At 73.3% G+C, this 55,259-nt stretch carries 59 protein-coding genes and 1 tRNA gene; 31 read left to right on the forward strand and 29 right to left on the reverse strand.

Translation table 11 applies throughout. The features are described 5' to 3' along the window. The first annotated feature begins 31 nt into the window (after window positions 1-31). Window positions 32-568 carry a peptidylprolyl isomerase gene (locus tag AC2H4J_RS21415; RefSeq protein ID WP_487466936.1) on the forward strand — a complete coding sequence of 179 codons (537 nt, stop codon included), beginning with the start codon at window positions 32-34 and terminating at the stop codon, window positions 566-568. Window positions 569-717: 149 nt separating this feature from the next. Further along, window positions 718-1,476 (forward strand): rhomboid family intramembrane serine protease, encoded by a 759-nt coding sequence (locus AC2H4J_RS21420; RefSeq protein WP_487466937.1) that lies wholly within the window; start codon window positions 718-720, stop codon window positions 1,474-1,476. Here AC2H4J_RS21420 and AC2H4J_RS21425 read toward each other — a convergent pair. Together AC2H4J_RS21425 and crgA are read right to left on the reverse strand one after the other, a co-directional pair. Next, the gene (locus AC2H4J_RS21425) at window positions 1,473-1,886 is read right to left on the reverse strand and encodes a PH domain-containing protein (RefSeq protein ID WP_487466938.1); all 414 of its coding nucleotides are present in this window, start codon (window positions 1,884-1,886) and stop codon (window positions 1,473-1,475) included. The genes AC2H4J_RS21420 and AC2H4J_RS21425 overlap by 4 nt on opposite strands. A gap of 433 nt (window positions 1,887-2,319) precedes the next feature. Then, the gene (gene crgA / locus AC2H4J_RS21430; RefSeq protein WP_487466939.1) at window positions 2,320-2,592 is read right to left on the reverse strand and encodes a cell division protein CrgA; all 273 of its coding nucleotides are present in this window, start codon (window positions 2,590-2,592) and stop codon (window positions 2,320-2,322) included. Between the two features lie 107 nt (window positions 2,593-2,699). Between crgA and AC2H4J_RS21435 the strand changes: the two genes are divergently transcribed. Continuing rightward, window positions 2,700-3,449, forward strand: coding sequence for a DUF881 domain-containing protein (locus tag AC2H4J_RS21435; RefSeq protein WP_487466940.1), 750 nt, complete (start codon window positions 2,700-2,702; stop codon window positions 3,447-3,449). Next, window positions 3,446-4,084 (forward strand): aminodeoxychorismate/anthranilate synthase component II, encoded by a 639-nt coding sequence (locus tag AC2H4J_RS21440; protein ID WP_487466941.1) that lies wholly within the window; start codon window positions 3,446-3,448, stop codon window positions 4,082-4,084. Before AC2H4J_RS21435 ends, AC2H4J_RS21440 begins: the two co-directional genes overlap by 4 nt. Here AC2H4J_RS21440 and pknB read toward each other — a convergent pair. The 7 genes from pknB to AC2H4J_RS21475 form a co-directional block, all read right to left on the reverse strand. Next, window positions 4,081-5,970, reverse strand: a complete 1,890-nt coding sequence (gene pknB / locus AC2H4J_RS21445) for a Stk1 family PASTA domain-containing Ser/Thr kinase (protein WP_487466942.1) — start codon at window positions 5,968-5,970, stop codon at window positions 4,081-4,083. The genes AC2H4J_RS21440 and pknB overlap by 4 nt on opposite strands. A 151-nt stretch (window positions 5,971-6,121) precedes the next feature. After that, entirely contained in the window at window positions 6,122-7,816 is a 1,695-nt protein-coding gene (locus AC2H4J_RS21450; RefSeq protein WP_487466943.1) for a serine/threonine-protein kinase, read from the reverse strand. After that, a complete protein-coding gene (locus AC2H4J_RS21455; protein ID WP_487466944.1) occupies window positions 7,816-9,249 on the reverse strand; it encodes a peptidoglycan D,D-transpeptidase FtsI family protein in 1,434 nt (477 codons plus the stop codon). The genes AC2H4J_RS21450 and AC2H4J_RS21455 overlap by 1 nt, the downstream gene beginning before the upstream one ends. Continuing rightward, entirely contained in the window at window positions 9,246-10,661 is a 1,416-nt protein-coding gene (locus AC2H4J_RS21460) for an FtsW/RodA/SpoVE family cell cycle protein (RefSeq protein WP_487466945.1), read from the reverse strand. The genes AC2H4J_RS21455 and AC2H4J_RS21460 overlap by 4 nt, the downstream gene beginning before the upstream one ends. Next, a complete protein-coding gene (locus AC2H4J_RS21465) occupies window positions 10,661-12,034 on the reverse strand; it encodes a PP2C family protein-serine/threonine phosphatase (protein ID WP_487466946.1) in 1,374 nt (457 codons plus the stop codon). The genes AC2H4J_RS21460 and AC2H4J_RS21465 overlap by 1 nt, the downstream gene beginning before the upstream one ends. Beyond that, on the reverse strand, window positions 12,031-12,498 hold the full coding sequence (locus tag AC2H4J_RS21470; RefSeq protein ID WP_487466947.1) for an FHA domain-containing protein FhaB/FipA: 468 nt from the start codon (window positions 12,496-12,498) through the stop codon (window positions 12,031-12,033). Before AC2H4J_RS21470 ends, AC2H4J_RS21465 begins: the two co-directional genes overlap by 4 nt. Before the next feature lie 34 nt (window positions 12,499-12,532). Then, the gene (locus tag AC2H4J_RS21475) at window positions 12,533-13,357 is read right to left on the reverse strand and encodes an FHA domain-containing protein (protein WP_487466948.1); all 825 of its coding nucleotides are present in this window, start codon (window positions 13,355-13,357) and stop codon (window positions 12,533-12,535) included. Window positions 13,358-13,535: 178 nt separating this feature from the next. Here AC2H4J_RS21475 and AC2H4J_RS21480 point away from each other — a divergent pair. Together AC2H4J_RS21480 and AC2H4J_RS21485 are read left to right on the forward strand one after the other, a co-directional pair. After that, a tRNA-Leu gene (locus AC2H4J_RS21480) sits at window positions 13,536-13,618 on the forward strand. 176 nt (window positions 13,619-13,794) lie between these two features. Next, complete coding sequence (locus tag AC2H4J_RS21485) at window positions 13,795-14,442, forward strand: hypothetical protein (RefSeq protein ID WP_487466949.1); 648 nt, start codon at window positions 13,795-13,797, stop codon at window positions 14,440-14,442. 98 nt (window positions 14,443-14,540) lie between these two features. On the opposite strand, the gene AC2H4J_RS21490 is transcribed toward AC2H4J_RS21485, so the two are convergent. The 5 genes from AC2H4J_RS21490 to AC2H4J_RS21510 all read right to left on the reverse strand — a co-directional run bounded on the left by AC2H4J_RS21490 (window position 14,541) and on the right by AC2H4J_RS21510 (window position 17,639). Continuing rightward, complete coding sequence (locus tag AC2H4J_RS21490) at window positions 14,541-15,314, reverse strand: sulfite exporter TauE/SafE family protein (RefSeq protein ID WP_487466950.1); 774 nt, start codon at window positions 15,312-15,314, stop codon at window positions 14,541-14,543. Window positions 15,315-15,381: 67 nt separating this feature from the next. Beyond that, window positions 15,382-15,555 (reverse strand): hypothetical protein, encoded by a 174-nt coding sequence (locus AC2H4J_RS21495; protein WP_487466951.1) that lies wholly within the window; start codon window positions 15,553-15,555, stop codon window positions 15,382-15,384. Between the two features lie 42 nt (window positions 15,556-15,597). Continuing rightward, a complete protein-coding gene (locus tag AC2H4J_RS21500; protein ID WP_487466952.1) occupies window positions 15,598-16,977 on the reverse strand; it encodes a rhodanese-like domain-containing protein in 1,380 nt (459 codons plus the stop codon). Window positions 16,978-17,036: 59 nt separating this feature from the next. Then, a complete protein-coding gene (locus AC2H4J_RS21505; RefSeq protein ID WP_487466953.1) occupies window positions 17,037-17,360 on the reverse strand; it encodes a rhodanese-like domain-containing protein in 324 nt (107 codons plus the stop codon). A 12-nt stretch (window positions 17,361-17,372) separates the two neighbouring features. Then, entirely contained in the window at window positions 17,373-17,639 is a 267-nt protein-coding gene (locus tag AC2H4J_RS21510; protein ID WP_487466954.1) for a metal-sensitive transcriptional regulator, read from the reverse strand. Window positions 17,640-17,800: 161 nt separating this feature from the next. Here AC2H4J_RS21510 and AC2H4J_RS21515 point away from each other — a divergent pair, with 161 nt between their 5' ends. The 4 genes from AC2H4J_RS21515 (at window position 17,801) to AC2H4J_RS21530 (ending at window position 20,849) form a co-directional block, all read left to right on the forward strand. Next, window positions 17,801-18,952, forward strand: a complete 1,152-nt coding sequence (locus AC2H4J_RS21515; protein WP_487466955.1) for a DUF2218 domain-containing protein — start codon at window positions 17,801-17,803, stop codon at window positions 18,950-18,952. A gap of 138 nt (window positions 18,953-19,090) precedes the next feature. Continuing rightward, window positions 19,091-19,363 carry an SHOCT domain-containing protein gene (locus AC2H4J_RS21520; RefSeq protein ID WP_487466956.1) on the forward strand — a complete coding sequence of 91 codons (273 nt, stop codon included), beginning with the start codon at window positions 19,091-19,093 and terminating at the stop codon, window positions 19,361-19,363. Between the two features lie 32 nt (window positions 19,364-19,395). Then, complete coding sequence (locus AC2H4J_RS21525) at window positions 19,396-19,974, forward strand: permease (RefSeq protein WP_487466957.1); 579 nt, start codon at window positions 19,396-19,398, stop codon at window positions 19,972-19,974. Continuing rightward, window positions 19,974-20,849, forward strand: a complete 876-nt coding sequence (locus AC2H4J_RS21530) for a permease (RefSeq protein ID WP_487466958.1) — start codon at window positions 19,974-19,976, stop codon at window positions 20,847-20,849. The genes AC2H4J_RS21525 and AC2H4J_RS21530 overlap by 1 nt, the downstream gene beginning before the upstream one ends. 246 nt (window positions 20,850-21,095) lie before the next feature. On the opposite strand, the gene AC2H4J_RS21535 is transcribed toward AC2H4J_RS21530, so the two are convergent. The 3 genes from AC2H4J_RS21535 to AC2H4J_RS21545 all read right to left on the reverse strand — a co-directional run bounded on the left by AC2H4J_RS21535 (window position 21,096) and on the right by AC2H4J_RS21545 (window position 23,334). Then, complete coding sequence (locus tag AC2H4J_RS21535) at window positions 21,096-21,566, reverse strand: DUF1707 SHOCT-like domain-containing protein (protein ID WP_487466959.1); 471 nt, start codon at window positions 21,564-21,566, stop codon at window positions 21,096-21,098. After that, complete coding sequence (locus tag AC2H4J_RS21540) at window positions 21,538-22,110, reverse strand: ferritin-like domain-containing protein (protein WP_487466960.1); 573 nt, start codon at window positions 22,108-22,110, stop codon at window positions 21,538-21,540. Before AC2H4J_RS21540 ends, AC2H4J_RS21535 begins: the two co-directional genes overlap by 29 nt. A 66-nt stretch (window positions 22,111-22,176) precedes the next feature. Beyond that, on the reverse strand, window positions 22,177-23,334 hold the full coding sequence (locus AC2H4J_RS21545) for an acyl-CoA dehydrogenase family protein (RefSeq protein WP_487466961.1): 1,158 nt from the start codon (window positions 23,332-23,334) through the stop codon (window positions 22,177-22,179). A 91-nt stretch (window positions 23,335-23,425) separates the two neighbouring features. Between AC2H4J_RS21545 and AC2H4J_RS21550 the strand changes: the two genes are divergently transcribed. Next, window positions 23,426-24,016 carry a TetR/AcrR family transcriptional regulator gene (locus AC2H4J_RS21550; protein ID WP_487466962.1) on the forward strand — a complete coding sequence of 197 codons (591 nt, stop codon included), beginning with the start codon at window positions 23,426-23,428 and terminating at the stop codon, window positions 24,014-24,016. Then, window positions 24,013-24,150 (forward strand): hypothetical protein, encoded by a 138-nt coding sequence (locus AC2H4J_RS21555; protein WP_487466963.1) that lies wholly within the window; start codon window positions 24,013-24,015, stop codon window positions 24,148-24,150. The genes AC2H4J_RS21550 and AC2H4J_RS21555 overlap by 4 nt, the downstream gene beginning before the upstream one ends. Before the next feature lie 32 nt (window positions 24,151-24,182). Here AC2H4J_RS21555 and AC2H4J_RS21560 read toward each other — a convergent pair whose 3' ends face one another. After that, on the reverse strand, window positions 24,183-25,409 hold the full coding sequence (locus AC2H4J_RS21560) for an HNH endonuclease signature motif containing protein (protein ID WP_487466964.1): 1,227 nt from the start codon (window positions 25,407-25,409) through the stop codon (window positions 24,183-24,185). Between the two features lie 157 nt (window positions 25,410-25,566). Here AC2H4J_RS21560 and AC2H4J_RS21565 point away from each other — a divergent pair, with 157 nt between their 5' ends. From AC2H4J_RS21565 to AC2H4J_RS21595, 7 genes are all read left to right on the forward strand, one after another. Next, window positions 25,567-26,202 (forward strand): HhH-GDP family DNA glycosylase, encoded by a 636-nt coding sequence (locus tag AC2H4J_RS21565; protein WP_487466965.1) that lies wholly within the window; start codon window positions 25,567-25,569, stop codon window positions 26,200-26,202. A gap of 47 nt (window positions 26,203-26,249) precedes the next feature. Next, complete coding sequence (locus AC2H4J_RS21570; RefSeq protein WP_487466966.1) at window positions 26,250-27,167, forward strand: aldose epimerase family protein; 918 nt, start codon at window positions 26,250-26,252, stop codon at window positions 27,165-27,167. Continuing rightward, window positions 27,167-27,886, forward strand: coding sequence for an MOSC domain-containing protein (locus AC2H4J_RS21575; protein ID WP_487466967.1), 720 nt, complete (start codon window positions 27,167-27,169; stop codon window positions 27,884-27,886). Before AC2H4J_RS21570 ends, AC2H4J_RS21575 begins: the two co-directional genes overlap by 1 nt. Window positions 27,887-27,901: 15 nt before the next feature. Further along, window positions 27,902-28,117: an RNA-binding S4 domain-containing protein gene (locus AC2H4J_RS21580; RefSeq protein WP_487466968.1), complete on the forward strand. Its 216-nt coding sequence runs from the start codon at window positions 27,902-27,904 to the stop codon at window positions 28,115-28,117. A 62-nt stretch (window positions 28,118-28,179) separates the two neighbouring features. Next, window positions 28,180-29,616 carry an RNB domain-containing ribonuclease gene (locus AC2H4J_RS21585; protein ID WP_487466969.1) on the forward strand — a complete coding sequence of 479 codons (1,437 nt, stop codon included), beginning with the start codon at window positions 28,180-28,182 and terminating at the stop codon, window positions 29,614-29,616. Then, a complete protein-coding gene (locus AC2H4J_RS21590; RefSeq protein ID WP_487466970.1) occupies window positions 29,613-30,800 on the forward strand; it encodes a pyridoxal phosphate-dependent aminotransferase in 1,188 nt (395 codons plus the stop codon). The genes AC2H4J_RS21585 and AC2H4J_RS21590 overlap by 4 nt, the downstream gene beginning before the upstream one ends. A gap of 11 nt (window positions 30,801-30,811) precedes the next feature. Next, window positions 30,812-31,558, forward strand: a complete 747-nt coding sequence (locus AC2H4J_RS21595) for a nitrilase-related carbon-nitrogen hydrolase (RefSeq protein ID WP_487466971.1) — start codon at window positions 30,812-30,814, stop codon at window positions 31,556-31,558. Between the two features lie 4 nt (window positions 31,559-31,562). On the opposite strand, the gene AC2H4J_RS21600 is transcribed toward AC2H4J_RS21595, so the two are convergent. Together AC2H4J_RS21600 and AC2H4J_RS21605 are read right to left on the reverse strand one after the other, a co-directional pair. Then, a complete protein-coding gene (locus AC2H4J_RS21600) occupies window positions 31,563-32,342 on the reverse strand; it encodes a YsnF/AvaK domain-containing protein (protein WP_487466972.1) in 780 nt (259 codons plus the stop codon). A 44-nt stretch (window positions 32,343-32,386) separates the two neighbouring features. Then, window positions 32,387-33,346 carry an endonuclease/exonuclease/phosphatase family protein gene (locus tag AC2H4J_RS21605; protein ID WP_487466973.1) on the reverse strand — a complete coding sequence of 320 codons (960 nt, stop codon included), beginning with the start codon at window positions 33,344-33,346 and terminating at the stop codon, window positions 32,387-32,389. Window positions 33,347-33,399: 53 nt separating this feature from the next. On the opposite strand from AC2H4J_RS21605, the gene AC2H4J_RS21610 reads away from it, so the two are divergent. Then, window positions 33,400-34,917 (forward strand): CYTH and CHAD domain-containing protein, encoded by a 1,518-nt coding sequence (locus AC2H4J_RS21610; protein WP_487466974.1) that lies wholly within the window; start codon window positions 33,400-33,402, stop codon window positions 34,915-34,917. A 9-nt stretch (window positions 34,918-34,926) separates the two neighbouring features. Here the strand turns inward: AC2H4J_RS21610 and AC2H4J_RS21615 are convergent, their stop codons facing one another. Next, window positions 34,927-35,505 carry a TetR/AcrR family transcriptional regulator gene (locus tag AC2H4J_RS21615; RefSeq protein WP_487466975.1) on the reverse strand — a complete coding sequence of 193 codons (579 nt, stop codon included), beginning with the start codon at window positions 35,503-35,505 and terminating at the stop codon, window positions 34,927-34,929. 118 nt (window positions 35,506-35,623) lie between these two features. Beyond that, the gene (locus AC2H4J_RS21620) at window positions 35,624-36,652 is read right to left on the reverse strand and encodes an ATP-dependent 6-phosphofructokinase (RefSeq protein ID WP_487466976.1); all 1,029 of its coding nucleotides are present in this window, start codon (window positions 36,650-36,652) and stop codon (window positions 35,624-35,626) included. 164 nt (window positions 36,653-36,816) lie between these two features. Here AC2H4J_RS21620 and AC2H4J_RS21625 point away from each other — a divergent pair, with 164 nt between their 5' ends. The 3 genes from AC2H4J_RS21625 (at window position 36,817) to AC2H4J_RS21635 (ending at window position 38,433) form a co-directional block, all read left to right on the forward strand. Continuing rightward, complete coding sequence (locus AC2H4J_RS21625) at window positions 36,817-37,566, forward strand: GntR family transcriptional regulator (protein WP_487466977.1); 750 nt, start codon at window positions 36,817-36,819, stop codon at window positions 37,564-37,566. Between the two features lie 4 nt (window positions 37,567-37,570). Then, window positions 37,571-38,032, forward strand: a complete 462-nt coding sequence (locus tag AC2H4J_RS21630) for an SRPBCC family protein (RefSeq protein ID WP_487466978.1) — start codon at window positions 37,571-37,573, stop codon at window positions 38,030-38,032. A gap of 128 nt (window positions 38,033-38,160) precedes the next feature. Continuing rightward, entirely contained in the window at window positions 38,161-38,433 is a 273-nt protein-coding gene (locus AC2H4J_RS21635) for a GlsB/YeaQ/YmgE family stress response membrane protein (RefSeq protein WP_487466979.1), read from the forward strand. A 27-nt stretch (window positions 38,434-38,460) separates the two neighbouring features. Here the strand turns inward: AC2H4J_RS21635 and AC2H4J_RS21640 are convergent, their stop codons facing one another. Beyond that, complete coding sequence (locus tag AC2H4J_RS21640; protein WP_487466980.1) at window positions 38,461-39,099, reverse strand: MBL fold metallo-hydrolase; 639 nt, start codon at window positions 39,097-39,099, stop codon at window positions 38,461-38,463. A gap of 99 nt (window positions 39,100-39,198) precedes the next feature. On the opposite strand from AC2H4J_RS21640, the gene AC2H4J_RS21645 reads away from it, so the two are divergent. Then, entirely contained in the window at window positions 39,199-39,417 is a 219-nt protein-coding gene (locus AC2H4J_RS21645) for a hypothetical protein (RefSeq protein WP_487466981.1), read from the forward strand. 61 nt (window positions 39,418-39,478) lie between these two features. Here AC2H4J_RS21645 and AC2H4J_RS21650 read toward each other — a convergent pair whose 3' ends face one another. Continuing rightward, window positions 39,479-40,255 carry an enoyl-CoA hydratase-related protein gene (locus tag AC2H4J_RS21650; protein WP_487466982.1) on the reverse strand — a complete coding sequence of 259 codons (777 nt, stop codon included), beginning with the start codon at window positions 40,253-40,255 and terminating at the stop codon, window positions 39,479-39,481. Window positions 40,256-40,477: 222 nt separating this feature from the next. Here AC2H4J_RS21650 and efeO point away from each other — a divergent pair, with 222 nt between their 5' ends. The 4 genes from efeO to AC2H4J_RS21670 all read left to right on the forward strand — a co-directional run bounded on the left by efeO (window position 40,478) and on the right by AC2H4J_RS21670 (window position 45,101). Further along, on the forward strand, window positions 40,478-41,617 hold the full coding sequence (efeO, locus tag AC2H4J_RS21655; protein WP_487466983.1) for an iron uptake system protein EfeO: 1,140 nt from the start codon (window positions 40,478-40,480) through the stop codon (window positions 41,615-41,617). Beyond that, window positions 41,614-42,927, forward strand: a complete 1,314-nt coding sequence (efeB, locus tag AC2H4J_RS21660; protein WP_487466984.1) for an iron uptake transporter deferrochelatase/peroxidase subunit — start codon at window positions 41,614-41,616, stop codon at window positions 42,925-42,927. The genes efeO and efeB overlap by 4 nt, the downstream gene beginning before the upstream one ends. Before the next feature lie 23 nt (window positions 42,928-42,950). Next, window positions 42,951-43,331 (forward strand): VOC family protein, encoded by a 381-nt coding sequence (locus tag AC2H4J_RS21665; protein ID WP_487466985.1) that lies wholly within the window; start codon window positions 42,951-42,953, stop codon window positions 43,329-43,331. Window positions 43,332-43,559: 228 nt separating this feature from the next. Then, window positions 43,560-45,101, forward strand: a complete 1,542-nt coding sequence (locus AC2H4J_RS21670; protein WP_487466986.1) for a protein kinase domain-containing protein — start codon at window positions 43,560-43,562, stop codon at window positions 45,099-45,101. A gap of 10 nt (window positions 45,102-45,111) precedes the next feature. Here the strand turns inward: AC2H4J_RS21670 and AC2H4J_RS21675 are convergent, their stop codons facing one another. After that, window positions 45,112-45,840: a hypothetical protein gene (locus AC2H4J_RS21675; protein ID WP_487466987.1), complete on the reverse strand. Its 729-nt coding sequence runs from the start codon at window positions 45,838-45,840 to the stop codon at window positions 45,112-45,114. A gap of 120 nt (window positions 45,841-45,960) precedes the next feature. Here AC2H4J_RS21675 and AC2H4J_RS21680 point away from each other — a divergent pair, with 120 nt between their 5' ends. After that, window positions 45,961-47,256, forward strand: coding sequence for a competence/damage-inducible protein A (locus AC2H4J_RS21680; protein WP_487466988.1), 1,296 nt, complete (start codon window positions 45,961-45,963; stop codon window positions 47,254-47,256). Between the two features lie 4 nt (window positions 47,257-47,260). On the opposite strand, the gene AC2H4J_RS21685 is transcribed toward AC2H4J_RS21680, so the two are convergent. The 4 genes from AC2H4J_RS21685 to AC2H4J_RS21700 all read right to left on the reverse strand — a co-directional run bounded on the left by AC2H4J_RS21685 (window position 47,261) and on the right by AC2H4J_RS21700 (window position 51,086). Continuing rightward, on the reverse strand, window positions 47,261-47,419 hold the full coding sequence (locus AC2H4J_RS21685; protein ID WP_487466989.1) for a hypothetical protein: 159 nt from the start codon (window positions 47,417-47,419) through the stop codon (window positions 47,261-47,263). Window positions 47,420-47,440: 21 nt separating this feature from the next. Beyond that, on the reverse strand, window positions 47,441-48,283 hold the full coding sequence (locus tag AC2H4J_RS21690) for a class E sortase (RefSeq protein ID WP_487466990.1): 843 nt from the start codon (window positions 48,281-48,283) through the stop codon (window positions 47,441-47,443). Between the two features lie 126 nt (window positions 48,284-48,409). Continuing rightward, window positions 48,410-49,831, reverse strand: a complete 1,422-nt coding sequence (locus AC2H4J_RS21695; protein WP_487466991.1) for a hypothetical protein — start codon at window positions 49,829-49,831, stop codon at window positions 48,410-48,412. A gap of 154 nt (window positions 49,832-49,985) precedes the next feature. Beyond that, on the reverse strand, window positions 49,986-51,086 hold the full coding sequence (locus AC2H4J_RS21700; protein WP_487466992.1) for a hypothetical protein: 1,101 nt from the start codon (window positions 51,084-51,086) through the stop codon (window positions 49,986-49,988). 236 nt (window positions 51,087-51,322) lie between these two features. Between AC2H4J_RS21700 and AC2H4J_RS21705 the strand changes: the two genes are divergently transcribed. Continuing rightward, on the forward strand, window positions 51,323-52,951 hold the full coding sequence (locus tag AC2H4J_RS21705) for an acyl-CoA dehydrogenase family protein (protein WP_487466993.1): 1,629 nt from the start codon (window positions 51,323-51,325) through the stop codon (window positions 52,949-52,951). A gap of 122 nt (window positions 52,952-53,073) precedes the next feature. Continuing rightward, window positions 53,074-55,191, forward strand: a complete 2,118-nt coding sequence (locus AC2H4J_RS21710) for a putative bifunctional diguanylate cyclase/phosphodiesterase (RefSeq protein ID WP_487466994.1) — start codon at window positions 53,074-53,076, stop codon at window positions 55,189-55,191. The last annotated feature ends 68 nt before the right edge of the window (window positions 55,192-55,259 follow it).

Below are 55,259 nucleotides of genomic sequence, written 5' to 3' on the forward strand. Positions count from 1 at the left end.
CCGCTCCGCCGAACGGTGGCAGAGTGGAGGGGTGACTGAATCGACCTCCCCCGCCCGGCGCGCGGTGCTGCACACCAACCACGGCGACATCACCGTCGACCTCTTCCCGGACCACGCTCCCAAGACGGTCGCCAACTTCGCGGACCTGGCCGAGGGCCGCCGCGAGTGGACCCACCCGGCCACGCGTGAGAAGACGACGGACCCCCTGTACAACGGGACGATCTTCCACCGCATCATCGACGGGTTCATGATCCAGGGCGGCGACCCGCTCGGTCAGGGCTTCGGTGGCCCGGGCTACCAGTTCGGCGACGAGTTCCACCCCGAGCTGGCCTTCGACCGCCCGTACCTGCTGGCCATGGCCAACGCAGGCCCCGGCACCAACGGGTCGCAGTTCTTCATCACCGTCGGTCCCACGCCGCACCTCAACCGCAAGCACACGATCTTCGGTGAGGTCGCCGACCAGGCCGGCCGCGACGTCGTCGATGCGATCGCCAAGGTGACCACCGGGCGCAACGACAAGCCGGTGGACGACGTCGTGATCGAGTCCGTCGAGGTGCAGCGCAGCTGACGCCAAACGCCGGCGAAGGCCCCGTCCAGGGGCCCGCCCCGAGTGAGCGAGGGGTGGGGGGGACGGGGTCCTTGTGCTGCTACCGCCACCCGGACCGGCCCACCGGCATCGCCTGCGCCCGGTGCGGCCGACCGATCTGCCCCGAGTGCATGATCCCTGCCTCGGTCGGGTTCCAGTGCCCGGAGTGTGTCCGGGAGGGCAACGCCTCGGTCCGCCGCGTGCGTGGCGGCGGCTTGCAGGCGGCGGGGCGCCGATGGGGCGCGGTCACCCTCACCCTGATCGCGATCAACCTCGCGATGTTCGTCGCCACCGCGCTGGTGGCAGCCGTCGAGGGCTTCTCGCCGCTCGACAACAACCTCTCCACCTTGTTCGCCCGGCTGGACCAGTTCCCGGTCGCGGTCAGCAGTGGTGAGTGGTGGCGTGCGCTCACCGCGGCGTTCCTGCACATCGGACCGGTCCACCTGGCTCTGAACATGCTGGCGGTGCTGGTCTTCGGCTCGGAGCTGGAGCGGCAGCTGGGGCGCTGGCGCTTCCTCGCGCTCTACCTGCTGTCAGCGCTCGGTGGCGCTGCATCGATCCAGTTGTTCGGCAACCCTCTGCAACCGGTCGCCGGCGCCTCCACCGCCATCTACGGCCTGCTCGGTGGCCTCGGCGTGCTGATGATCGTCCGGCGGCAGGACCTGCGCGGCCTGCTGACGCTGCTGGCGATCAACGTGGTCATCAGTTTTCTGCCGGGGGTCTCGCTGCTCGGGCACCTGGGGGGCCTGGTGGCCGGCGCCGCGACCGCGGGGGTCCTGATCGCCACTCGGCGCCGTCCGCAGCTGGAGGCCGCCGCACTCGTCCTGCTCGCCGTCGTCCTGGTGGTCGTGATCGTCACGGCCCCGACGATCGTGGTCTACGGCCGCTAGGACGCCGCGGGGTCGAGGGCCTGCAAGGCCCGGGCTACCTCTGCCGGATCGGCTCCCAGGTCGCGCCGGCCGAGGACCACGAGAACTCCGTCGTCGTGCGGGCCGGCGGACGTGTCCAGCTCGAGGGTCCGGATGCGCATCCCCAGCCGACGGCTGTCCCGTACGCGCACCCGGAGCCCCGGCCACGGCAGGTGCTGTCGCCCGGCCAGGGTGCGGACGTCGACCCCGTCGCCGTCCGCGGTCAGCCGCGGCCTCGCGACGACGTCGCGCGCGCCCAGGGCCAGCAACAGCAGCGCTCCTGCGCCGACGAGCAATCGGCCGGGGGTGTCGAGCACGACCACGGCCAGCACGAGGCCGAGGGCGACGACGACCAGGGCCACGGTCTCACCCGGGCGCGGAGACCACTGCATGTCCCCAGCCTCCCAGGCGGGATCCGGAAAGTGACCGACCGATCCGTCGCGAGCCGCTTCCGCTGGGTCACCGGCACGCGTGTACCTCCAGGTCAGGACGGGCAGGAGCGGTCCCGGCAAGGCGTCGGTCGACTGCCTCACCGCCGCCGCCAAGTCGACACATCCACAGCTGGGTACACAGCTGGGGACAGACTCACACCCGTGTAGTTACCGGCGTGCGCGTCACGTCACATCCGTCCCACCCGCCCGAAAAGGCCAGGTCAGAGCGGTTCGGGTCCGTTCCGTCTCTCCACACACGGTGGACAACCCTGGGGGTGGAGCGCCATGTCGACCTGTGGACGGAGCATCGCTCTGTGCACAGCGGTGCAACCAGGAACGACGAAGGCCCCCGCCCCCCGAAGGGGACGAGGGCCTGCGGTATGCGGACGCCGATTCAGCGCCAGCGCATCGACATGACCAACCCCGCCACCATGGCGCCGAAGCCGATCGCGAAGTTCCACGGGCCGAGGGTGACCATGAACGGGATGCGGTCACCGGCGACGTAGTAGACGACGATCCACAGCAGGCCGATGACCATCAGCGCGACCATCAGCGGGGCGTACCAGCGCGGGCTTGGCTGGGCGACGCGAGCCTGCGCGGCGCGCGACTGCAGCACACCCTCCGGCGGTGTGTAGGCCGACTTCTTGCGCACCTTGGACTTGGGCAACCTGCGTTCTCCCTCCGGGGGCCGGGCCGTCACTCCGGCCGGTACTGCTCCCCAGCCTAAGCTCTGGGGGAACTCGGAACGTGCCGGGACGGGCGAGGAGGTGGCTCGTGGCGCGCTGGACGCTGCGCGGGCGCCGTCCGTCGGCCTGGAGCGTGCTGGTCCCGGTGGTGGCACTGGCCGCCGGACTGCTCTTCGCGACGTCCGGACGGACCGCCCAGGGCACCGACCTGCGGGCCGGTGACGTCACCGAGCTGTCGGGGCTGATCGCCACCCGTGAGGCCGCGATCGCCCGCCAGGCGAGTGAGCTCTCGGACCTGCAGGCCCAGGTCCAGCGGTTGACCAAGCAGGCGGGCACCCGGGACAGTGCGGTGGGGGCGGCCCAGCGGGCGGGAGATGCGGGCGCCGTCTCCGCCGGGCTGGTCCCGCTGACCGGCCCGGGCGTGGTCATCACCCTCGACGACGCCCCTGCCCGGCCCGACGGCAGCCTGCCGGTCAACGCCCGGCCCGACGACCTGGTGATCCACCAGTCCGACGTCCAGGCCGTGGTGAACGCCGTGTGGGCGGCGGCGTCCGACGGGGTGGCGATCATGGACCAGCGATTGATCGCCACCAGCGCCATCCGGTGCGTCGGCAACACCCTGCTGCTCCAGGGGCGCACCTACTCGCCCCCGTTCGTCATCACCGCCATCGGCGACGCCGCCGCGATCCGCACCCAGCTGGCGGGTTCGCGTCAGGTGGCCGACCTCCAGCAGGCGGTCGACGCCTTCGGGCTGACCTTCTCGGTGCGCGAGCGGGCGCAGGTCACCGTGCCGGCATACACCAACCTGCTGACGCTGCAGTACGCGACCGCGGAGTGACCGGGCGTCCGGTGCTGGTCGTCGACAACGTCGACAGCTTCGTGTTCACCCTCGTGCACTACCTGGAGCAGCTGGGCGCCACGTGCATCGTGCGGCGCAACGATGCCGTCGACGTCGACGAGCCGGCCGACCTCGGGGTGGCCGGCGTGCTGCTCTCGCCCGGTCCGGGAACGCCGTCCGCGGCCGGCGTGACCGTGCCCATGGTGCGGGCGGCCGGCCAGCGGGGTCTCCCGGTCCTGGGGGTGTGCCTGGGCCACCAGGCGATCGCCACGGCCTTCGGCGCCGCCGTGGGCCGCGCACCGGAGCTCCTGCACGGCCGCACCAGCCAGGTGCTGCACGAGGGCCGGGGGATCCTGGCCGGCCTGCCGTCGCCGTTCACGGCGACCCGGTACCACTCCCTGGCCGTCGACCCGGCCACGCTGCCCGCCGAGCTGGAGGTCACCGGTCGGACCGAGTCGGGGACCGTCATGGCGCTGCGCCACCGCGAGCTGCCGATCGAGGGTGTCCAGTTCCACCCGGAGTCGGTGCTGACCCAGGGCGGTCACCGGCTGCTGGCCAACTGGCTGACCGCATGCGGCCTGCCACCCGACCCGGCAGCCATCGGGGCGGCGACGGCCGACGGCCTGCCGGGCTAGCTGGGTACGACCAGCAGGACGATCTCCTCGTCGGGAGCTGCCTTCTCGCCCGGCTGCGGATTGGTGTTGATGACCTTCCCCGCGTCCTGCGGGGTGCCCTCCGTGTCCTGACGCCGGACGTTCGTGAAGCCGGCGTCGGTGAGGATCTTCCGGGCGTCTGCCTCGGACTTCCCGCGCACGTCCGGGACGGGGCGCGTGTTGTCGGCCTTGGCGACCTGGAGGGTGATCGTGTCCCCCCGCCCGACGGCCGTGCCGGCGCCGGGATCGGTGTTGACCACGGTGCCCGGGGCGGCGGTGCCGGCGTCGGCGTCGGCCGTCCGGATCTGACCGGCCGAGAAGCCGGCGTCGGTCAGGGCCTTCTGCGCATCCGCCGCGGTCTTGCCCTTCACGTCGGGGAGCTTGATGGTGCCGGTGGAGATCTTCAGCCGGATCGTCGTGTTCTTGGCGGCCTGCTGGCCCTCGGCGGGGTCGACGGCGACGACGTTGCCCTGGTCCTCCAGGGAGTCGGCGGGCTGTGAGCTCACGCTGGTGAATCCGGCGTTCTGCAGGGTGCTGCGGGCGCGGTCCTCGCTGAGGCCGACGACGTTGGGCACGGCGATGGTGTCGGGCCCGGCGCTGACGACGAGCTTGACCGTGCTGCCCTTGGCGACGCTGGCTCCGCCGGCCGGGTCGCTGCTGATCACCTTGCCCGCCGCGATGGTGGTGCTCGGGGCCTGCCTCACGTCGCCGACCTTGAGGCCCGCATCGGTGATGGCCTTCTCGGCCGCCGCCTGGTCCAGGTTCTGCACACCGGGCACGTTGACGTTCGTCGGCGTGGTGGGCTTCGCGTCGCCGCCGCTGAGGGCGATCGCCGCGGCGATCGCGCCGCCGAGCAGCAGGACGGCGAGCACCGCCACTATCGCGATGATCTTCCGGCGACGGCGGCGGGCTTGCTGGTCCTCGTCGTCCCACCGGTCGTCCTGGCGGTAGCCGCCGTACCCGCCGGGCGCCGCGGCCAGGATCGTCGTCTTCTCGGCGTCGCCCATCACCGGCGTCGCCTCGACCCGCTGCCCGGCCAGGGCGCGCAGCAGGTCGTTGCGCATCTCGGCGGCCGACTGGTACCGGTTGGCCGGGTTCTTGCTCATGGCCTTGAGCAGGATCGCGTCCAGCGCGGGCGGGACGTCGGGGTTGATGGACGACGGCAGCCGCGGGTCCTCGCGGACGTGCTGGTAGGCGACCGCGACCGGGGAGTCACCGCTGAACGGGGGCGCACCGGTCACCAGCTCGTAGAGCAGGCATCCCATCGAGTAGACGTCCGACCGCGCGTCCACGCTGTCGCCGCGGGCCTGCTCCGGCGAGAGGTACTGGGCCGTGCCGATGACGGCGGCCGTGGAGGTCATCGTCGCGGCGGAGTCGGAGACAGCACGGGCGATGCCGAAGTCCATGACCTTGACCGTGCCCTGGGGCGTGATCATCACGTTCCCGGGCTTGACGTCGCGGTGGACGATGCCGTTGCGGTGGCTGAAGTCCAGGGCGCCACAGATGTCGGCCGCGAGGCTCATCGCGCGCTCGGGGGACAGGTGCCCTTCGCGGCGGATGACGTCGCGGAGCGTCTCGCCCTCGACGTACTCCATGACGATGTACGGAGTGGCGCCCGTCGTGGTGCGGTCCTCGCCGGTGTCGTACACCGCGACGATCGCCGGGTGGTTGAGCGACGCCGCCGCCTGGGCCTCGCGGCGGAAGCGCACCTGGAACGACGGGTCGCGGGCCAGGTCGCTGCGCAGCACCTTCACCGCGACCTCGCGGCCGAGCCGCAGATCGCGGCCGCGGTGCACCTCGGCCATGCCTCCCCGCCCGAGGACCCCGCCGATCTCGTAGCGCTCACCGAGCACCTGCGGCGTGGTCATCGGAGATCCTCTCGGGCGGTGCGGGGGGTCGTCCGGACGGGGGCGTCGGCGAGCGCGCTCGCCCCGTGCCACGGGCGTGCAGCAGCAGGTGAGTCGGCGCCGAGCGTATCCGCTGATCCCGGCGATTCCGGGGAGATCGGGACCAGCACGCTCACCCGGCCCCACTCGCCGCAGGAGTCCCGTTGCCGACGGGCGATTCCACGGGCGGCGAATCCGGCGGCGGCGGTGCCGAGGACCCGGACTGCGGCGTCGTCGTGGTGGTCGTCGGTGTCGTGGTGGGAGGCGTCGTCGTCGGGGGCGGCGTGGTGGTCGCCGGCGCGCTGGTCGTCTTGGGGGTGGTGCTCGTCGGTCGCCCGGTCGCCCGGTCGGCCGGGACGTAGGCCTTCTTCGCCACGAGCAGGATGACCTGGGTGCCCGGGGCCGCCACCACTCCCGACGGCCGCAGTCCCGCGACGTCGCCGGCGTCCAGCGCCGTGCCCGCCTGCGCCAGCTCGGCGTCGTCGGCGTCCTTCTGGGTGACCTTCAGGCCGGCCGCCTCGAGCGTTGCCTGCACCTCGTCGGCCGGCCGGCCGACGAAGGCGGCGGGATCCAGCAGGATCCCGGTCGCCGAGGCGCCCGACTGGCTGGTGCCGGTGGCCACCGCGCCACCCGCCCCGCGGTTGCCGTCGCCGAGCAGGTACCAGGCGCCGCCGACCAGCAGCAGCACCAGGAGCACCGCCCCGGCGAGCCACGCCCACCGGCCGCGCCCGCGCGGTGGCTCGTCGTCGGCGGCGCCCCAGTCGTCGTCCGGGGGCGCCTGCAGCGGGGGCATCGGCCCGGCCTGCCCGGTCACCGGACCGTCGGACGCGGCCAGGACGCCCGGTCCGGTCGCCGGGATCACCTGGGTCCGGGACTCCGCGAGCGCCGCGGCTGCGGCGCCTCCGGCCAGGGCGCCGCCGGCGACGCCGCCCTCGACGACCTGCGTGGGGGTGGTGCGCGGGCCGACCACGGGGGCGACGGGGGCGAGGGTGCCGCCCGAGGCGACGCGGCGCACGGCCTCGGCGAAGGCGGCGCCGTCGGGGAAGCGGTCGGCCGGGTCCTTGGCCAGGGCGCGCTCGATGAGCAGGCGGACGGCGGGTGGCACGTGGCTCGGCAGCGGCGGGGGCGGCCGGTTGATGTGCGCCAGCGCGATGGCCACCTGCGAGGCGCCGTCGAACGGGCGGACCCCGGCCAGGCACTCGAAGCCCACCACGCCGAGGGAGTAGACGTCCGACGCCGCGGTCACCTCCATGCCCTGGGCCTGTTCCGGGGAGAGGTACTGGGCGGTGCCGACGACCATGCCGGTGCGGGTGAGCGGCGTGCTGTCGCGTGCCTGGGCGATGCCGAAGTCGGTCAGCTTCACCACGCCGTCCGGGCGGACCATGAGGTTGCCGGGCTTGATGTCGCGGTGCACGACCCCGGCCCGGTGGGCCGCCGACAGCCCGTCCGCGGACTGGCCGAGGACGTGCAGTGTCCAGTCGACGGGCAGGGCACCCTCGTCGTGCAGGATCGTGACCAGCGGCTGGCCCTCGACGAACTCCATGACCAGGAACGCCAGTTGCTGGGTGCCGGTGTCGTCGACCGTCTCGCCGTAGTCGTAGACCGACGCGATGTTCTGGTGGGTCAGCGCCGCGGTGTGGCGCGCCTCGTTGCGGAAGCGGGCCAGGAAGTTCGGGTCGCCGGTGTACTCGCTCTTGAGCACCTTGGCCGCCACGATCCGGTCGAGGACCCGGTCGCGCGCCTTCCACACCTCGCCCATCCCGCCGGTCGCGATCGCGGCGGTGATCTCGTAGCGGCCCGCCAGCAGGCTGCCGGTTGCCAGCGCCATCAGCCCCCCTGTCCCTGCAGGTGGGCCTGGATCACGGCTCGGGCGATCGGCGCGGAGATGTCGCCGCCGGTACGGCCGCCGTGCCGGACGAACACCGCGACGGCGATCTTCGGGCGGTCCGCCGGCGCGAAGCCGATGAACCAGGAGTTGTCGTCCCCGGCGTTCTCCGCCGTCCCGGTCTTGCCGGCGACCTGGACGCCGTCGATGCGCGCCTTCCGCCCGGTGCCGTTGTTCACGACGCTGATCATCATGTCGGTGAGCTGGCCGGCGACCTGTGCGGAGACGGGCCGGCTCAGCTCCTCGGGATCGGTCTTGTCGATCACGGTCAGGTCGGGGGCCTGCACCTGCGACACGAGGTAGGGCTTCATCAGCGAGCCCTTGTTCGCCACCGCGGCGGCGATCATGGCGGCCTGCATGGGCGTCAGCTGGACGTCCTGCTGGCCGATCGAACTCACCCCGAGCTGCGCGTCGTTCTCGATGTTCCCGAGGGTGCTCGCGACGACGGTGAGAGGCATCTTGAACTTCTGGTCGTCGATGCCGAACGCCTCGGCCATGTCCCGGATGCGCTGCTCGCCGAGCTTGATGCCGAGGTCGGCGAAGGCGGTGTTGCAGGAGATGGTCAGGGCGTCGATCAGCTTCTGGTCCGCGCCGCCGTTGCAGCTCTCCCCGTTGTAGTTCTGCATCGTCGTGCTGGTGCCGGGCAGGGTGAGCAGATCCGGCGCCGGGATGGCGGTGTCGGGGGTGTAGTTGCCGGAGGCCAGCGCCGCCGCCGACACGACCACCTTGAAGATCGAGCCGGGGGAGTAGCGCTCGGAGATCGCCTGGTTCGTGGTCTGGTCGTCGGAGAGCTGCTCGCGGTAGGCGCGGATCGCGGCCGGGTCGTGGCTGGACAGCTGGTTCGGGTCGAACGTCGGCGTGCTGGCCAGCCCGAGGACCGCCCCGGTCGACGGGTCGAGCGCGACGACGGCGCCGGTGACGTCTTTCAGGCCGTCCATGGCGGCCTGCTGCACCGCGGGATCGAGGGTCAGCTCGACGTTGCCGCCGGCCGGGTCGCGCCCGGTGAACAGGTCGGCGATGCGGCGGAAGACCAGCCGCGGGTCCGTGCCGGCCAGCAGGTCGTTCTCGGCCGCCTCGAGCCCGGTCTTGCCGTAGGTGAGGGAGTAGTAGCCGGTGACCGGCGCGTACACCCCGGCGCCGGGGTACTGGCGCAGGAAGGTCAGCCGGTCGTTCGTGCGCTTGGACAGCGCGATCTCGGTGCCCGCCACAACGATCGAGCCACGCTCGCGGTCGTACTCCTCCGCGAGCAGCCGGGTGTTGCTCTGGTTGTTGCGCAGCTCGTCGGAGCGGACGACCTGGATGTAGTTGACGTTGATGATCAGCAGCGTGAAGAGCACGAGAACGCTGATCGCGACGCGGCGCAGCGGGGCGTTCACTGCTGCACCACCTCGGTGGGTGCGTCCCCCAGGCGCTGCGGCGGGGCAGCGTGCGGCGCTGCCGGACGACGGGCGGCATCGCTCACGCGGACGAGCAGGGCCACGAGCACGAAGTTGGCCACCAGGGACGAGCCGCCGTAGGCCAGGAACGGCGTCGTCAGCCCGGTGAGCGGGAGCAGCCCGGTGACGCCGCCGAGGACGACGAACACCTGCCAGGCCACGGCGAAGGCCAGGCCGGCGGCGAGCAGCTTGCCGAACGCGTCCCGCACGATGAGCGACGTCCGCAGGCCGCGCTCGACGAGGATCAGGTAGACGACGATCACCGCCACCAGGCCGAACAGGCCCAGCTCCTCACCGACCGCCGAGGCGATGAAGTCGCTCTTGGCCACCGGCACCTGGTCGGGTCGGCCGCCGCCGAGTCCGGCGCCGAACAGGCCGCCGGTGCCCAGCCCGAACAACGATTGCACGAGCTGGTAGCCCGCACCGTTCTTGTAGGCCATCGGGTCGAGCCACACGTCCACGCGCGCCCGGACGTGACCGAACGCGTGGTAGGCCACGAACGCGCCGACGGCGAACAGCCCGACCCCGATGAGCAGCCAGCTCGACCGCTCGGTGGCGATGTAGAGCATCACCACGAAGATGCCGAACAGCAGCAGCGAGCTGCCCAGGTCACGCTCGAAGACCAGCACGAGGATCGACAGCATCCAGGCGACGAGCACCGGACCGAGGTCGCGCCCGCGGGGCAGCTCGAGGCCCATCACCTTGCGACTGGCCAGCGCGAGCACGTCGCGCTTGTCGACCAGGTAGGCGGCGAAGAAGACGACGAGGCAGATCTTGGCGAACTCCCCCGGCTGGATGGAGAAGCCGGCCAGCCGGATCCAGATCTTGGCGCCGTTGACCTCCGACAGCGACGACGGCAGCAGGGCCGGCAGGGCCAGCAGGCCCAGGCCGACCAGCGCCAGCGTGTAGGCGTAGCGGGACAGCAGTCGGTGGTCGCGCACGAACACGAGGACGGCGACGAACAGCGCGACGCCGAGGGTCGCCCAGATCAGCTGGACCGGGGCGTCCTGCCGGGTGACCGTGCTGCCCGGCTGCTCGGCGGCGAGGTCCAGCCGGTGGATGACGGTCAGCCCGAGGCCGACGAGCAGGGCCACCGCCGGGAGGAGCAGCGGATCGGCGTAGGAGGCCCACTTCCGGACGACGAGGTGGGCCACCACCCACAGCGCGGTGATCCACGCGCTGAACTCGGCCATCTCCGGTCGCAGTGAGCCGGTGATCGTCAGGTCGACGATGGACTGTGCGACCACGGTGATCAGCAGCGCGAACGCCAGGAGTAGCGCCTCGGTGCGCCGCCGGGTGGGCACCGCGGCGCCCGGGGCCGCGGCGCGGGGATCGGTCGTCGGGCCGCCCATCAGCTGGGCCTCCGGCAGTTCACCCCCGGCTCGGACGACGGGTCCGTCGTCCGGGCCGACGTCGTCGACGGGCTGGTGCCCACCGTGGTCGGACCGGCCGTGGTGTCCGGCTCGCCGGCGGAGGGCAGGGACGGGGTGCTGGACGTGACCGGCGTGGTGTGACACAGCGGGAGCCGCTGGTCGCGCAGTGCGGAGAGGATCCGGTCGGCGTCGGAGGAGCCGGTGGCGGTGATGCCGTCACGGACGCGGCTGCGCGCCGCGGGCGTGAGGTCGGAGACCGCCAGGCCGGTCTCGTCGTCCAGCTCGAACAGGTCGAACCCGACGACCGAGACGTTGAGCCCGCGGAAGACCGCGACCTGCTCGGCGTCCCCGTTGCCGTCGACGCCCACGAACCAGTGCCCGAGCGCCCAGATGTAGGTACCCACCGCTCCGCCGACGAGCACGACGAGAACGGCCACCGCCACCAGGAGGGTTCGCAGCGGGCGGCGGCGGGCGGAGGGGCCACCGCCCGTCGGCGGTGTGGGCGTCGGAGGCGGTGGTGCGGGCGGATCGGCGAGCGCGGCGCGGCCGGCCGCGGAGCTGGGGTCGACCTTGCGCTGCCCGACGTAGCCGCCGGCGGCGCCGTCGACCACCGGGTCGACCCGGCCGCGGCCGCCGGTGTCCTCGATGACGTCGGCGACGATCACCGTCACGTTGTCGGGTCCGCCGCTGCGCAGGGCCAGCTCGACCAGCCGGTCGGCGGTGGCCTCGGGGTCGGGGTCCTTCAGGGCGTCGGCGATCGTCTCCTCGCTGACCACGCCGGAGAGCCCGTCGGAGCAGAGCAGGTACCGGTCGCCGGCCCGCGACTCGCGCATCGAGAGGTCCGGTTCCACCTCCTGGCCGTTCAGCGCCCTCAGCAGCAGCGAGCGCTGCGGATGGCTGTTGGCCTCTTCGGGGGTGATCCGGCCGTCGTCGATGAGGGTCTGGACGAACGTGTCGTCGTGCGTGATCTGCGACATGACCCCGTCGCGCACGAGGTATGCGCGGGAGTCGCCGACATGGCAGAGGCCCAGGCGACCGCCGGCGAACAGGATCGCGGTGAGCGTCGTCCCCATGCCCTCGAGCTGGGGTGATTCGCGGATCACCTCGCGCAGGTGCTCGCTGCCTTCGAAGACGGCCTCGCGCAGCGACTGCAGCAGGTCACCGGAGGGGGTGTCGTCGTCCAGGTGCTCCAGCGCAGCGATGACCACCTTGCTCGCGACGTCGCCGGCGGCGTGACCGCCCATTCCGTCGGCGACGGCCAGCAGCCGGGGCCCGGCGTACACCGAGTCCTGGTTGTTGCCGCGGATCAGGCCGCGGTCCGACCTCGCCGCATACCTGAGGACGAGGGTCACGTACGCAGCTCCAGTGCGGTCTGGCCGATGCGGATCGGCTGGCCGGGGTTGATCAGCAGCGGTCCCTGGACCCGTTGCTGGTCGAGGTAGGTGCCGTTGGTGGAGCCGAGGTCCTCCACGTACCACTGTCCCCCGCGGTTGGTCAGGCGGGCGTGGCGGGAGCTGGCGAAGTCATCGGTCAGCACCAGCGTCGAGTCGTCGGCCCGACCGATCAGGATCGGCTGGTCGCCGAGGGTGATCTTGGTTCCGGTGAGCGGACCGGCGGTCACGACGAGGGTGCGGAAGCCCTTCTGGCCGCGCTTGCGGCCCGTGACCGCTGCGGCCCGCGGCGGGACGGCGGCCACCCGGCCGGCCCGGCCGCCGAAGAGGTCGGCCCGCACCACGCGGAACGCGGCGAAGATGAACAGCCACAGCAGCAGCAGGAAGCCGAAGCGGAAGATCTGCAGGACGATCTCGGCGGTCACGTCGCGGCCTGCCTGCTGCTCCTCGCAAGCGGAGTCACTGGCCGTCCTGCCGGTAGACCAGCACCGAGTGCCCGATCCGGATCACATCGCCGTCGACCAGGGGCTGCCGGCTGACCCGGCGCCCGTTGACGAGCGTGCCGTTCGTGGAGCCGAGGTCCTCGACCGTGGCCGTTCCCCCGTCGAGGACGACGTCGACGTGCTTGCGGCTGACGCCGGTGTCGGGCAGCCGGATGTCGGCCTCGGTGCCGCGGCCGATGACGTTGCGGCCGGTGGTGAGTTCGTGCCGGGTGCCGGGACCGTCGACGACCAGGACGTGCGAGACGCCCGGGCGCGAGCCCGCGCGACCGGTGAAGGAGGGCCCCTGCTTGCCGGTGTCGGTGGCGATCCGGCCGCGCAGCGGAGGGAGCGGAGGGAGGGGCGGCAGCGGCGGGTGACCGTTGACCGGCGGAGCGGCGACGGCGAGGTCGTCGCGCGAGGTCGGCCGGGCCGGGTCGGCCACCTGGGAGCTCACCTCGAACACGCCGGTCGGCAGGTCCGGGTCCCGCTCGAGGTGGACGACGACCTTGTCGAAGACCTGGTAGCCCTCGTCGTCGATGTGCTCCGCGACCATGTCCGCGAGCTCGTCGGCCAACTGGTCCGACCACTGGCCCAGGTGCTCGAAGTCGGTGCGGCCGAGGCTCACGATGTAGACGTTGGGCGCCAGGACCCGGCCCTCGCCGAGCACCGACCGCTGCTCGTCGGCCTCGCGCTGGAGCGCCTTCGCGATCTCGGCCGGGTGGACCTTGCCCTTGAAGATCCGGGCGAACGCCAGACCGACCATGCCCTCGAGGCGTCGCTCGAAGCGCTGCAGCACACCCACAGTCGCTCCTCTTCATTCGGCTGACGTCCCGCTGTGCCAACCGTGATCGTAGCCGGGCCGAACGCCTGCTACCGGCCAGGAACCCGCGACGCCCCGTAGGGACGGCCGATCAGGCCCGTGGCGGGTCACCCCCCCGGCCGGGTGGGCGCCCCGCGGCTGCTAATGTCGTCGCTCGCCAGGGCAAGTGGCGGAATGGCAGACGCGCACGGTTCAGGTCCGTGTGTCCGAAAGGACGTGGGGGTTCAACTCCCCCCTTGCCCACTCCGGACTGGGGAATCCCCCAGTCCCTCCAGAAGGCCGGGACCCAGTCCCGCGCCGCGGACGGCAGGCCACACCGGCCACCGTCCGCAGCCGGCGGAGACCGGCCAGCATCCACAGGCGGAGATCCGGTCCCCGGATCGACTGACACCGCCGGATCTCCCGGCACCAGTGCGTCCATGCCTGCCGGACTGGACACCGCCCACCGCGTCGCCGCCATCCGCGCGCCGTACCCGGGCACCGACGCGCTCCGCCCGAAGGCTGGGCCGCACGGTGCCGACGAGGGTGCCGCCGCCGAGGTCCTGGCCCCGGTCGTGCACATCTCCGACCGCACCCCACGGCCGCCACGCGACGGCGCCGTCCGGCACGCGCACGCGCCGCGCATCGACGCGCAGAACCGGGTCAACCTCGGCAAGGCGCTGGGAGCACTGGGCTGGACCCCGCAGACCCTGCTCGTCGCCGCCCGGGAGAACGGGCACGTCGTCGTCCGCGCCGCCGCCGACAGCCCGCTGCTGACCCGGGTGCCGGTCGACGCCGATCGCCGGCTGACCCTGCCGCCGGCCGTGCTCGTCGCGCTCGACGTCCGCTCCGGCGACCAGGTGCTGGCGAGCGTCGTCGTCGACACCGCCGAGCTGCACCTGTTCGCGGTCGCCGACGCACTGCAGCTGCTCACCGGTCGCCTGTGCTCAGAGGTCGAGGCGGAAGGCGTGCCGGAGTCCGCGCCGCCGCCGCGCGCCTCGGGCGGCAGCCGCGTCAGAGGACGGTGGCAGGCCGCAGACGGCCGCGGTCGCGTTCACCCCCCGAACGAGGACCGAGTCGGCGGCTGAGGGCCGCATCGGAGCAGCAGCCGGCACGCGGGGTGCGGCTCCTGCCGTCGGACCTCGGCTCCGCTGCGGGTGGCATCGCGGTGTCGCCGGCCGGCGGGCTACCCGAGGAGGCCGGCGCCGATCTCGACGACGATGAACGCCGCGACGGCGAACACCAGGTAGGCGAACCACCGGCGCAGCCGCGCTGTGTCGACCCGGGTGGCGACCCGGCCAGCGGCCAGCCCGGCGAGCACCGCAGCTGCGGTGAATGCGACGGTGACCGGCACGTCCAGGGGTGCCTCACCAGCGTGCGCGGCGAAGCCGGCGGCGGAGTTCACCGCGACGATCAGCAGCGAGGTGCCGATCGCGGTGGTCATGGGCAGCCCCAGCGCGATGACCAGCACCGGGATGATGAGGAAGCCGCCGCCGACGCCGAGCAGGCCGGTGAGGAACCCGACGACCAGCCCGCCGCCCAGCGTGCGGGGCAGGCAGCGGCGCCAGTTGACGCGGCCGCCGTCGGTGGCGCAGGCGGCGCCGTTGGCGGGCTTCTCCGACAGCATCCGCAGCCCGGCGGCGATCATCAGGGCGGCGAACAGGCCGAGGACGACGTCGTCGGGCAGCAGCCGGTTGACCGCGGCACCGGCGAAGGCGCTGACGGCCCCGGCGGCCCCGAACAGCACCCCGATGCGCCAGCCGATCTGCCCGGCGCGGAGCCGGGGCAGCAGCGCCACCAGGGAGGTGATGCCGACCACCAGCAGCGAGGTGGCGACCGCCTGCGGCAGGTCCTGCCCGGCGGCGAAGACCAGCGCCGGCACGGCCAGGATCGACCCGCCGCCGCCCAGCAGGCCTATGAGGGCGCCGATGACGAGGCCGAGGACCGCCGCGACGATCATCGGGTCGCGGCCGGCCCGTCCACCGGAGGCCGCAGCTGCACGGCGGCGTTGGTCGGCCGGACGGGGGTCACCGGCGGGAGAACAGCCGCGCCAGCAGTCCGGGGCCGGCCGTGGGGGTGTCGGTGTCGTGCCCGGGGCACCGCTGGGCGGCGGGCACCCCGCGCATCACTTGGTCCACATGCTGGCCGCAGCCAGCCCAGGTGGTCTTGCCGCAGGTCCGGCAGGTCGTCGCTCGGCACATCGGATGGTCCTCTCCTCGTGTGGCTGGAAAACGTGCAGTTCGTCAGACGGTGGCGGGCTGGGCGTGCAGGCCGGCCGCGGCCGCACCGCTGTCGGAGTCGCCGTAGCCGCCGTTGACCAGCACCGGCCGGCGGCCGGCGCGGGCGAGCAGCGAGGCGGCGATGGCGGCGCGGTAGCCGGAACCGCAGTACACCCACACGTCGCCGGACGGGACCTCGTCGAGGCGGTCGGCGATCTGGTGGATGGGGATGTGCAGGGAGCCGCGCACTCCGCCGCCGGCGCGCTCGTCGTCGCGGCGGGCGTCGAGGACCACCAGGTCGGGGTCGGCGGCCAGCGCCGCGGCCAGGCCGGCGAAGTCGCTGACCGCGTAGGAGGTCAGCTCGCGGCCGGCGGCCAGGGCCTCGGGGCTGCCGATCGCGGCACCGGCGAGCCGGTCGATGCCGATGCGGACCAGTTCGCGGCGGCCGTCGGCGACCTGCTCCTCGGTCTCCCCGATCAGGGTCAGCGGCGCACCCCACGGGATGAGCCAGCCGACGTAGGTGACGAAGTTGGCGATCGCCAGCTCGAAGTTCAGCGCACCGGGCAGGTGGCCCGCGGCGAACGCAGTGCGGCTCCGCAGGTCGATCACCCACTCACCGGCGGCCAGTCGGTCGGCGAGCTCGGCGGGGTCGACCAGCCGGGGCATGGACAGGTCCACCGGGGCCGGGCCGGCGGCGTTGACCGGACCCATGTGGCTGTACCAGGCCGGGATCGCGGTCAGGCCGGCGATCAGCTGGTCGACGAAGGTCTGCTCGTCCTGGGTCAGCGCCGGGTTCACCCGCGCCTGCTCACCGACGGTGGAGGACTCGCCGCTGGTCGGGGTGGCCGCACAGAACGAGCCGAAGCCGTGGCTGGGGAACACCGGGGTGCCGGCGGGCAGCTCGTCGACCAGCCGCCGCACCGAGTGGTACTGGGCGTGGGTGAGGTCGTGAGTGTGCTCGGGGCCGACCAGGTCGGTACGGCCGGTGGCGCCGTAGAGCATCGAGCCGCCGGTGAACACCGCCTGCACCGCGCCGTCGGCGCCGGCGAGGACGTAGCTGACGTGGTGGTGGGTGTGCCCGGGGGTGTGCATCACCCGCAGCCGCATCGGGCCGGCGGCAAGCACGTCGCCATCGGCGGCCGGGGTCCGCTCGAAGGCGACCGTGTCCCCGGCGGGGACCGCGTAGTCCGCGCCTACGGTGCGGGCCAGCTCCAGCCCGCCCGTCAGGTAGTCGTTGTGGAGATGGCTCTCAGCCACGAGTGCAATGCGGACGTTCCGCTTCTGCGCCAGCGCGAGCACCCGGTCGATGTCGCGCTGCGGGTCGATGACCACGCCGACACCGCCGTCGCTGACCAGGTAGCTGCGGTCGCCGAGGCCGGTGGTCTCGATGACGTCGATCTGCACGTGAAGGCTCCTCCGTACGGTACGGAGTAGGGGTATCTGTCGCCGAAATGAGAGCCGGGTCAGCGGGTTGCGACCGGTCGGCCGTCGGCGGTCCAGGCGGTCATGCCGCCGGCGAGGTTGGCGGCGTCGTAGCCCTGGGCGGCGAGGAACTGCGCGGCCTGCGAGCTGCGACCACCGCTGCGGCAGACGGTGATGATCGGTCGGTTGCGGTCGAGCTCCAAGGCGCGAGCGGCCAGCTGGCCCAGCGGGATGTGGGTGCTGCCCGCGATGCGGGCCTCGGCGACCTCGTCGGCCTCGCGGACGTCGAGCACGACGGCGTCGGTGCGGTCGGCGGCCTGAGCGGGGGTCAGCTGGGGGATCTGGGGGTTCAGGGCGTACTCCAAGTGTCAGTGGGGTCAGGCCAGGGAGAGGAAGAGGCGCTCGAGCTCGCGCAGGTCGACCTCGCGGGTCTCGCCGTACTCGTTGGTCGAGCAGTAGCGCATCCCGGTGGAGACCACGGCGAACCCGGCCTTGCTCAGCGCCTTCGACGCCGCGGCCAGCTGGGTGACGACGGCCGAGCAGTCCCGGCCGTCCTCGATCATGCGGACGATGCCGCCGATCTGGCCCTCGATGCGCTTGAGGCGCTTGACGACGTCGGCGAGCTCGCCCTGGGGGATGTTCACGCACTCCATAGTGGAGTACCCCCGGGGGTATCCGCAACCGTTGGGTCAGTGATGGTTCCCACGCTCGGGTCGCCCCGCAGCCGTCCCTCTCGCCCTCGGTCCGCGACGGTTGACGCCGGCCGGGGTTGCGGTCCCCTTCGCGGTACGGCCACGGTGATCGGGTGAGCAGTCGGACGCCGACCGGTCTCGCGGCCGGGCCACCGGTGGACCGGACCGCGATCGCCGGCGAGATGGCCGCCGCCCGGCAGCGGCTGCACGCCCTGCTCACCACCGCCGACCCCGCCGAGCTGCGCCGGCGCAGCGACGGCATACGGTGGACCAACCACCAGCTGCTGTTCCACATGGTGCTCGGCTACGCGGTGGTGCGGGTGCTGCTGCCGCTGGTGCGCGGCATGGGCCGGCTGCCGGTGCCGGCCGGACGCGGGTGGGCGGCGCTGCTCAACGCCGCCGCACGGCCCTTCCACGTGATCAACTACGCCGGGCCGGTGCTCGCCGCCTGGCTGCTGCCCCCGGCCCGGATCGACGCGCTCGGCGGGCGCGTCATCGCTAGGCTGCAGCGCCGGCTGGCGCGCGAGACCGAGGCGGCGCTGCACCGCGGCATGTCGATGCCGACCGGGTGGGATCCGTACTTCACCGGGTGGATGTCGCTGGCAGAGGTGTACCGGTACGGCACCCGGCATTTCGAGCACTATCGCCGCCAGCTCACCCTCACCGGCGCAGCCTGCGGGACGCCGTGGGCGCGACCGCCGGTCGACCTGAGCGGGGCGATCGGTGAGCACGTCGGTCGCCGCCCGCGCCCTCGAGCTCCCGCCGCGGGTAGCCCGGGCCGCAGCGGGCACGACATCGGTGTCACCGACTCGGCGTTCGGCTGTCGCTTCACCAACTCGGAACGCGAGGCAGAGCCACAACCGACCTGTCGGCGGCGAGGAGGAGGCGCGGGCATGGCCGTCCTCACCACTCGTGCCGCGGTGCCCACCGGCACCCCGGAGCGGTACGCGAAGCAGCCGCCGTCCCACTTGGGCCACCGCACCTCCTGTTCCACCGATGGGGACACCTCGACGGCCGAGATCGCCGGCGGCACCGGCCGGGTGGTGGTCGGCGACGGCGCGCTCACCCTGATCGCCGAGGCGCCCGACCCTGCGCCGGGTGCAGCACGTGCTCGGCGGCCACCTGGAGCGCTTCGGCCAGCGCAACGAGCCCACCGTCACGTGGGTCAGCGACACCCAGCCTGGCGGTGTGCCGACTCCGCCGGCACCGGCAGGCCTCCAGCGGCCCGGCTACCACTGAGCCCATCCGCGCGTGCGCTGCCGTGATCGGGCCGAGGTCCGGCGCGACGGGAGCCGGAGGGCCCTGGCGTCGGTGACCTTCGCTCGGTGCCGGGCGAGGCGGGTGCGCGCAGGCTGGGGACCTGGCGGTGACCCGGCAGCGGCCGGAGCTGCCCGCGTGAAGGAGTGGGGACGGCGATGATGGGCTGGTACGTCGGTGACCACATGACCGGTTGGGGCTGGTTCGGCATGACGCTGAGCAGCCTGCTGTTCATCGCCCTGCTGGTGCTCGGCGGCATGCTGCTGGTCCGCTACACCCGGCAGTCCGACGGCTCGGCCGCGCCGTCGCGGTCGGCCGAGCAGATCCTCGCCGAGCGCTTCGCGCGCGGGGAGCTCACGGACGAGCAGTACCGCCAGCAGCTGGCCACGCTTCGCGACACCGGTGCGCTGACCCGCTGACGCTGCTCCGCGCCGGGGGTAGAGAGACCGGCGTGGAGATCCTGCGCGCCCTCGGCCACGCCCTGCAGCTGGCCGCGTCGATGACCTGGGAGATCACCTGGGCGCTGATCCTCGGCTTCGCACTCTCGGCGATCGTGCAGGCCGTCGTGCGCCGGGAGTCGGTCATCGGGCTGCTCGGGAACGACCGACCCAAGACCCTGCTGACCGCCGCCGGGCTGGGTGCGGCGTCCTCCTCCTGCTCCTATGCGGCGGTGGCGCTGGCCCGCTCGCTGTTCCGCAAGGGCGCGAACTTCACCGCGGCGATGGCGTTCGAGGTCGCCTCCACCAACCTCGTCATCGAGCTCGGCATCATCCTGATCCTGCTGATGGGCTGGCAGTTCGCCGTCGCCGAGTACGCCGGCGGCGTGATCATGATCGGCGTCCTCGCGCTGCTGTTCCGGCTGCTGCTGCGCCCGGGGATGCTGCGCGCCGCCCGCACCCAGGCCGACAAGGGCCTGGCTGGGTCGATGGAGGGCCACGCCGCGATGGACATGTCAGAACCGAGGGCGGGTCGCTGCGGCGGCGGCTGCTCTCGCCGCGCGGGTTCACCGCGGTCAGTCACATCTTCGTAATGGAGTGGGCCGCAGTGCTGCGGGACATCGTCGCCGGGCTGCTCATCGCCGGCGCCATCGCCGCTTGGGTGCCCGAGTCGTTCTGGCAGGCGTTCTTCCTCGTCGATCATCCGGTGTGGGCCCAGATCTGGGGCCCGCTGGTCGGCCCGGTCGTCGCGGTGCTGTCCTTCGTGTGCTCGATCGGGAACGTGCCGCTGGCGGCGGTGTTGTGGAACGGCGGGATCAGCTTCGGCGGCGTGGTCAGCTTCATCTTCGCCGACCTGCTGATCATCCCGATCCTGAACATCAAGCGGCGCTACTACGGCGCGAAGGCGGCCGCCTTCCTCGCCGGCACCTTCTACGCCGCGTCCGTTGTCGCCGGCTACCTCGTCGAGCTCGTCTTCGGCGTGCTCGGGCTTGTACCCACCACGCGCAACGCCCAGGTGGAGGAGGCGTCGTTCTCCTGGAACTACACGACGTTCCTCAACTTCGCATTCCTCGTCCTCGCCGCCGTCCTCGTCGTCCGGTTCCTGCGCAGCGGCGGCGGGGAGATGCTGGCGATCATGGGTGGCGGTCCCGACGACATGGCCACCCCAGCGCTGAGGAGCGTGATCAGCCTCGGCCGTCGAGCTGCACGCCGCCGACCGCCCACCGGCGGACCTTGCCGCGATGGTCGGCGACGAGCGGATGGGGGTAGTCGGACCGCGGGACCACACCGACGTCCGGGACGTTCTCGAGAGTGGGCTCGACGTCACCACGGTGCTCACCGGGGACGTGCTCTCGTTCATCGTCGTCGACGGGACCGCGGTCTAGCCCGCGCACGAGCCGCAGCCTTTCTGACCCGGCCACGGGATGACGGTCCCGCTGCGGGTCCAGTCCAAACCCGAGCGCCGTGAGCACGCCCACGCACCATCCGAGGAGCGGCGTAGCGTCGCGACCATGATCATGAGGGCTCCGGGAGACGTCCGAAGAGGCGACCGAAAACCCGACCCAGGACTACGAGAGACGCTTGGCACCGGCTCCGCTGGGGAATCGCCCAGTGACGCACCGTCAACTCCCCCCTTGCCCACCCAGTTCGAACGGCACCCGCAGTCGGCGGGTGTCGCCCGGTCCGGCCCGGATCGCCGACGCGATCGCCGCCGTCACGCGGGCGGGTGCGAGTCCCGAGCGGGACGCGTGCGCCGGTCGCCGGTCGCGGTCTGCGCCAGGAGCACCGCGCCCCAGGGGCCGATCACCCAGATCGGCCAGAAGTAGATGAACTGGGCCGAGGCGATCGACGTGATCGCCCAGATGCAGAGGACGATGATCGCGGTCCGCCGCCAGGAGGCCCACGCGCCGGCGGAACCCGGATGCGGGACCGCCACGGGGCGGCGCCGCGGGTGGACGGGTGCCGGCTGCCCACCGACGACGGCCGGGGCCGCCCGGAGGCCGTCGGCCGACGGCAGGTCCGACGTCAGCACGGCGAGGTCGCCATAGGTCAGGGCCGCGTAGGCGCGGGCCACCCGCTCGTCGTACTCGGACACGGTGAGGCGGCCTTCAGCCATGTGCCGCCCGAGGGCGGTGGCGACGGCGGCGCGGTCGGCGTCACCGGCGCGCAGATGGGGCTCGGGCATCGTGGTCTCCTGGGGCGGAGCTCCCAGTCTCGTCCCCGTCGGCCGCCGGGTCCACCGTGGGGGTCACGGGTTCCACGTGGAACTCGTCGGTGTCCACGGGCTCCAAGGGCTCGTCGAGGTCGGAGGCATGCCAGAGGAAGTCGACCTGCTGCTGCTTGCGCATGATCAGGTGCTCGAGCAGATGTTCCAGCGCCTCGCTGCGAGCCTCCTGCCCGGTCGACGGGATCACCGCGTGCAGGGCCGCGATGGCCTCCTGCTCGTGCTGCAGCAGCGCAGGCAGCGCCTTGCCCGGGTCGGTCTCGACCTCGATGCGGCCGATCTCTGCGACCGGGTTGCCGCCGAGGGCGGAGGCCTTCTCGGTGAGCCGCACCATGTCCTCGGTCTCGGCGAGCACGAAGGCGCGCAGCCGTTCCTTGGTGCCCAGCGCTCCGATGCCGCGCAGCGAGCCGGCGAGCAGGCTCATGTGCACCATCGACTGCGCCTGCAGGCAGATGGCCTTGTTCAGCCCGTCGAGCACCTTCTCGACGTCCATGGGTTCGGGCACGCGGCTTCCTCCAGCGTCACGGGGCGGTCGGAAGCTGTCTGCCCGATGGGAGCGTTCGGGAACCGCTCAGCGGACGGTCGCCCGCCTGGCCAGGTCCTTGCCGATGACCATGCGCTGGATCTGGTTGGTCCCCTCGAAGATCTGCATGACCTTGGCCTCGCGCATGTAGCGCTCGACGGGGAACTCGCGCGTGTACCCGGCTCCGCCGAGCACCTGGACCGCGTCGGTGGTCACCTTCATGGCGGCATCGGTGGCCACCAGCTTGGCGATGCTGGCCTGCCGGGAGAAGGGTTTGCCGGCGTCCTTGCGCCGGGCGGCGACCAGGTACATGGCGCGGGCGGACTCCACGGCCGCGGCCATGTCGGCCAGCAGGAAGGCGACGCCCTGGTGCTCGACGATCGGCCGGCCGAACGCCTCGCGCTCGGCGGCGTACCGGACAGCGACGTCGAGCGCGGACTGGGCGAGACCGACGGCGACCGCGCTGACGCCCAACCGCCCCGAGTCCAGCGCTGCCAGGGCTATCGACAGGCCACGGCCGCGCTCACCGACGAGCCGGCCGGCGGGGATCGGGACGTCGTCCAGGCGCACCGCCGCGGTCGTGGAGCCGGTGAGACCCATCTTCTCCTCGGGACGGGCGGCGCCGAACCCGGGCAGGTCGGGGGTGAGGTGGAAGCAGGAGATGGCGCGGTCGCCGTCGTCCGGGGTGCGCAGGAACGTCGAGTAGAAGTCCGCCTGGCCGCCGTGCGTGACCCACGCCTTCTCGCCGATGGCGAGCCATCCGTCGTCGCTGGCCCGGGCCGCGGCACGCATCGCGGCCGGGTCGGAGCCGGCGTGCGCCTCGGAGAGGCAGTAGGCCCCGAGCAGCTCGCCGCCGACCATGGCGGGCAGGAGGTCGCGCCGCTGCTGCTCGGTGCCGAAGCGGTCGATCGGGAAGCAGGACAGCGTGTGCACGCTGATGCCGAGGGCGACGCTGGCCCAGCGAGCGGCGAGCTCCTCCACCACCTGGAGGTAGACCTCGTACGGCTGACCGCCGCCCCCGACGTCCTCGCCGAACGGGAGGCCGAGCAGCCCGGCCTCGCCGAGCGTGCGGAAGACCGCCCGCGGGAAGCGCTCCTCGCGCTCGAACTGCGCGGCGTGGGGCGCCAGCTCGGCGTCGGCCAGCTCGCGCGTGAGCGCCAGGAGGTCGTGGGCCTCACGGGTGGGCAGTTCGCGGTCGACCGGCACGGCTCTCCTTCGTCGTCAACTGTACTGACGACGGTACCTCAGTACAGTGGACGGTCCAGGGGCCATGCTGACCCGCCGGGAGGAGGAGGCCATGACGACCGCCGCGCCGTCCACCGGCAGCGGGCTGACCCGCCGCCAGGCGGAGCTGCTCGATCAGTTGGAGTCGCTCTTCCTTGCCGAGGGGTTCGCCCGGTTCACCCTCGATGACCTGGCGCTCCGGCTGCACTGCTCCAAGAGCACGCTGTACACATTGGCGAGCAGCAAGGAGCAGCTGGCCCAGCGGGTCATCAAGCACTTCTTCCGCAAGGCGACGGACGCCGTCGAGGCCCGGACGGTCACGGTGCAGGACCCGGCGCTCAAGGTCACCGCCTACCTGACCGCGGTCGCCGTCGCCCTGGCTCCCGCCGGGGAGGCGTTCCATCGCGACCTCGATTCCTTCGGACCTGGCCGGGAGATCTACGAACGCAACACGGAGCTGGCGGCCGGGCGCGTGCGGGAGTTGATCGCCGACGGCGTGACGCGGGGGCGCTTCCGCGAGGTCCATCCCCCGCTCGTCGCCGACACGGTCACGACGCTGATGTTCCGCATCGGCCGGGGGGACACCGCCCGGGCCACCGGCCTGGACGACGCCGCTGCCTACCGCGAGCTGGCCGCGCTGCTGTTGCACGGCATCACCCTGTGACGGTCGAACCGGTGCGCTGGAAGGGTCTCTGCCTCTCCTCCGGCTACCGTCCGATCGCGGCTTTCGGTGGCTACGTGGGGCTTCCCGACGCCGAGAACTCCCTGTTCTTCGAACACGTCCTCGCTCCTCGCTGACCTCGGGCTCGGCAGCCGTAAGCCGCCGGTGGCTAGGGACCCAGGCCTCGAATGTGGATCTCGCTGCCGTCGGGCCGGTAGGTGTGCCAGACCGAGGTGCCAGGGTCGCGGGCGATGGTGAAGCCACCCTCGTGCACGGCTGTGTGGTGGCGTTCGCAGACCAGGGCGCCGTTCTCGCAGGAGGTCTCTCCGCCCCACGCCCAGTGATCGACATGGTGGAAGTCGCACCAGGCCGGTGGGGCGGTGCACGCCGCGAACACGCAGTGCAGGTCGCGCTCCTCGGTGGCGCGACGGATCCCGGCCGGGGCCGAGCGCGTCTCCTGGCCGACGTCCATGGGCAGGCTGTTGGGGCCGGTGAGGATCCGGGACACCCCGGCGTCGCACGCGAGGCGGCGGGCGGTCTCGGCGGAGACCGGCCCGGCGAACGGCAGGTGCCCGAACCCGGGAACCCCACGCGCCGCGCAGAGCGCCATCCAGTCGACGGTCACGCGCACGTGAGGGCGCTGGCCGCGCACATCAGGCAGGCGGTCGCCGTGCAGCGCCTGGCGGCACAGCTCGACCAGGGCGTCACCCTGTCGTTCGGGGTGGCCGCGTCGGTCACCGGCGGGCCGGTGACCGTTCATCACCGCCTCTAGGGCGGTGTGCACCGTCTCGGCCCCGACCGGATCCAGGTGTCCCGAGACGTACACCCGGCCCCCGGAGCTGACGGCCATCCGGAACAACCGGGGCAGGCCAACGGCGTCGTCGAGCGTGCCGTCGGGGTCGATGCCCAGCACCCACCGACGGACCGCCTGGGCGGTGTCCTCGGGGCCCAGCGTCAGCGCCGCCGCGGTGAGGATCTGATCGGTGTGATCCAGGTCGATGCCGAGCTCGGCGGCCTTCGCGACGCGGGCCGACGTCAGTGCAGTCGTGACGGCAGCCACGTGCGCGGGTGTGACCGACCCGGCGGCGTAGGCCGCGGCGAGCGCCGGGAGGAACCTCAGGCGCCGGCCGGCGCGGACCCGCCCGGCCGCCTCGCGGCCCGAGACGCGGCAGTGCCCGGTCAACCACGACTTCATGGAGCCCATGCCGTCACCGGAGTGCACCTGCCGCGCCTCGCCGGCCCCGACGGCACGGGTCTGCAGCGCGGAGATGCGGTTGATGCCGAGCTGGGCCAGGGACACGACCTGTCGAAGCTGCTCGTCGGAGAGGTCGGCCGGATCGAATTCAGTGGGGTCGAGCTGGGCGAGCTGCTCGAGCACCGACACCCATGACGACACCGCCGATCACCTCCCGCAGTCTCCGTCGGATCGAACGTATGGACGAAGATTAGTCGGGAGATGTGACAGAAACCGCTGGTCAGAAGGGCTGTGGAAAAGGAGCTTCGTCCACAGGCGAGGTGCGCACCCGGGGTCGGTCTCCGGTAGGCAGTCGGACATGGATCGCTCAGCCGGGGACCTCGTCCGCCGCGTCCTCGACCGCCACGGGCGGACCTTCGCCGAGGACGCGGGCATCGCTCTCGCCGACGAGCCGACTCCGCTGTTCCAGCTGCTGGTCCTCGCGCAGTTGCTCTCTGCTCGGATCGCGGCCGGCATCTCCATCGCGGCCGCGCGGGAGGTGACTGCAGCAGGCTGGACGACACCCCAGCGGCTGCGTGATGCCCCCAGGCCACGGCTGGTCGCGGCGCTCGGCCGGGCGGGCTACCGCCGGTACGACGAGCGGACGGCGACCCAGCTGCGGGACATGGGTGCCCTCGTCCTCGACCGGTACGGGGGTGACCTGCGGCGGCTCGGCGAGGCGGCCGGTGGCGACGTCGACGTCGCGGCCCGCCTGGTCCAGGAGGTCAAGGGCATCGGCCCCACCGGCGCCGCCGTGTTCCTCCGCGAGGTCCAGGCCGTCTGGCCGTGGGTGCGGCCCTACCTCGACGACCGCGCGCGGTCCGGAGCGAGCCGGATCGGCCTTCAGCCCGACGGGCTGGCCGAGCTGGTCGAACCCGACGACCTGGCCCGGTTCGCGGCAGCACTCGTGCGGATCTCCCGGCTGCGTGCCGATGAGGACGCCGTCGGTGACTGAGGGCCCCTGTGGTGAGCTGACGGTCCACCCGACCTCTGGAGGGCCGAATGTCCGAACACTCCTGGCCGTCCGATGAACCGCGCGAGGTCGTGCTGGCCGCAGCCGGCACCCAGCTGGCCGTGGACCTCCGCGGTGGAGGGATCCGGCGGCTGGTCGTCGACGACTGGGACGTGGTCGACGGTTATCCCGCCGGTACCGTGCCCGCCGGCTGGCCGGGCGCAGTCCTCGTACCGTGGCCCAACCGGGTGCGCGGCGGACGCTGGACCTGGCGTGGCCGCGATCTGCAGCTCGACGTGCACGCGCCCGACCAGCCGAACGCGATGCACGGTCTGGTCGCCTGGCAGCCGTGGACCGTCGTCGAGCGGACGGCGACGGCCACGACGGTCGGCACCGTGCTGGAGCCGCATCCGGGCTATCCCTTCCGGCTGGCCGCGGCCGTCGACTACGCCCTCTCCGGGGGTCGCCTGGCGGTGACCGTGCGAGTGCGCAACCTCGCCGCGGAGCCGGCGCCGTTCGGCGTCGGGATGCACCCCTATCTCCACGTCGGGGCGAACGAGGACGGCGGAATCGGCGGCGCCGACCTCACGGTGCCGGCCCGGACGGCCCTGGAGACCGACGGCGGGCTGCCCACCGGCGTCTCGCACCGGTTCCACGGCGACGTCGGCCGCATCGGGCACCGCGCGTTCGACACGCCGCTCACCGGTCTGGAGCGGGACGACGACGGCTGGGCCCGGCTGCACCTGAGGGGTCCGCTCGGGACGATCGAGCTCGCTGTCGACGGGGCGTGGCCGTGGCTGCAGATCTACACCGGGGACGGGCTGCCGGAGGGGCGGCGCCGGCGCAGCCTCGCCGTCGAGCCGATGACCTGCCCGCCCAACGCGCTGGCCGATGAGCAGGACCTGCTGGTCCTCGAACCGGGGGCCGCCTGGTCGGGCGCCTGGACGCTCGGCTGGAGAGCCGCCTGATGCGGGTGCTCGAGCTGTGGCGGTACCCCGTGAAGTCGCTCCAGGGCGAGCGGCTCACCGAGGCCCACGTCGATGCGCTCGGCATCGCCGGTGACCGGCGGTGGGCGCTGTTCGACCGGGACACCGGGCTCGGGCTCACCGCGCGCCGCGTGCCGGAGCTGCTGTTCGGATCGGCACGGCTGCGTTGCGACGGTGGCGTCGAGGTGGTGCTGCCCGACGGCACCGTGACCACCGACGAGGCCGTCCTCTCCGACTGGCTCGGTCGCCGGGTGGAGCTGCGGGCAGCTGACGAGAAGGGCGAGGCCGCCCCGACGTACGAGGCGCCGGCGGACGAGGACGTGCCGGACCCGACCGAATGGCTGCAATGGGAAGGCGCACCGGGGCCGTTCCACGACAGCCCGCGCATCCGGCTCTCTCTCGTCTCGACCGGCACCCTCGGCACGTGGGACCGTCGCCGGTTCCGGGCGAACGTGCTGCTGGACGGGGAGGGAGAGGACGGACTCCGAGGGCAGGAGGCGGAACTCGGGTCGGTGCGGCTGAGGTTCGGACTGCCGATCGCACGGTGCGTGATGACCACCCGTCCGCAGCCAGGCGGGATCGCCCGCGACACGTCCGTCCTCAAGACCATCCACCGGGAGCGCGACGGGCTGCTGGCGGTGCGCGCCGCCGTGCTCGCGGCGGGCGTCGTGCGCACCGGCGACCCGCTCGAACCGACGTGACGGGAGACTGTCGTCGTGCGCACCGTCCGGATCCGCCCCGGCGAGGAGACCATCCGCCTCGGGCAGCTGCTGAAACTCGTCGACGCCGTCCCGACCGGCGCGCAGGTGAAGGACGTGCTGTTCTCGGGAGTCGTCACCGTCAACGGTGAGCCCGAGGAGCGTCGCGGGCGGCAGCTGCACCGTGGCGACGTCGTGGCCGTGGAGGGCATGGAAGAGGTGCGGATCGGCTGAGCAGCTCGCGGGAGTTCCACGTGGAACCGCGGCCGTCGGTCCCGTCTGCGAGGCTGACGGGCGTGTCAGGTCGGCCGCACGCCCCGATCCGGGTCCCTCGCTGGCCCGACGCCGCTCCGGACGGGCCGGACTTCGCGGCGATCCGCGCGGAGTTCGAGGTTCCCGAGGAGTTCCCGGCGGCGGTGCTGGCCGAGGCCGAGCGGCTGGCCGGTGAACCCAGGCTCCCCGAGCTCGACGCCACCGATGTCCCGCTGGTGACGTTGGACCCGCCGGGCAGCCGGGATCTCGATCAGGCCGTGTACCTGGCCTCCCGTGCCGATGGCTACCGGGTCAGCTATGCGATCGCCGACGTGGGCTCGTTCGTCGCACCGGAGGGCAAGGTCGACGCCGAGGCCCGCCGCCGCGGCCAGACCCTGTACAGCCCGGACCGGCGGACGCCGCTGCACCCGCCCGTGCTCAGCGAGGGCGCGGCCAGCCTGCTGCCCGGACAACTGCGACCCGCCGTGCTCTGGACGATCGACGTCGACGCCGACGGCGAGCCGACGAGGGTGGACGTGCGCCGCGCCCGCGTCCGCAGCCGCGCCCAGCTCGACTACCCCACCGTCCAGGCGCAGGCCGATGCGGGCGCGCTCCCCGAGGCGCTCGCCCTGCTGCCGGCCATCGGCGCCCTGCTGCAGCGAGGGGCGGCCGAGCGGGGAGCGATCGAGCTCGGCACACCCGATCAGGAAGTCGTCCCGGGTCCGGGCGGCGGCTGGACGCTGACCATGCGTGGCGACCTGCCCGTCGAGGCCTGGAACGCCCAGATCTCGCTGCTCACGGGGCGGTGCGCGGCCGGGCTGATGCTCGGCGGCGGCGTCGGCATCCTCCGGACGCTCCCTCCGGCCCGCCCGGAGGACGTCGCCCGCCTTCGACTCCTGGCGCCTGCCCTCGGTGTCGAGTGGCCGGCGGACGCGAGCCCGGGAGCCGTCATCGCGACTCTGGATCCGCGCCGTCCCGGGCACGCGGCCTTCCTGGAGGAGGCCGTGGCACTGCTGCGCGGCGCCGCCTACACCCCGTTCGACGGCGCACCGCCCGCTCAGCCGGGTCACGCCGGAGTGGGCAGCACGTACGCGCACGTGACCGCTCCGCTCCGGCGGCTGGTCGACCGCTTCGGCACGGAGGTCTGCCTCGCGCTCGCGGCCGGCGCCGAACCGCCTCCCGAGATCCGCGCTGCTCTCCCCGAGCTGCCCGGGCTCATGGCCGCCTCCGACAAGCGCACCCGCGAGGTGGAGCGTGCGGTCGTCGACGCGACCGAGGCGTGGCTGCTGCGGTCCCGCGTCGGTCAGGTCTTCTCCGCCGTGGTGGTGGACGCGGAGGACGGAAGGGGCACGGTCGTGCTCGATGACCTCGCCGTCCGCGGTCGCTGCACCGGCGGGGGGCTGCGGCCCGGCACCCGGGTCGACGTCCGCCTGGAGGAGGCCGACGTCGCCGCGCGCAGGATCGGCTTCGTCACGGCATGACGCGGGCGCCGCACCTCACCTCCCGGCTCCAGGGGTTCGGGACGACGGTCTTCGCCGAGATGAGCGCCCTGGCCGTCGCCACCGGTTCGGTCAACCTCGGCCAGGGGTTTCCCGACTATCCCGGCCCGCCCGAGGTGCTCGACGTCGCCCGGGCGGCCATCGGCACCGCCGCCGATCAGTACCCGCCCGGTCCCGGCCGCCCCGAGCTCCGCGCGGCGATCGCCGCACACATCAAGCGGTTCCGCGGTCGTGCCTACGACCCGGCCGACGAGATCCTGGTGACGGCGGGCGCCACCGAGGCGCTCAGCGGCGCCTTGCTCGCCCTGCTGGACACCGGCGACGAGGTCGTGCTCTTCGAGCCGATGTACGACTGCTACGCGGCGGGCATCGCGATGGCCGGCGGAACCGCCCGACCGGTGCCGCTGCGGCCCCCGGCCGACGGGGCGGGGCCGTGGACGTTCGCCGAGGAGGACGTCCGGGCGGCGATCACCCCGCGGGCGAAGATCCTGCTGCTGAACACGCCGCACAACCCCACCGGCAAGGTGTTCACGGCCGAGGAGCTCAGCTTCCTCGCGGACCTGGCCGCCGCTCACGATCTGATCGTCGTCACCGACGAGGTGTACGAGCACCTCGTCTTCAGCGGCGCCGCGCACCGCTCGATCGCCGCCCTGCCCGGCATGCGGGAGCGCACCCTCGTGGTCAGCAGTGCGGGCAAGACCTTCAACGTCACCGGCTGGAAGATCGGCTGGATCTACGGCCCGGCGCCGCTGGTGGCCGCCGTCCGCACCGCCAAGCAGTTCCTGACCTACGTCAGCGGTGGGCCGTTCCAGCCCGCCGTCGCCGTCGGCCTCGCCCTGCCGGACGAGTACTTCGCGCAGGCCGCGCGGGACCTCGAGTACCGGCGCGACGTACTCGTGCAGGGGCTGACCGACGCCGGCCTGCCGGTCATCAGCCCCGAGGCCAACTACTTCGCGACGGTCGACGTCCGGCCGGTGCAGCCCGACGGCGACGGGCTGGCGTTCTGCCGCTCGCTGCCCGAGCGGGCCGGAGTGGTCGCCGTCCCGACCGTGGTGTTCTACGACCCGGCGCACGCGCACCTCGGCCGGCACCTGGTGCGGTTCGCCTTCTGCAAGCAGGACGCGGTCCTGGCCGACGCCGTCGAGCGGTTGCGAGGGATGACGTGAGGATCGCAGCGGTGCAGCACGACATCGTGTGGGAGGACCGGGACGCCAACTTCGCCCGCCTCGCACCCCAGATCCGGCGTGCGGCCGGCACCGGCGCAGAGCTCGTGCTGCTCACGGAGACCTTCTCCACCGGTTTCTCGATGACGCCGGGCATCGGTGAGCCCGAGGGCGGCCCGTCCTCGCGCTTCCTCCGCGAGCAGGCCGCCGAGCACGGGGTGTGGGTGGGCGGCACGTGCCCGGAGATCGCCGAGGGCGCGGCCCTGCCGTACAACTCCTTCGTCCTGGCCGGGCCCGACGGCACGGTGCACCGCTATCGCAAGCTGCACCCGTTCACGCACGCGGGGGAGCACGAGCGCTTCCGGGCCGGGGACGAGCCGGTCACCCTGCAGATCGGCAACCTGCGGGTCACCCCGTTCATCTGCTATGACCTGCGCTTCGCCGACGTGTTCTGGGCGGCCGCGCCGGACACCGATGTCTACCTGGTGCCGGCGAACTGGCCCAGCCCGCGCCGGCTGCACTGGCAGACGCTGCTCCAGGCGCGGGCCATCGAGAACCAGGCGTACGTGGTGGGCTGCAACCGCGTCGGCACGGCGGGAGACGGCACCGAGCACGTCGGCGACACCCGGATCGTGAGTCCGATGGGGGAGCTGCTCGCCACCGCGGCCGGCGGGGAGACCCTCGTGCTCGCCGACGTCGACGCGGGCGAGGTCGCCGCCACGCGCGAGCAGCTGCGCTTCCTGCCCGACCGGCGAAGCTGAGCGATCAGCCGGGGCTGCCCGGGCGGGGAGGCGCGTGCTGGTCGACGACGATCTGCTCGCGCTGCACCTGCCCGCTGACGGTCTCCTGACCCTCGACGGTGTCCACCCGGAGCCGCACCCGTTCCACCGGCACGACTTCCACCGTCACCACCGGGCGCTCGGTGTGCAGCACGATCTCCTCCGGCACCCCGGCCGCGCCCACGGCGGCATCCGGCGCCACCAGCGACTCCCCCGGGGCGTCGTCGACCGCGTCGATCGGGACCTCCTCGACGCGGATCTCCTCTCGCCGGATCGGCACGGTGATCTGGACGTCCTCGGTGACGACGTACTTGACCAGGCGCGCCCGGGTGGTGGCCACGCGCTCGGTGTCGACGCGCAACTGCTCCTCGCTGCGGGTCATGGCACCAGGGGCGTCGGCAGCAGGAGGGGCAGGAGTGGCAGCACCAGGAGGGGCAGGAGTGGGAGGAGGCGTCGTCTCCGCGACGCCGTAGTGCCGTCGGAGCATCGCCTCGTCGGCGGGGGCCAGGTGCTCCCCGGCCATCGGCGGCGCGCTCCTGACGGCGTCCGGGCTGACCGGGAGGCGCAGCGCCCCGTCGTCGAACGTCGCGCCGGCCACCGGGACGACGGACTGCCGGCTGCCGAACAGACCGGTGCTGATGGACACCCAGGTCGGCGCCCCCGTCCGGTCATCGGCGAAGAAGGCCTCGATCGTGCCGAGCTTGCCGCCGTCGGATCCGTACGCCGTGCCGCCGATCGCGGCGGAGATCTCCTGCTCGGTCACCATGACCCTGTCCGTGCCCATCCGCGGCGGGCGGTGAACATCGCCGTTCAGCGGCGGGGGAGGACCAGGTCGACGACGAGCGCCCGGTGGTCGCTGCCGGCCAGATGGATCAGCTGCACCCCGGCGACCGCGACCCGCGGGTCGACGAGCACGTGGTCGATGGCCAGCCGCGGCCCCGGCAGCCGCAGCGGCCGCCACGTCCAGGCCAGACCCCGGCCGGCGCGCTGTGCGGCGTCGACCCAGCCCCGGCGCAGCACGGCGCGCAGCGCGGCGTGGTCCAGCGTCGCGTTGAAGTCGCCGGCGAGCACCCGGAGGACGTCGTCGTCCGGCGCCGGCAGCGCGGCGAGGTCGCGGGTCCAGGCCCGGACCGCGCGAGGGGACCGCGCCGGGGGGACGGTGTGGACGGCCGTCAGCTCCAGCGGCGGCGCGCCCGGCACGGAGATCAGCGCGGTCGGCTGCTCGAAGCCGCCGGCCACCGCGCCGGACGCCGTCGCCGGGAACCGCGTCCAGACCGCGCCCGATGCCGAGACGACGGTCCCCGGCCGCGCGGGGATCACGTGCGCCCACGGCAGCAGCTCCCCGATGCCCGCCACCCGGAGCTCCCGTTCCGCCCGTGGCGTCAGCTCCTGCACGGACAGCACGTCGACATGGAGCCGGCGCACCACGTCGAGCACGGGTGTGGCCCGGACCAGCCCCTTGCGCAGGCTCACCGACGCGACCCGCACCCGCGGCCCGTCGGGCACGGGGGCCGGGGTGCCGCGGCGGGCCAGCACCGCCCCGGTCAGGACGCTGCCCGCGCCGGCGGCCAGCAGCGCCGCGGTCCAGGACCGCGCGCGGATCGCCGCGGCCAGCGGAAGCACCGAGGTCGCCGCGGCGTACGGGGTGAAGGACAGCGCGGGCACGAGGGGGAAGCCCCGCTCGGCGCCGGTCGCGCGCAGCACCGCCCACGCCACCCACGGCAGCGCCAGGACCGTGGCCGGGAGGCGGCGGTCTCCGGCGGCGCCCATCGGCGCAGGATAGGTTGGCCGGGGCGGGAGACCGATGCCCAGGGAGGTCGCACGTGACGAGCGCGCACCTCGAGGTCGAGGCGAAGTACGACGTCGACGAGGGGTTCGTCGTCCCGGAGCTGAGCGATCTGGCGGGCGTCACGAGCGTGGACGCGCCCGTGCAGCACGATCTGGAGGCGGTCTACTTCGACACCGCCGACCTCCGGCTGCTGCGCTCCCGGGTGACCATGCGTCGCCGCACGGGTGGCCCGGACGCCGGCTGGCACCTGAAGCTCCCCGCGGGCACCGCCCGGCGCGAGCTGCACGCGCCGCTGGGGCGGGCCGCCAAGAAGCCGCCGTCGGCGCTGCTCGGTCCGGTGGCCGGGATCGTGCGGGGCGAGGTCCCGCGCCCCGTCGCCACCCTGCACACCCGCCGGGTCGTCACGTCGCTGCGCGGTGCGGACGGCGAGTTGCTCGCGGAGATCGCCGACGACACCGTCACCGCCGGTGTTCCCCCGGCCGGTCCGGGCGCGCCGCTGCAGGTACAGGCCTGGCGCGAGGTCGAGGTGGAGCTCGGCACCGGGGACGACGCGTTGGCGGCGGCGGTCGGGCAGCGGCTGGTCGAGGCCGGGGCACGGCCGTCGGCCGGCGCGTCGAAGGTCGGCCGGGTGCTCGGGGACCGGCTGCTCGAGGTGGCCGGCCCCGTGCCGCAGGGGCGGAAGCCCGAGAGCGCGGGGGAGTTCGTGCTGGGGGCGCTCGCCGGGCAGCTTGCGGCCCTGCAGTCGGCCGACGTCCTCCTCCGGACCGACCAGCCCGACGCCGTCCACCAGATCCGGGTGGCCGCCCGCCGGCTGCGCAGTACCCTGTCCGCGTTCCGCAGCGTCCTCGACCGCGCGGCGACCGATCCGCTGCGCGACGAGCTGTCCTGGCTGGGCGGGCAGCTCGCCGATGCACGGGACGCCGAGGTGGCCCTGGAGCACCTGCACGAGGTGGTCGCCGGCCAGCCGGAGGAGCTGGTGCTCGGTCCCGTCGCCGCCCGCCTGCAGCAGACCCGGATCCGGGAGGCGCAGGCCGGGTCGGACCGGGCCCGGCTCACGCTGTCCGAGCCGCGCTACCTCGACCTGCTGGACGCCCTCCACGGGCTGCTGGCCCAGCCGCCGTTCACCGCGCGGGCCGGCGACCCGCTGCGACCGGTGCTGCGCAGGGCCACCCGGCGGTCGGTGCGCAAGCTGCGCCGCCGGCTGGATGCCGCCCGGCGGGCGCCCGAGGACCGACGCTCCGTCGCGCTGCACGAGGTGCGCAAGGCGGCCAAGCAGCTGCGGTACGCCGCAGAGGTGGGCCGCGGCGAGCTCGCGCACGTCAAGCGGGTGGCCCGCGCGGCCAAGCGGGTGCAGAAGGTGCTCGGCGAGCTCCAGGACACCGTGGTCACCCGCGAGCTCTCCCGCCGGCTGGGCGTCGTCGCGCACGCCGAGCAGGAGAACTCGTTCACCTACGGCCGGCTGCACGCCCTCGAGGAGGCTCGCGCCGCGCGGGCGGAGCAGGATTTCTGGGCGCTCCTGCCGGAGATCCGGGCCGTGCTCGAGTCCGGATGACCGCGCAGCTCAGCGTCGCTGGAGCGCGTCGAAGGCCTCGTCGATGAGCTCCTCGAGCTTGCGCTCGCCCCGGGAGTCGCCCCAGGCCAGCAGACCTGCGGTGTACGCCGCCAGGCAGGCGTTGACCACCACCTGGTCGGCCGGTCCCAGAGTCGTCCCGGACCCGGCGGGCAGCGCGTCGGCGACCAGCCCGGCCGTCGTCCGCTCGAACTCCGCCGCGCGGGTCCGCAGGGCGGGGGTCTGCGCGATGATCTCCCAGCGGACGAGCTGCTCCTCCCGGAACTCGGGGGTCCACTCGGCGAAGTAGAGGGGTGCCGCTCGCCGGATGCGCTCGGCGATCGGGAGGTCCGCGGGCTGGGTGGCCAGCAGCGCCTCCATCTGCGCGGCTGTGGGCACCTGCATCAGCAGGTGCTCCTTGGACTGGTAGTGCGCGTAGAACGTGGGCACAGACACTCCCGAGCCGGCGGCGATCTGCCCGACGTTCACCCGCTCGAAGCCGTGTTCCTGGAACAGCCGTATCGCGGTGTCGTAGATCCGCTGGTGGGTCTCGGCCCACTTCGCGGCCCGCCAGTCCTGCGTTTCGCTCACCCCGTGATCCTCCGCTGCATCGCGCCGCCTGGCCAGTAGGCCCCAGTGATGGTCACCGGTTCGTGCCGGCGACACGGGGGCCTACCCACCGCTCGCCGTTCCACCCGTCCGGCGCAGGTCAGCCCGTGAATGCGCCGGTCTCGGCCATCCGCCGTGGCGGAACGGTCTTCAGCGTCGCCACGGCCTTCTCCAGCGGCACCAGTTCGATCTCGGTGCCGCGCAGCGCGACCATCTGTCCGTGGCCGCCCTCGTGCGCGGCGATCGTGGCGTGCAGGCCGAACCGCGTGGCCAGGACCCGGTCGAAGGACGTCGGGGTGCCGCCGCGCTGGACGTGCCCGAGCACCGTCGTCCGCACCTCCTTGCCGGTGCGCCGTTCGAGCTCCTCGCCGAGCTGCTGGGCGACGCCGGTGAACCGGCGGTGCCCGTACTCGTCGACGCCGCCGTCGCGCAGGGCCAACGTCCCGGCCCGCGGGGTGGCGCCCTCGGCCACGACGCCGATGACGTGGGTGTCACCGCGCTCGAACCGGGCCCTGACCAGCCGGCACACCTCGTCGACGTCGAAGGGCTCCTCCGGTACGAGGGTGACGTGCGCTCCGGAGGCGAGACCGGCGTGCAGGGCGATCCAGCCCGCGTGCCGGCCCATCACCTCGACGAGCAGGACCCGCTGGTGGGACTCGGCGGTCGTGTGCAGCCGGTCGATCATCTCGGTGGCGATGCTGACCGCGGTGTCGAAGCCGAACGTCAGGTCGGTGCAGTCGATGTCGTTGTCGATCGTCTTGGGGATTCCGACGACGGGGACACCGGCCCGGGACAGCAGGTGGGCAGCGGTGAGCGTGCCCTCGCCCCCGATCGGGATGAGGACGTCGATCCCGTGCGCGGCCAGCACCCCCTTCATCTGCGGGATGCCCCGGTCCAGCAGCTCGGGGGCGACCCGCGCCGAGCCGAGCGTGGTGCCGCCCCGGGTGAGCAGTCCGTCGACGGCGGCGATGTCCAGCGGCGTCGTGCGGTCCTCCAGCAGCCCGCGCCAGCCGTCGCGGAAACCCACGACCTCGCTGCCGTAATGCGTCGCAGCCGTGCGGACGACCGACCGGATGACGGCGTTCAGGCCGGGGCAGTCGCCCCCGCCGGTGAGGACACCGATGCGCACACGCGACTCCTTGGTGGGCCCTGACGAACGGAGACCCGACCATACGTCATGACGTCCTGATGTTTCGCGTGCGACGGCGTACCCCCGGCGTCGTCCGGTGCGGCGATGTGACGTCCCATACGACATGACGACCAGACGTCTTGCGATCCCGTACCTTTGTCCCCGTGGTCAGCCCCGTCTCCGGACCGAAGTACCTCTCGGTACGCGAGCACCTCCGGCGCCGGGTCACCGCCCTGCCCGAGCAGACGCTCCTCCCGCCCGAGCCGGTCCTCTGTGCCGAGTACGGGGTCAGCCGGATCACCCTGCGCCGCGCCGTCGACGGCCTGGTGGCCGACGGGCACCTCGTGCGCGAGCAGGGGCGCGGCACCTACGTCACCCGGCCGGCCATCCGGCACGAGTACCGCGAGAGCTTCGTGCACCGCATCGCCGGGTTCAGCTCCGTGATGAGCGAGCAGGGTGCCCAGGTCGGCACCCAGGTGCTGGCCCAGCGGGTGGTCCCGGCGCCGGCGGCCGTCGTCACCGAGCTGGCCCTGGACGGCGCGGCCGACGTCGTGGAGCTCGATCGGCTGCGCAGCGTCGACGGCGAGCCCAACCACGTCGCGCACAGCTTCCTGCCCGCGGCCCTGTACCCCCGCGCCGCGGACGCCGACTTCAGCCACGGCTCCCTCTACGACTTCCTGCGTCGCGAGTACTCCGCCGACCTGGCCCACGCCCGGATCGTCGTCGACGTGGGTACCGCGGCCCCCGACGAGGCCGACCTGCTGCGCGTGGTCGCCGGGTCGCCACTCCTCGTCGTCCGCACGACCGTCCGCGACAGCGCCGGGCACCCGCTGGTGCACAGCTTCTCCCGGCTGCGGCCGGACGTCAGCCAGGTCGAGTTCGAGGTCTCGGTGGGTAACCGCACCGATGGCTGACCGGGTGACCAGCGCGAGCGGCGTCCGCGAGGTTCCCGAGCCGCGCGGCGAGGTGTGGCGCGCCCTGGCGCTCCTCGAGCCCTACTGCGCCGTCTGCGACGTCTCCTACGTCATGACCGGCACGGGCCGGCCCGGCGTCGGGACGACGTTCGTCTGCGCCCCCGGGCGGCTGGACGGCGAACCGCCGGCGCCCGGTGCGCCGCAGGGCGAGATCGTGGACTGGACGCCCAAGCGGCTGGTCACCACGCGGCTGGTGCTCACGCCCGAGACCTGGACGACGCGGATCGAACTCGACGACACCGACGCGGGTGGCACCCGCGTGACGATGACGATCGCCCACGAGCCGCGCGGGGGCGGCCGCGTCGTGCGGACGCTGCAGCGCGGGGCGCTGCGCCGGCTCGTCCAGCGCACCGTGGACGCGGAGCTGGACAAGGTGCCCGCCCACATCGCCCGCGCGCACCCTTGATCACGATCGGGCGAACCGCGCATCAGAACGTCCGGTAGGGGTACAGGACCTCCTCGTGCACCGGCGTGCGCACCCGGTGAGTGCCGGGAGGGGGGCCGCGCCGGTCGGCCTACCTGAGGAGTTAAGCAATGGGGATCATCGGTCTGATCATCGCGGGGCTCATCATCGGCCTGCTGGGAAAGTTCGCCGCGCCGAGCACCCGTGACAACACCCCGCTCTGGCTGACGCTGCTCTGCGGCATCGGCGGTGTGCTGATCGGTTACTGGATCAGCGGCGCTCTGGGCGTGTCGCACACGAATGGCGTGGACTGGATCCGCTGGATCATCTCCATCATCGTCGCGGCGGTGCTGGTGGTGGCGGCCTCCACGCTCACCGGCCGGAACAGCCGCGCCGTCCGCTGATCTGATCCCGGGGGACCCGGGCGGGCGTCACAGCTCGACCGAGTCCCCCGGGGCCAGCCGGCGGTAGGGCGTGGGCGTGCCCGGGCCGCCCTCGCCGAGCAGTCGGCCGACGACGGCGAGGCCGTTGTCGTTGAGCAGCCCGTCGTGCACCGCGTACGCCTGGTCCGCGTGCACCTCGCGCACGTAGTCGATGACCTCCGCCGCCTTCGACCACGGCGCGTGGACCGGAAGCAGCAGCGTGGCCACCGGCTCGTCCGGCACGGTCAGCGCATCGCCCGGATGGAAGACCAGGCCCTCGACCAGGAACCCCACGTTCGGGATGCGCGGGATGTCCGGATGGATCTGCGCGTGCAGTTCGCCGTGTACGTGGACGTCGAATCCCGCCACGGTCACCGCGTCGCCGTGACCGACCACGTGCACCCGGGTGCCCTGCCCCTCGAGCTTCGCGGCGACGGAGGCGTTGGTCCAGATCTCCAGCGCCGGATCGGCCTCGAGCGCGGCGCGCAGCCGGTCGGGTGCGAAGTGGTCGGCGTGCTCGTGGGTGACCAGCACGGCGCTCGCGCCGTCCAGCGCACCTGGCTCGGTGAAGGACCCCGGGTCGACGACCAGCCGGCGGTCGCCCTCGCAGAGGACGACGCACGCGTGTCCGTGCTTGATCAGCTCCATGTCCGGCATCCTGCACCGACTCGTCCGGTCTCCCTCGTCGGGGGGAGAGGAACCCGACCGGCCGTAACTTTCCGCACCGGTTCTGCCGACCGCTTCTCCATGATCGTGCAGAGCACCGTGTTCGCCGCCGCCCGCAGCCGCGCCCACGGCCCGACCGCGGCGCTGTGGCACGCGGTCGAGCTGCACCGGTCGCCCAGCGAGGTCGACGGCGCCTGCGAGCTGACCATGTGCGGCTCGCTCGCCCGGGTCTCGGTAGAGGAGCAGTGGCCGGTGGCCGCCCGCGACGTCTGCCCTGCCTGCGCGATCCTGGCGCGCTGAGCGCCCCACCTGACGCCCTGTCGCCGGGTGGGGGAGCTCGCCCCGACGGCAGGTGCACGCTTCAGCGCCCGGTGAACTCCGGCGGGCGCTTCTCGAGGAAGGCCTCGACCGCCTCGCGGTGGTCGTGGGTCTGACCGAGCTCCGCCTGCAGCCGCGCCTCGAGCGCGAGGGTGTCCTCCAGCGAATCGGTGGCCGCCGTCGCGAGCATGGTCTTCACCGCCCGGTACGCCGCCGTCGGCCCCGTGGCCAGCCGCGCAGCCAGCGCCTGCCCCTCGGCGAGCACCTGCTCGGCCGGGACGACGCGGTGCACCAGGCCCCACTGCTCTGCGGTCTCGGACGTGAACGGGTCCGGCGTCAGCAGCAACTGCGCCGCCCGGGACCCCCCGACGCAGTGCACCAGGCGGGCCGCCAGGGCCGAGTCGCTGGACAGCCCCACGCCGGTGAACGCCGTCGTGAACTTGACGCCCGCGGCCGCGATCCGCAGGTCGCCGGCGAGCGCCAGGCCGAGCCCGGCCCCCGCGCAGGCGCCGTTGATCGCGACCACGACCGGCACCCGCAGCGCTGACAGCGCCAGGATCAGCGGGTTGTACTCCTCCACCACCACGTTGAGCGACGTCGCGGCGTTCGCCTGCAGTTCCTCCAGGTGCTCGGCGAGGTCCTGCCCGACGCAGAAGGCGCGGCCCGTGCCCGTGATGAGCACCGCGCGCACCGACTCGTCGGCGGCCACGCCGTCGACCGCGGCCAGCAGGTCGGTCCGCAGCGCGTGCGACAGCGCCGGCCGCTGCAGCGTGAGCGTCGCGACGCCGCCCGCGTCGTCCCTCGTCACCGTCTCGGACATCGTCGTCCCGCCTCCCTGGAGTTCTCCGGTGACCTGATCATGGCGGCCGGGGTCACCAGGGTCACAGGCGACCCCCGGAACACGGGAACACCACAGCGCTAAGGTGAGGCTGCCCTTCGTCGCCCGACGGGGCTTCGACCTCGTAGGTAGGGACGCTCACGCCGGTGACTTCGCCCCGGGCCGCGACGACCCCGCCCACGACGAACCCGGAGACCTCCCAGCATGTCGCTGCGTGACCGCCGCCCCGCACTGCTCGTCGTCCTCACGCTCGCGGCACTGACCGCCACCGCCTGCGCGTCGAAGGACGGCGGGGGCAGCGGCAAGGCCACCGACACCGTCGCCGTCTCCTCCACCGACGACGCCTGCGAGGTGGCGACCACGGAGCTGAAGGCGGGCACCCACCGCTTCCAGGTGACCAACGACGGCAGCAAGGTCACCGAGTTCTACGTCTACGGCGGCGGACAGAAGCTGGTCGGCGAGGTCGAGAACATCGCCCCCGGCCTCACTCGCGACCTGTCCGTGGAGCTGGCGGCCGGCGACTACGAGGCGGTCTGCAAGCCCGGCATGGCGGGCGACGGGATCCGGCAGAAGCTGACCGTCACCGGCTCGTCGGCCGCCCTCGCGGAGGACCCGGCCCTGGCCCAGGCCGCGGCCGACTACCAGGCCTACGTGCGGAGCGAGACCGCCCCCTTCCTGGAGCAGACCACCGCCTTCGTCGCCGCCGTGAAGGCCGGGGACATCGCGGGTGCCAAGGCGCTGTACCCGGCCACCCGCATCCACTGGGAGCGGATCGAGCCGGTGGCGGAGAGCTTCGGCGACCTCGACCCGCTCATCGACGGCCGCGAGGGCGACCAGGAGCCCGGCCAGGACTTCACCGGCTTCCACCGCATCGAGAAGGCGCTGTGGGAGACCGGCGACGTCAGCGACATGGGGCCGTACGCCGACCAGCTGCTCACGAACGTGCAGCAGATCGTCGAACGCGCGAACGCGGTCACCCTCGACCCGCTGCAGCTGGCCAACGGTGCGAAGGCGCTGCTCGACGAGATCGCCACCGGCAAGATCACCGGCGAGGAGGAGCGGTACTCCCACACCGACCTCTGGGACTTCGCCGGCAACCTCGAGGGCTCGAAGAAGGCCGTCGACACCCTGCGCCCCTACCTGCAGGAGAACGACCCCGACCTGCTCGGCGAGATCGACCAGCGGTTCGCCGCTACCCAGGCGGAGCTCGACACGCACCGCTCCGGTGACGGGTGGGTCCTCTACGACCAGCTCGACCAGAGGCAGCTGCACGCGCTCAGCGACAGCATCACCGCGCTGACCGAGTCCGTCAGCAAGGTGGCGGCGGTCGTCGCCCGGCGATGAGCGAGGCCCCGATCAGCGAGCCCGACGGCGGACGGCGGGACGGCCTGTCCCGGCGGCGGCTGTTCGGCCTCGTCGGCGCGGGCACAGCGGGCGTGCTGGCGGCCGGCGCGGCCGGCGGCGTGATCGGGGACGCGACCGCGCTGGACGCGGCGGCGGCCCCCGGCCCCGCGGCTGACGACGCCGTCCCGTTCGCCGGCCGCCACCAGGCCGGGATCGTCACCCCGGCGCAGGACCGGCTGCACTTCGTCTCCTTCGACGTGACCACCGACAGCCGCGACGAGCTCGTCGCCATGCTGAAGACCTGGACCGAGGCAGCCCGCCGGATGACCGCCGGCAGGGACGCCGGCCCGGTCGGCGCCGTCGGCGGGGACCGGTACGCGCCCCCGGACGACACCGGCGAGGCGATCGGGCTCCCCCCGTCGGGGCTGACGCTCACCATCGGCTTCGGGCCCACCCTCTTCACGACCGCCGACGGCGTCGACCGGTTCGGGCTCGCGGCTCGCCGTCCCGACCCGCTGGTGGAGCTGCCCGCCTTCCCCGGCGACCAGCTCCAGCCCGCCCGCAGCGGCGGTGACATCTGCATCCAGGCCTGCGCCAACGATCCGCAGGTCGCGGTGCACGCCGTCCGCAACCTCGTCCGCCTCGGCGTGGGGGTGGTCAGCGTCCGCTGGTCGCAGCTCGGGTTCGGTCGCACCTCGTCGACCAGCACCGGCCAGTCGACGCCGCGCAACCTGTTCGGCTTCAAGGACGGCACGAACAACCTCAAGGCCGAGAACGACGCGGCCCTCGACCGGTTCGTCTGGGTGGGCGACGGCGACAGCGGGTCGGACTGGCTCGCCGGGGGTTCCTACCTCGTCGCCCGTCGGATCCGGATGCTGATCGAGCCCTGGGACACCTCGACGCTGGACGAGCAGCAGAAGGTGATCGGCCGCACCAAGGGCGTCGGGGCACCGCTGGGGCAGCGGGCGGAGTTCGACCCGGTCGACGTCGCGAAGAAGGTGGACGGCGAACCCGCCATCCCGCCGACCTCGCACGTCTTCCTCGCCAACCCGACGAACGCGAAGACGGCGATCCTGCGCCGTGGCTACAGCTTCGTCGACGGCTCCGACGGGCTGGGGCGCCTCGACGCGGGCCTGTTCTTCATCGCCTACCAGCGTGATCCCGAGACCGGCTTCGTGCAGGTGCAGCGGAACCTCCGCATGGACGCGATGAACGAGTACATCCGCCACACGTCGTCGGCGGTCTTCGCGTGCCCGCCCGGCCTGCGCGGCGACGGCGACTGGTGGGGACGCACACTCTTCGAGTCCTGATCGCCGTCCCGACGAGGAGCCACATGCCCTTCGAACTTCTGCCCCTGCACCACGTCCAGCTGGCGATCCCGAGGGGCGGCGAGGACCGGTGCCGCGCCTTCTGGGGTGGGGTGCTCGGGATGCGCGAGCTCGAGAAGCCGCCGGTGCTGGCGGCGCGCGGGGGCTGCTGGTTCCGCGGGGGAGGGCTGGAGGTGCACCTGGGCGTCGAGGAGCCCTTCGGGGCGGCGCGCAAGGCCCATCCCGGGATCCTGGTCGCCGGACTCGCAGACCTGGCCCGGGCGTTGGAGCGGGCCGGCCGCGAGGTGACCTGGGACGACGACTTCCCGGGGCACGACCGGTTCTACTCCGCGGACCCGTTCGGCAACCGGCTGGAGTTCCTGGAACCGAGCGCTCACCAGGCCTGACGCGCACCGTGGTCACCTGGCGTGCACAGCGCGCAGTCGGCGCGCCGGAACGGCGGTCGGGCGGTGCGGATCACACGGCCAGACCGGATCATCGCCGCCCGACCCGCGTTCAGCATGTGTAACCGGCCCCCGATGTGGACAACGGAGGGGTCAGGGGATGTCCGTGCGGACCCCCCGGCCGAACCCAGTGGGCCCCGCAGCGGCCGGATGAGCGAGGAGTGACCTTCCGTGGTCGAACCGGGACGACGGTGCCTCGGTGACCGCTACGAACTCCACCAGCTGATCGCGGCCGGCGGGATGGGCCAGGTCTGGCGCGGCACCGACGTCGCCCTGCACCGATCGGTCGCCATCAAGGTCCTGCGCAGCGAGTACACCGGTGACCCGAGCTTCCTCGCCCGCTTCCGCGCCGAGGCGCAGCACGCGGCCTCGCTCAGCCACCCGAACATCGCCGCCGTTTTCGACTACGGCGAGGAGATGGCGCAGGACGGCACCGGCGAGACGATGGCCTACCTCGTCATGGAGCTCGTCGAGGGCGAGCCGCTGTCGGCCCTGGTGGCCCGCGAGGGCCCGCTCGACACGAGCACCACCCTGTCACTGCTCCGGCAGACCGCCTTCGGCCTCGGCGAGGCCCACCGCGCCGGCATGGTGCACCGCGACGTGAAGCCGGGCAACATCCTCGTCCGCCCCGACGGCGCCGTGAAGATCACCGACTTCGGCATCGCGTGGTCGGCGCGCAGCGTCGCGCTCACCCGCACCGGCCAGGTCATCGGCACCCCGCAGTACCTCTCCCCCGAGCAGGCCGAGGGTCGGCTGGCCTCACCGGCGAGCGACGTCTACGCCCTGGGCCTGATCGGTTACGAGTGCCTGACCGGGCACCCGGCGTTCGAGGGCGACAACGCGGTCACGATCGCGCTCAAGCAGGTTCGGCAGGACCCGGAGCCGCTCCCCGGTGAGCTGCCCGCCGACGTCCGGAACCTGATCGGCCGGGCGCTGGTCAAGGACCCGGCCGCCCGGTTCCCCGACGGCGGGGCATTCACCGCCGCGATCGACGACATCGTGGCCGGCCGCCCGCTGGCCGCGGCGCCGGCCACCGTCGCGGTGGCCGCGGCACCGCCGGCCGCCGTCCGGCATCCGAGCCCTCGCCGGCGCAACCGGGCCGCGATGGTGCTGCTCCCGGTTCTCGGCCTGCTCGCGGGCGCCGGCATCGCCGTCGCGCTCCTGCTCGCCCTGTCGGGTCACGAGGGCAAGGGCTCGCCGGCGGTCGCGGCCGAGCAGCACGACACCGGCAGCCTGGTCCTCGACGCCAGCGACTACGTCGGCCGCCCGGTCGACGGCGTGGTCGCGCGGCTGACCGGGCTCGGTCTCCAGGTGCAGCTGCGGTCCGAGGTCCGCGACGACGTCGTGCCCGACCAGGTGACCGCGATCGACCCCGCCGGTACGCCGCTGGTGGCCGGCGACGAGGTCACCGTCACCTACGCGGTCGCCGACGCATCGGACGGCGCGCAGCGGGACAGCGCCGCGGTCACCGGCGCGGCCGTGGGCGCCGCGAGCACCTCCGGTGGCGACGTGCCGACGACCCAGGGCGACACCGCCACCGGCCGCCCGACGAGCGGCACCGGTGCGGGCGTCACCATGACCCCCAGTGTGCTGCCGGCGTCGCCGTCGGCGTCGGGTCCGAGCGCTTCGGGGACGAGCGACCCGACCCCGGCGCCCAGCGACTCGACGCCCACGGGATCCCCGTCGGCGTCGAGCACCGCCCCGACGGGCTGAGCCGCCGGCGTCAGGCCTTGCGGCCGGATGCGGTCCAGAGGGCCGCACCGAGTGCACCCAGCGGGGCCGTGAGCAGGAAGCCCCGGTCGCTCGCCACGACCGACAGCACGACGAGCACCCAGAACACGGCCAGGCCGATCAGCCCGGCGGCGGCGAGCCGCCACGCCCCGGACCGTGCCGGACCGCCGGACCGGAAGGCCACCGCGAAGGCCGCGACGCCGAGCACGGCGCAGAGCGTGGCGAACGCCGACCACAGTGGCACAGCCGACCAGTAGGACTCCGAGCCGAACCGCAACGCCAGCCCGAGCTCGAGCAGGACGAGCGCCAGGACGGCGAGGCCGAGGCCGAGCACCGCCGCGCGGTCGCGGGGCGCCCCGATGCGGCGCGCCTTCTCCCGGCGCGTGCCGTCCCCCGACTGCAGGAGGTCGGACTCCAGGGTGTCGGGCCACACGGCACCGCCGGCGGGTGCCGGGTCGGGCCCGCCGGTCGCAGCGGTGGGTGCGGTGGCGGGCTGGGGGTGAGCGGCGGGCGGCGGGCCGGGGACGAAGCCCACCGGACCGGTCGGCTGCGGCTCGCCCGTCCCCACGGCTGCCGGTGGGACGGCCCCGGGATGCGGGGGGAGCGGGGCCGCGGGCGAACCCGCGGCGGTGGCCCCGCCGGGCACGACCGGGATCTCCTGCGTGGACGGACCGCGGCGCTCCGGTTCCCCGGGCGGCTGGTGGTCGGACGGCGAACTCACGGGTCCTCCTGGCGCACTCCCGGGGTCCATGGGCCGGACCGCTCTCCCCCGCACGGTAACGGCGGGGGGAGGGTCGACCGGTGAGGCACCCCGCCCGCCGGCGTCCTAGGGTCGCTTCCCGTGGGCACCAGCACCCGACCGCGGGCGGGAATCGTCGTGACCGGGACCGAGGTGCTCACCGGCCGGGTGACCGACCGCAACGGCCCGTGGCTCGCCGAGGAGTTGCGCCGGCTCGGCGTCGACGTCGGGCACGTGGTCGTCGTGGGGGACCGGCGGGAGGACATGCGCGGTGCGCTCGCGTTCCTCGCCGGCACGGGGGCCGCGCTCGTGATCACGTCCGGCGGGCTCGGGCCCACCGCGGACGACCTCACCGCCGAGGTCGTGGGTGACTTCCAGGGCCGGCCGTCGGCCGTCGACCCCGGTCTGGAACAGCGGATCGCCGCGATCGTCGAGCGGCTGACGGCACGCCGCGGCTGGAGCGTCGACCCGGCAGCCGCGGCGGACGGCGTCCGAAAGCAGGCCCGGGTTCCGGACGGCGCCACCGTCCTGGAGCCCGTGGGCACGGCGCCGGGGCTCGTCGTCCCCCCGGCCGAGGGCCGCAGCGGCCCCACGGTGCTCGTCCTCCCGGGGCCGCCGGCGGAGCTGCAGGGCATGTGGCCGGCCGCGCTCGAGGCCGCACCGGTGCAGCTGGCTCTGGCCGACCGCAGGGAGCTCCGGCAGGAGACCGTCCGGCTCTGGGGCACGCTCGAGGCGCAGCTGGCCGTGGTCCTGCGCGAGCAGGCCGCCGAGCTGTCCGGCCTGGAGATCACCACCTGCATGCGGGACGGCGAGCTGGAGATCGTCACCCGGTACGCGCCGGAGGAGCAGCCCACCTACGACCGCCTCCGCACGCTGATGACCCGGTCGTTCGAGGCGACCGTGTTCTCCACGGGGCCGACCCTCGACGACGTCGTCGCCGCGGGGTTCGCCGAGCGCGGGCTCACCGTCGCCACCGCCGAGTCCTGCACCGGTGGCCTGCTCGCCGCGCGGCTCACCGAGCGGCCCGGCTCCTCGGCCTGGGTTCTCGGCGGGGTCACGGCCTACGCGAACTCGGCCAAGGAGCAGGTGCTCGACGTGCCGGCCGAGGTGCTCGCCGAACGGGGTGCGGTGAGCCCCGAGGTGGCCGTCGCCCTCGCCGAGGGCGCCCGGGCACGATTCGGTGCCGACGTCGGGGTCGGCATCACCGGTGTCGCCGGGCCGGACGGCGGCACCGCGGACAAGCCGGTCGGGACCGTGCACCTCTGCGTGGCCGGGCCGGAGGGGAACCAGCTGCGCGCCCTGCGACTGCCCGGCTCACGCGCGGCCGTCCGGCAGCGGTCGGTCACGATGGCCATGCACCTGCTCCGGGTGCTGCTGGTGGGCGGACCACCCGCCTGACGCATCAGTGCGTGACGGTCACCGCCGTGAACGGCAGGAACGGCTCGACGCGGGGGAAGACGATGAACAGCAGCAGGGCGCTGACGGCCAGGACGAGGACGAGGGCGGCGAACGCCTTCGCCGCCACGGGACCGGGGAGGTGCCGCCAGATCCAGGTGTACATGCGGAACTCCAGTGGTCTCGGTCAGCCGGCCATTGCCGTGGGGCCGTTGGGCGCCTCGGCCTTGCTCAGCGGTGCGCCGTCCAGGCGGGCGTGGATGATCAACCGCTGCCGAGCGGAGAACTTGGGGTGGCAGGTGGTCAGCGTCAGGTAGGCGCCGGTTGCCGGGCCGTCCGCGGGACCACCCGGGGTGGGCGAGATGACCGACACCTGGGTCGGCAGCACGATCTCCTGCCCCGGGATGCCGCTCGGGTCGCCGGTGAAGCTGTCGGTCTTCGGGTCACCGAGCACGCGGTAGGTGAACCAGGCGTCTGCGGTCTCCACGACGATCGGGTCGCCGGGCTGCAGCTTGTCCAGGTCGAGGAACGGTGATCCGCGTCCGACGCGGTGGCCGGCGATCGCGACGTTGCCCTGCTCGCCCGGCATCGCCGTCCCGATGTAGTGGCCGGGCCCCTGCGCGAGCTGGGTCTGGGCCACACCTTCCACGACGACGCGCGAGTAGCCGTCGCCCCCGGCGAGCCGGGGGATGTGCAGCACGGCGAACGGCTGGCCCACGCTGACGTCGATCGCCGCGGGGGTGAAGGGGGCGGCCGGCTGCGCGGGATCTGCCGGTGCGGGCGCGACGGTCGGTGCGTCGGCCCATTGCTGGTGGATCTCCTGGCTGAGGTGGCTCTGCTCGCGGGCGGCGAAGAGGTCGGTCACCCAGAGCTCGTACACGACGAAGAGGAGGCAGACCAGACCGGCCGTGATGAGCGTCTGACCGATGCCCCGGATCACCATGCGGCCGGTGTCCCGGCGGCGAGGGGGAGCCGACGTGGCCGGGCCGGACTCCTGCGGGGCGACGTCGAGGTCGACGGAGCTGCTCACCACGAATCCCGTCTGCTGGAGGTGGAAGACCCGGACGTCGTCCGCCGGGGACTGCTTCCCGGCGGACGACGTCCGAGGTGGAGCCCGGCCCGCCGTCCCGGATGGATCGGACGGCGGGCCGGTGGATCAGACGGTCGCCGTCTCGCGGCGGCGGCCGGCCAGGGTGAGAGCGCCACCGACACCCAGGGCCAGCAGGCCGAGGGTGAGCGGGAGGGACGTCTCGGCACCGGTGAAGGCGAGCGTTCCGCTGGGCTGAGCGTTAGCGGAGACGTGGGCCTTCTTCGCAGCCGGAGCGGCGGCAGCCTTGTGAGCTGCCGGCGCGGCGGCCTTGGTCGGTGAGTTGTTGCTGTTGTTGCCGGCGTTGCTGTTGTTGCTGGTGTTGTTCGTCACCGGGCAGACGGCGCTGCCGGCGTTGCCGGCGGAGGCGTTGTTCGAGCAGCTGACGCTGCCCCCGTTGGCCTGCGAGATGATGTTGATGATGGTGGTGATGTTCTGCGAGCAGGTGACGTTGCCGGACTTCGAGGTGCAGTACAGCGTGTTGCCGTTGCCGGCGATGACGTCAACGGTGGAGGTGCCACCGCTCACGTCGATGTCACCCGTGTGTGCGCTGTTGTCGACGTTGTTCTCGGCGTCGACGTCCTGGTTGTTGTAGCTCTTCGCGTCGCCGCCGGAGCTGTGGTGGTGCCGGTGGTGCCCCTTGACGTCCTGGCCGTTTCCGCCAGTGGTCTCGGAGTCCTGCCGGCCGTTCGCGGTCGCGGTGTTGCTGCCACCGTTGCCCGCCCACGCGTTGTTGCTGTCGGAGACGCTGCCGCCGTTGGCCTCGGACGAGGTCGTCACCTTGGTGTCGATGGTCTGAGAAGCGTCGACGTCGCCGCTGTTGTGCTTGTAGCTGTGGTGGCCGGAACCGGCGAGAACAGCGTTGTCGTTGCCTGCGACGACAGCCACGTCGGAGTCGCCCCCGTTGGCGTAGACGTCGCCGGTCCGCGCCCGGTTGTCGATGTTGTTGGTGGCATCGACGTCCTGGTGGTTACGGCTGGTGGCATCTCCGCCGCTGCTGCCCTTGGTGCCGCTGCCGGCGTTGCCGCCCGTGGTCTGGGAGCTCTGGCTGGCGTTGGCCGTGGCGGTGTTGCTGGCACCGTTTCCGGCCGCGGCGTTGTTGCTGCCGGAGACCGTGCCGCCGTTGGCCTCGGACGAGATCCACACGACGGTGGTCACGTTCTGCGAGGCGTCGACGTCACCCTTGCCGCTGCCGGCGGCGACGGTGTTGCCGTTGCCCGCTGCGACGCCCACGGAGGACGTCCCACCGGCGGCGTTGACGTCGCCGGTCGTGGCGTGGTTGTCGACCTTGTTCGTCGCGTCCACGTCCTGGTGGTTGGCGCTGGTGGCGTCGCCGCCACCGCCCCCTCCACCGCCGCTGCCGGCAAGGGTGACCGAAGCCTGGTCCCCTGTCCCGGCCGCTTCGTCGGCACTCGCCACCGCTTGACCGAGGAGCCAGAAGCCCCCAGCCATGCCGGCGATGGCGATGCCGCTTCTCACGGATCGTTTCATCGAGTGATTCCTTAGGATGGGTGCGCGTCGTCGAGCCCTGAGAAGTGCGACGACGCGCGTGTGGATGGGTGGAGATGTGGGGCGGCTGCGCAGCCACGTGGTGATGTGCCCCCCGCGGACACACCCGGACGGGCGCAGGCCGTGAGGCGAGGCCTCAGTCGGGCCGCGTGGCGGGGTCGTTCGCCGAGAGGGTGGGCGACCCCGCTGCCGGCGCCTGCGGCGCCGCGTCGATCTCTGCGACCGGGATGTCGATGACCGAGCCCAGGACACACGCCGGCGCCGTCGGCGCCGAGGCGCCCTTCGGGGAGCCCTCACCGGCGCCCGGACCGCCGCAGCCGCCCAGGGCGAAGGCGGTCGTCGGGGCGGGGAGCGAGAAGGGGTCCTGCGGCTGGACCGGTGTGCCGCCTGAGGACGGTTCGGACAGCGTGATCGTCGCGACCGGAGCAGTGGGGGTGGCGGTGGACGGCTGCGGCGCGGGCATGGTGAGGGCGACCGGCGCGTAGGAGGTGGCCGGCCGGTTCCGGCTGGCGGAACCTCCCGTGTGGGCCCCGAGCACGGACGCGGAGTGGCATGCAGACCCGTCGCCGGCCTGGATGACGGCCGGGGCGACCGGAGCGCCGACCGCGGTGGGCGTGACCGGTGCGGCGGCGCCGGCAGCAACCGGCTCGGCGGTCGGGTTCTCGTTCGTCGTGCCGGTCTTCGGGGTTGCCGTCGCCGTCACGTCGGTCTTCGCGCCGTCAGCGCCCGTGACGGTGGTCGTGGTGGTGGCGGTCTGAGTCGTCGTGCCCGGAGTCGTCGTGCCCGGAGTCGTCGTGCCCGGAGTCGTGGTGCCCGGAGTCGTGGTGCCCGGGCTCGTGGTGCCCGGGGTCGTGGTGCCCGGGGTCGTCGTGCCTGCCGGGTCCGGAGCGGTCGCGTCGGTGCCCGGGTCCGCGGGCGGCGCGACCGGCTCCGCCGACGGCGACCCGGCGGTGGACGTGTCCGTGGTGGACGAGCTGGTGGTGACCGAGTCGTGGGTGGTGGTCCCCGGTGCGGGTGCCGTCGTGCCCGAGGCTGCCGCGTCGGCCGGGGTCGGCTCGGCGGGGGCCTGGGTCGCGGTCACCGTCGTGTCGTCGGCGTGGGCCGCCACCTCGCCGACCACGGCGAGGGACGCGTAGACGCCGGCGCCCAGGAAGAGCGCGGCGACCGTGCGGGGCACCCACGACCGGCGGACGGCAGTCGGCTCCCCGCCGCCGTCGCTCAGCAGGGAACCCGTCACGGGGCGGACGTTAGGAACGACTCCGTCTCGCCACCACCCAGTTGGGCACGTCCAATTCGTTGTGCGGCGTGTCACAGCCCGTCACCCGCTCAGGGGATTGCGGAGAGTGACGAAAGGTGGGCCAGGCGATCGTGAACCCTCCCTCTCCTGATCGGAGAGTGAGCACCCGTGTCCGCAGCGCAACCACCGGTTGTCCCGTCCGGGTTCCGGGTCCGGGACGTCGTACGGTGCCGGGCATGAGTGCGACGCACGAGGTGGCCAACCAGGTTCCGCCGCTCGCCGGGCACGACCCGATCGCCGGTGACACCGCACTCGCCGAGGCATGCCTCCGGCACGCGGACGCGGCCACGCTCGAGTCCCTCTCGGGCCTCGGCCGGCTGGCGGGCAGCGAGCTGGCCCAGGAGTGGGGGCGGGTGGCGAACGAGAACCCGCCGAAGCTGCGGACGCACGACCGATACGGGCACCGGATCGACGAGGTCGAGTTCCACCCCTACTGGCACGAGCTCATGCGGACGGCCGTGGAGAACGGCCTGGCCGGTGCACCATGGGCCGCCGCCGATGCCGGTGACCGGCACGCGCACGTGCGCCGGGCGGTGGGCTACGTCGGCTGGACCCAGATCGAGATGGGGCACGCCTGTCCGACGACGATGACCTACGCGGCCGTCCCCGCCCTGCGCCGCACGCCGGAGCTCGCCGCACGCTACGAGCCGGGACTGACCTCGACCACCTACCAGTTCGGCCTCGTCGAGCCCGAGGCCAAGGCCGGCCTCATCGCCGGCATGGGCATGACAGAGAAGCAGGGCGGCTCCGACGTACGGGCCAACACCACCCGCGCGGTCGCCCAGGACGACGGGTCCTACCGGCTGACGGGCCACAAGTGGTTCACGTCGGCGCCGATGAGCGACCTGTTCCTCGTCCTCGCCCAGTTGCCGGAGGGCGTCTCGTGCTTCGCCGTCCCCCGGGTCCTGCCCGACGGGATGCGCAACGTGTTCCACGTGCAACGTCTGAAGGACAAGCTCGGCGACCGGTCCAACGCCTCGAGCGAGGTCGAGTTCGACGGAACGACGGGGTGGCTGGTGGGGGAGCCCGGTCGCGGCGTGCCGGCGATCATCGAGATGGTCAACACGACGCGGCTGGACTGCGTCCTGGGCTCGGCCGCCACGGTCCGCGCCGCCCTCACCCAGGCGATCCACCACGCCCGGCACCGGAGGGCCTTCGGAGCCCTGCTGGTCGACCAGCCGCTGATGCAGAACGTCCTCGCCGATCTCGCCGTCGAGAGCGAGGCCGCCACCGTGCTGGCGATCCGCCTGGCCGCGGCGCTGGACGCCGGCGAGTCGGCGTTCCTCCGACTTGCGGGGGCCGCGGCGAAGTTCTGGGTCTGCAAGCGCACGCCGGGCGTCGTGGCCGAGGCCATGGAGGTGCTGGGCGGCAACGGGTACGTCGAGGACTCGGGCCTGCCGCGGCTCTACCGGCAGGCGCCGCTGAACTCCATCTGGGAGGGGTCGGGCAACGTGATCGCACTCGACGTGCTGCGCGCCATGGGCCGCTCGTCGGACACGCTGGCCGCCGTCACCGCCGAGATCGACCTCGCCCGCGGGGTCGACGTCCGGTTCGACGAGGCGGTGACGACGCTGCACGCCGAACTCGGCGAGGCCGAGGGTCTGCCCTTCCGGGCGCGCCGGATCGCCGGGCTGCTGGCCCTGTGCCTGCAGGGCTCGCTGCTGCTCCGGCACTCGCCGTCGGCCGTCGCGGACGCGTTCTGCGCCTCCCGCCTGGGCGGGGACTGGGGAGCCGTGCTGGGCACCTTGCCCGCGGGTGCCGCTGCCGACAAGATCGTCGAGAGAGCTTCGGTTCCCCCTGTCTGAGACACCACCCGCATCGCTACAGTTCTTGTAATTCGCGGGGGGATGGCAGCGACGCCGGATGCCTCTGGGGGCGGTTCCTCCGCCCGCGCGGACGGACGACCAGTGCATCGAGAGCGGGCAGCGTGCAGGACGACGACGAAGGGCTCCGGCCGGGTCGGGCAGACCCGCTCCCCGGTGTCCCCGACGCCGTCTACCACCTCGATCGCAGCTGGATCCTCACGTACGTGAACGCGGCGGGCGAGGCCGTCCTGGGCTGCGCCGCGGCCGACATGCTCGGTCGCCCGTTCCTCGACACGTTCCCCGACCTCCGCGACACGGCGATCGAGAAGACGTTCGCCGAGGTCCTCCACGACGCCCAGCCCCGGGTGTTCGAGTACCTGCACGAGCGCTGGGACCACTGGTACGAGACGCGTGCCTACCCGGACTCCCGCGGATTGACCGTGATCGTCCGCGACATCGACGAGCGGGTGCGCGCCGCACAGCGGCGGGACGACGAGACCCGTGAGCTCGCCGCCGTCCTGGAGGCGCTGCCGGCCGCGACCGTGCTCCTCGACGCCGACAACCGGATCCTGGTCACGAACCGCATCTGGGTCGAGGGCGGAGAAATCCTGCGGAGAGCGGGAATCGAGCCGGCCCAGATCGGCGACGACTACCTGGCCGCGATGGCGAACGGCCTACCCACTCACCACCACGCGGCGATCGTCGGCGGCATCCGGCGACTGCGCGCCCAGCCCGAGGGGGAGACGTCCACCTTCGAGTACGACTACTCGGCCCAGCTCGGCGACGACCCGAGCTGGTTCCGGCTCCAGGCCGCCCGGGTGGAGAGCTCCGCGCGGATCGTCGTCACCCACGAGGACGTCACCGACCGGGTCCGCGAGGAGCAGGCGATGGCCTGGCGGGCAGGCCACGACGACCTCACGGGGCTGCCCAACCGCGCCACGCTGCTCGAGCTCGTCCGGGCCGCACTGGGCTCACGGGCGCCCGACGGCCCCGGTACGGCGTTGCTGGTCATCGACATCGACGGCTTCAAGACGGTCAACGACTCCCTCGGCCACCAGATCGGCGACGCGTTGCTGAACCAGGTGGGGGCCCGGCTGTGCGACCAGCTGCGTCCCGGTGACGCCGTCGGGCGGCTGGGGGCCGACCAGTTCCTCGTTCTCGCCCGGGACTGCGACTCGTCGGAGGCCGCCTCGCTGGCGTTCCGGCTGCAGACCACGTTCAGCCTGCCGTTCGCGACGTCGGGGATCTCCGTGCCGCTGACCGCCAGCATCGGCGTCGCCGTCTCCGCGCCCGGTGCGCGCGACCCGCACCAGCTGCTCAGCGACGCCGACGCCGCGATGTTCGCCGCGAAGGCCTCCGGGCGCGACCGGGTCCACCTGTTCTCGCCGGAGCTGCGGGAGGCCGCGCGCTGGCGGCTCGAGGTGGCCACCCGGCTGCGCGGCGAGGCGATCGACCAGCTCGTCGTGCACTACCAGCCGATCGTCCGGCTCGACACCGGCGCGGTCGAGGGCGTGGAGGCGCTCGTGCGCTGGCAGCACCCCGACCGTGGCCTGCTCCCGCCCGACACCTTCCTGTCGGTGGCCGAGGAGACGGGGCAGGTCATCCCGATCACCCGCTGGCTGCTGCGGGAGACCACGCGCAAGGCAGCGGAGTGGGCCGCGCAGGGCCTCCCGCTGCGGATGTCGGTCAACGTCAGCGCCCGGCACTTCTCCGCAGAGACGCTGGTGCGCGACGTCCGGGTGGCCCTTCGGGACTCGGGTCTGCCGCCCGACCAGCTGGTCCTCGAGCTGACCGAGACGAGCGTCGCCGAGGACCCGACCCGCGCCGAGGACCAGCTCGCCGTCCTGCGCAGCTTCGGGGTGCGGGTGGCCATCGACGATTTCGGCACCGGCTGGTCGTCGCTCGCCCAGCTGTTCGCACTGCCCATCGGAACCCTGAAGATCGACCGGTCGCTGCTCAACGCCGCGGAACGGGCCGTGGCGGGGGAGACGGGCGCGGTGCTCTCGGCCATCGTCGGGCTCACCAGCTCCCTCGGCATCAGCTCGGTGGCGGAGGGCGTGGAGACGCCCGAGCACCTGCGCATGGTCCGCGAGGCCGGCTGCGACCTGGCCCAGGGCTGGCTGCTCGGGCATCCGATGCCCGCCGACGAGATCCCCGGCTGGGTGCGCTCGGTGCAGGCCGCCGGTGGGGACCTCTGCGCGCTCGCGCTCGCCCGCTGCGCGGTGGCCCGGGCCGGGTGATCGGCCGCCGTCCGGGACGCCGGGCGACATCACCCGGAGGACCGCCGTCCGGACCGCCGCGCGCCGCC

The sequence above is a fragment of the Blastococcus sp. OS1-29 genome (genome assembly GCF_057628075.1).

Excerpts from the sequence above, each read along its gene's own strand:
- AC2H4J_RS21685 (WP_487466989.1), bottom strand. The coding sequence starts at position 47,419 with ATGTACACCTGGATCTGGCGGCACCTCCCCGGTCCCGTGGCGGCGAAG.
- AC2H4J_RS21600 (WP_487466972.1), bottom strand. The coding sequence starts at position 32,342 with ATGGTGACCGAGCAGGAGATCTCCGCCGCGATCGGCGGCACGGCGTAC.
- AC2H4J_RS21640 (WP_487466980.1), bottom strand. The coding sequence starts at position 39,099 with ATGGAGCTGATCAAGCACGGACACGCGTGCGTCGTCCTCTGCGAGGGC.
- AC2H4J_RS21550 (WP_487466962.1), top strand. The coding sequence starts at position 23,426 with ATGACGACCGCCGCGCCGTCCACCGGCAGCGGGCTGACCCGCCGCCAG.
- AC2H4J_RS21650 (WP_487466982.1), bottom strand. The coding sequence starts at position 40,255 with ATGTCCGAGACGGTGACGAGGGACGACGCGGGCGGCGTCGCGACGCTC.
- AC2H4J_RS21705 (WP_487466993.1), top strand. The coding sequence starts at position 51,323 with ATGAGTGCGACGCACGAGGTGGCCAACCAGGTTCCGCCGCTCGCCGGG.
- AC2H4J_RS21565 (WP_487466965.1), top strand. The coding sequence starts at position 25,567 with ATGGATCGCTCAGCCGGGGACCTCGTCCGCCGCGTCCTCGACCGCCAC.
- AC2H4J_RS21605 (WP_487466973.1), bottom strand. The coding sequence starts at position 33,346 with ATGGGCGCCGCCGGAGACCGCCGCCTCCCGGCCACGGTCCTGGCGCTG.
- efeB (WP_487466984.1), top strand. The coding sequence starts at position 41,614 with ATGAGCGAGGCCCCGATCAGCGAGCCCGACGGCGGACGGCGGGACGGC.
- AC2H4J_RS21665 (WP_487466985.1), top strand. The coding sequence starts at position 42,951 with ATGCCCTTCGAACTTCTGCCCCTGCACCACGTCCAGCTGGCGATCCCG.
- AC2H4J_RS21495 (WP_487466951.1), bottom strand. The coding sequence starts at position 15,555 with ATGTGCCGAGCGACGACCTGCCGGACCTGCGGCAAGACCACCTGGGCT.
- AC2H4J_RS21450 (WP_487466943.1), bottom strand. The coding sequence starts at position 7,816 with ATGGCGCTGGCAACCGGCAGCCTGCTGGCGGGCCGCTACGAGATCACC.
- AC2H4J_RS21575 (WP_487466967.1), top strand. The coding sequence starts at position 27,167 with ATGCGGGTGCTCGAGCTGTGGCGGTACCCCGTGAAGTCGCTCCAGGGC.
- AC2H4J_RS21425 (WP_487466938.1), bottom strand. The coding sequence starts at position 1,886 with ATGCAGTGGTCTCCGCGCCCGGGTGAGACCGTGGCCCTGGTCGTCGTC.
- AC2H4J_RS21695 (WP_487466991.1), bottom strand. The coding sequence starts at position 49,831 with ATGAAACGATCCGTGAGAAGCGGCATCGCCATCGCCGGCATGGCTGGG.
- AC2H4J_RS21570 (WP_487466966.1), top strand. The coding sequence starts at position 26,250 with ATGTCCGAACACTCCTGGCCGTCCGATGAACCGCGCGAGGTCGTGCTG.
- AC2H4J_RS21420 (WP_487466937.1), top strand. The coding sequence starts at position 718 with ATGATCCCTGCCTCGGTCGGGTTCCAGTGCCCGGAGTGTGTCCGGGAG.
- AC2H4J_RS21590 (WP_487466970.1), top strand. The coding sequence starts at position 29,613 with ATGACGCGGGCGCCGCACCTCACCTCCCGGCTCCAGGGGTTCGGGACG.
- AC2H4J_RS21530 (WP_487466958.1), top strand. The coding sequence starts at position 19,974 with ATGGAGTGGGCCGCAGTGCTGCGGGACATCGTCGCCGGGCTGCTCATC.
- pknB (WP_487466942.1), bottom strand. The coding sequence starts at position 5,970 with ATGACCACGCCGCAGGTGCTCGGTGAGCGCTACGAGATCGGCGGGGTC.
- AC2H4J_RS21635 (WP_487466979.1), top strand. The coding sequence starts at position 38,161 with ATGGGGATCATCGGTCTGATCATCGCGGGGCTCATCATCGGCCTGCTG.
- AC2H4J_RS21645 (WP_487466981.1), top strand. The coding sequence starts at position 39,199 with ATGATCGTGCAGAGCACCGTGTTCGCCGCCGCCCGCAGCCGCGCCCAC.
- AC2H4J_RS21485 (WP_487466949.1), top strand. The coding sequence starts at position 13,795 with ATGCCTGCCGGACTGGACACCGCCCACCGCGTCGCCGCCATCCGCGCG.
- AC2H4J_RS21460 (WP_487466945.1), bottom strand. The coding sequence starts at position 10,661 with ATGGGCGGCCCGACGACCGATCCCCGCGCCGCGGCCCCGGGCGCCGCG.
- AC2H4J_RS21490 (WP_487466950.1), bottom strand. The coding sequence starts at position 15,314 with ATGATCGTCGCGGCGGTCCTCGGCCTCGTCATCGGCGCCCTCATAGGC.
- AC2H4J_RS21535 (WP_487466959.1), bottom strand. The coding sequence starts at position 21,566 with ATGCCCGAGCCCCATCTGCGCGCCGGTGACGCCGACCGCGCCGCCGTC.
- efeO (WP_487466983.1), top strand. The coding sequence starts at position 40,478 with ATGTCGCTGCGTGACCGCCGCCCCGCACTGCTCGTCGTCCTCACGCTC.